The following is a 55,543-nucleotide window of genomic DNA, read 5'->3' as shown; positions in this document are numbered from 1 at the left end:
TGGCCAATCGGGCTGGATTTCGGGCGGGTTGGCGGGCATATGCTCGCCGCGACAACCACAGACATGCGTCGGCCCCCGGCCGGGAGTGCAATCCCGATCGAGGGCCTGACCACCAAGGAAGCTAGGCCCTTCCCGATGGATACCCAGCAGGTTAGCGCGCCCTCGCGCACCTCGTCCCGTGTACCCGCACGCGTCACCCCTTTCGGTGTGATCCACATGAACGCGGTCCACACCAGCCGCTTCACGATCGTCGGCAACCACCTCGCCCAGCACGGCGAGTTGTCTCTGACCGCGATCGGGCTCGCCGTGCACATCCAGTCGCTGCCCGACGGAGCGAAGGTCGGCATCAAGGTGCTCACCGACCGCTTCCCGGAGAGCGAGTCCCGCATCGCCGCCGCCCTGCGCGAACTGGAGGAACACAGCTACCTGGCACGCACCCTGGAACGCCTCCCCGGCGGCAAGCTCGTCACGCGCACGATCTCGTACAACCAGCCCGGTGCCGCCCCGGTTCGCGCCGCAGGGCCTGAGCCAGGGACCGCTCCCAGCCTCCCGACCTCGGTCCCGGCCACGCCACCGCCGCTCCCAGCGGAACCCGAGCCCCCGGCCCAGGAGCCCGCCCTGTCGGCAACCCCCGCCGCGGAGGCCGCACCCGCCCCTCTGCCGCCGCCCGCGCGCCCGCGCGCGCCGCTCCCCCAGCCGCGGACACCCGACCTGGAGCGCCACCGTGCGGCCACCGACCTCCTCGCCGACCTGCGCCGCCACGAGCCCCGGCTTCTCCTGGGCGAGCACGACGTCCGCCGCCTGGCCCCCGCCGTCGCCGCCTGGCTCGAACGGGACGCCCACCCCGACGCCGTACGCCACGCACTCACCGCCGACCTGCCCGACCGGCTGAAACAGCCCGCAGGACTCCTCGCCCACCGGCTCACAGCGCTCCTGCCGCCCCCGCTACCCGCCGCACCCACGCCTGCGAGACCCCGCAACCCGCTCCAGAACTGCGATAGGTGCGACCGCGCCTTCCGCGCCCCGGAACCAGGCCGCTGCCGCGACTGCAGAACCGACCTCGCCGAGGCCGCCTAGCGTGAAGGGGACGACCCCTGCCGCCGGGTACGGACGACGAGGAGCAAGCACCATGACCATCGCCCCGGACGACGCGCAGCACCACGCCCGCCAGTACCGGGCCATGCGCGAGTTCGTGTCGTTGATGGACGACACCCTTCCCGGCAAGTTCGAGATCACCAAGGAAGGAATCGTCCACGACATGCTGTCGCCCGCCAGACCGCACGAACTCACCGTGCTGCGGGTACGCAAACGCCTCGAAAAGATCCTGCTGGACGAACTGGTGGCCCACACCGGCACCCCGGACGTGGAGCACCTGCCCGAGGGCATCATGCGGCACCCCGACGTGATGGTGATCGCCGAGTCCGACATGGAGGGCGAGGGTTCCTTCGATCCCCGCACGCTCCTCGCTGCGATCGAGGTCGTCTCGCGGTCGAACCCGGACAACGACTGGGTGGGCAAGATGCGGGACTACCCCCTCCTCGGCGTCCCGGTCTACGCGGTCTTCGATCCGCGCACCGGCTCGGGCGCGGTGTTCTGCGACATCCACTCGACCCCGGCGGGTCCTCGCTACGCCACGCGCAAGGAGTTCGTGTACGGCGAGGACGTCACCATCGGCGACTGGACCATCCCGACCGGGGACCTCCCCCGGTACCCATAGCCCGTCGCCCGGACCGTCGGCGTACGGACCTCACTGCTCCAGCAACCAGCCCTGTGCGTTCAGTACCGCCCGCCGCCAGCTCCTCACCCGGCGAGCCCACTCCGGCTGCGTACCGACAAGACGCGCATCGTCCCGCCCGGCGCCCCCGCAGGGCGCGTGCGCCGCGGACGCTGGACGCGTCCGAGACCTCCGCCGCTGATCCAACAAAAGAACGCCCCTGCCGATCGCGGCAGAGGCGTTCTGAGCTGCAAAAAGCTGCTACGGCAGGTTGCGGGCCATGACGATCCGCTGGACCTGGTTCGTGCCCTCGTAGATCTGGGTGATCTTGGCGTCGCGCATCATGCGCTCCACCGGGTAGTCGCGCGTGTAGCCGTAGCCGCCGAGGAGTTGGACCGCGTCCGTCGTGACCTCCATCGCGACGTCGGAGGCGAAGCACTTGGCCGCCGCGCCGAAGAAGGTCAGGTCCCCGTCGCCGCGCTCCGACTTGGCGGCCGCGGAGTAGGTGAGCTGGCGGGCGGCCTCGAGCTTCATGGCCATGTCGGCGAGCATGAACTGAATGCCCTGGAAGTCGGCGATCGGCTTGCCGAACTGCTTGCGCTCCTGGACGTAGCCCTTGGCGTAGTCCAGCGCGCCCTGGGCGATACCCAGAGCCTGGGCCGCGATCGTGATCCGGGTGTGGTCCAGAGTCTTCATCGCGGTGGCGAAGCCGGTGCCCTCCGCGCCGATCATGCGGTCGGCGGGGATGCGGACGTTGTCGAGGTAGACCTCGCGGGTCGGGGAGCCCTTGATGCCGAGCTTCTTCTCCGGGGCGCCGAAGGAGACGCCCTCGTCGGACTTCTCGACGACGAAGGCCGAGATGCCCTTGGAGCGCTTCTCGGGGTCGGTGACGGCCATCACCGTGTAGTACTCGGAGACGCCGGCGTTGGTGATCCAGCGCTTCACGCCGTTGAGCACCCAGAAGTCGCCGTCGCGGACGGCCTTGGTCTTCATGCCCGCCGCGTCGGAACCCGCGTCCGGCTCGGAGAGGCAGTACGAGAACATCCCGTCGCCGTTGGCGAGCGGGCCCAGGTACTTCTTCTTCAGGTCCTCGGAGCCGGAGAGGATCACCGGGAGCGAGCCCAGCTTGTTCACGGCCGGGATAAGAGAGGAGGAGGCGCAGACGCGCGCGACCTCCTCGATGACGATCACGGTCGCCAGCGCGTCGGCACCGGCGCCGCCGTACTCCTCGGGAACGTGAACGGCGTGCAGGTCGGCGGAGACGAGCGCGTCCAGCGCCTCCTGCGGGAAGCGGGCCTCCTCGTCGACCGCGGCCGCGAACGGAGCGATCTTCGCCTCGGCGAGCGAGCGGATGGCGTCCCGGAGCATGTCGTGCTCTTCGGACGGGCGGTACAGGTCGAAATCAGCCGATCCGGCCACTGTCTCTCACTCCCCAGGGAACGCTAACTACCGTTAAGTAACCTAATTTTAAAGGTCCAGCAGCCCCAAGGCATACGTGACCTTGGCGACAGCGGAAAAGGGCTCTGCTCGCCGGGCTCGCGACCCCGGTGCGGGGCGCGGCTATGCTCGGGCAGGCATTCCCAGCCCGCGATTCACTGGAGCACCGCATGGCCCTCAAGATCACCGTGATCGGCACCGGATATCTCGGCGCCACCCACGCCGCGGCCATGGCTGAATTGGGCTTCGAGGTCCTCGGGCTCGATGTCGTGCCCGAGAAGATCGAGATGCTCTCCGCGGGCAAGGTCCCCATGTACGAGCCGGGGCTGGAGGAGCTGCTTGCCAAGCATGTCGCCGGGATCGAGGGATCGAGCGGGCGGCTGCGCTTCACGACCTCCTGGGAGGAGATCGGGGAGTTCGGCGACGTCCACTTCGTCTGCGTGAACACCCCCCAGAAGCACGGGGAGTACGCCTGTGACATGTCGTACGTCGACCGCGCCTTCGCCTCGCTCGCGCCGCAGCTGAAGCGGCCCGCCCTGGTCGTCGGCAAGTCGACCGTCCCGGTCGGCAGCGCGGCCCGGCTGGCGGCTCTGCTCACCGAACTCGCCCCGGTGGGCACGGACGCCGAGCTGGCGTGGAACCCCGAGTTCCTGCGCGAGGGCTTCGCCGTCCAGGACACGCTGCACCCCGACCGGATCGTGGTGGGTGTGGAGAGCGAGCGTGCGGAGAAGCTGCTGCGCGAGGTGTACGCGACGCCGGTCGGCGAGGGCTCGCCGTTCGTGGTGACCGACTTCCCCACCGCCGAGCTGGTGAAGACCTCCGCGAATTCCTTCCTCGCGACGAAGATTTCCTTCATCAACGCGATGGCCGAGGTGTGCGAGGCCGCCGACGGCGATGTCGTGAAGCTCGCCGAGGCCATCGGATACGACGAGCGCATCGGCTCCAAATTCCTGCGCGCGGGCATCGGCTTCGGCGGCGGCTGTCTGCCGAAGGACATCCGCGCGTTCATGGCCCGCGCCGGCGAGCTGGGCGCCGACCAGGCGCTGACCTTCCTGCGCGAGGTCGACTCGATCAATATGCGGCGCCGCGGCCACATGGTGGAGCTGGCGCGGGAGGCCGTGGGCGGCGGATCGTTCCTGGGCAAGCGGGTGGCCGTGCTGGGGGCGTCCTTCAAGCCCGACTCGGACGATGTGCGGGACTCGCCCGCGCTGAATGTCGCCGGGCAGATCCATCTGCAGGGCGGTCAGGTCACGGTGTACGACCCCAAGGGCATGGACAACGCGCGCCGGCTGTTCCCGACCCTCGGGTACGCGGACACGGCGCTGGAGACGGTCCGGGGGGCGGACGTGGTGCTGCACCTGACGGAGTGGCGCGAGTTCCGCGAACTGGACCCGGCGGCGCTGGGCCGGGTCACGTCGAGCCGGATCGTCCTGGACGGGCGGAATGCGCTGGACCCGGTGAAGTGGCGCGAGGCGGGCTGGACGTATCGGGCGATGGGCCGGCCGCGGGCGTAGGGCTCGGCCCGGGGGCCTTTTCCCCTACCCGCCCCTGCCCGAACTGGGGGCTTGGGCGCCGGGCACCAACCGGGGCTTCGCCCCAGACCCCGGATGCGACCTTCGGCCGCATGTCCTCAAACGCCCGGACGGGCTGATATTCAGCCCCCGGCAGACGCCTTGCCCCTGGCCCGGTAGGTCCGCATCTTGGCGCGGGCGCCGCAGACCGACATCGAGCACCAGCGGCGCCGGCCGCCCGGGCTGCGGTCGTAGTACACCCACCGGCAGTCCTCCGCCTCGCACGCCTTCAGCCGCGCCCATGTCCCGTCGGCGGACGCCGCGGCGAGCGCCTGCGCGATGCGGGAGACGAGCGCGTCGGGGTCCGCCGGGCGGAGTGCGGCGGTGCCGTCTTCCGCGACGGTGACGTACAGCGGCGCCCCGGCCAGCAGGTCGTCCAGCGCGGCGGGCGAACGGTCCGACCGGTGGCCCGCGTGCGCGAGGCAGGCGGCGCGCAGGGCCTCACGCAGTTCGCGCGCGGGCGGCACGTCCTGCTCGGCGAGACCGAAGACGGCGCGGCCGTCCTCCGTGTCGAGGGAGTCGGTGCCGGTCTCGACATCGAGCGTGTTCACCAGGGCCTCGACCAGCGCGAGGGCTCCGGGCGCGGTTTCCCTCTCATTCATGGTTGCGACGTTACCTCCGATGCGGGAGCATGAAGTAACCGTTACCGGTTGAGCCATTTCAACGGTAACTCTTACCCGAGGAGGAGTCATGCCCATCGCCACCCTGGGGACCGTCGTGCTGGACTGTCCCGACCCCGTCGCACTCGGCCGCTTCTACGCAGGCGTGCTCGGCGGTGAGATCGAGGACGACGGCGACGGCTGGGTGTCCCTCAGGGGAGCCGCCGGGACGCCGCTCTCGTTCCAGGTCTCGCCCGGCTTCGTACCTCCGAAGTGGCCCGCGCCGGACGCCTCCCAGCAGTTCCATCTGGACCTGACGGTCGACGACCTGGACGCGGCGGAGAAGGACGTACTGGCACTGGGCGCGAAGGCGCTCGATGTGGATGACAGGGCGCGGTCGTGGCGGGTGTACGCGGACCCGGCCGGGCACCCGTTCTGCCTCTGCGCCTCCTGAGGCAGAAGCTCCGGCCCCGCGGCTCAGCCGTCCTGCGGGGTCGGTCTCGCCGTCGACGGGGGCCGGCGAGCCTGGATCGCGCGGGAGACGAATTCCGCGTCCCTGAGGACCCTGGACACGTTCGTCCAGGTCAGGGCCTCGATATCGGGCTGCGGCCAGTCGCGGTCCAGGAGTTCGGCGATCAGGCGCGGGAAACAGGACACATCCGCCAGGCCGGGGGCGTGCGGGGAGCCCGTGTCGTAGGCGCCGGTCAGGGCCACCGACTGCGGGCCCGCCGTCTCGCGGACATGGTCCAGGCGGTCCGCCGTCTCCCGGATCGAGGCACCCGTGCAGGCGACCATGCACACACCGCAGTTGGCGCGCAGCTGGCGCAGCACGTCGTCCGGGACCGGCTCCGGGTGGTGCGAGATGACGACCGGGGCCTTGGCCACGACGAGCGCGCGGCGCATCGTTTCCAGCGTGCAGCCGGAGAGGTCGACGAGGATGCCCAGACGGTTCATCTCACGGACGACCTCCTGGCCGAAGGGGGTCAGTCCGGCGCGCTGTGTCCAGCGGGCGCCCGCGAGGGTGACACTGCGGACGCCGAGGGCGTGATACGCGCGCAGTGTGGCGAGCGAATCGCCGAGGGCCGGGCCCGCCACCGGGCCGAGCAGGGCGGCTATGCGGCCGCAGTTGCGTGCGTCGGCCAGGTCGCCCGCGCTCAGGGCCAGGCGCAGGCCGTCGGGGCACTCGGCCACCAGGGCGCGGACCAGGTCGAGTTGTTCCAGTGTCGCCGTCACCGCACGGTCCCCCGTGGGCTCGCCGCGCACGTGCAGGGACCAGAACTGCGCGCCCACCCCGCCGTCCCGCAGCCGCGGGATGTCCGTCTCCAGCATGCGCTCGCCGTCCTCGATGTCGTACGAGGGGAGCTCCCGCAGCGCCAGGCCGAGCCCGCTGCAGCCGTCGGCTATCGGGTGCGCGGCGAGGAGTTCGCGGGCGCGCTCCAGGCTTCCGGCGGCCGGGCTTGCGGCGGCCGGGCTTCCGGCGGCCGGGCTTGCGGCGGCCGGGTCGGCAGGCTCGGTGGACGGCTCTCTGCGCGGCGGCGCCACATCGTCGAGGTTGCCGACGGCTATGGTCTCGGCCGGGGGGTCGTTCTGCAGATCTGCCATGGGTGCTCCGAGCGTCGACGGCGGTGCCGTGGATCAACCGTGGCACGGGAGCGGCGAGGCTTCACGGCAGGTGGTGCGTTCGGGGGTACGGGCCCGTATGCGGGGCGTGTCCCGCAGGCGCCCCGTACCCCCGTCGGCCCGTCTCAGCCGTCGAGCTGCTCGATCGTCGCATTCGAGGGGCCGCGCTCCGCCTGGAGGCCGCGGGCGACATCCTCCGCCGCGCGCAGCGTACGGACCGCGTTCTGCCAGGTCAGCTTGGCGAGGTCCGAGGCGGACCAGCCGCGGCCGAGCAGTTCCGCTATCAGGTTCGGATAGCCCGCGACATCTTCGAGACCGGCCGGTGTGAAGGCCGTCCCGTCGAAGTCGCCGCCGATGCCGATGTGGTCGACGCCGGCCACCTCGCGCATGTGGTCCAGGTGATCGGCGACGGTCGCGACGGTGGCCACCGGCCGCGGGTTCGCCGCCTCGAACGCGGCGTGGACCTTCATCGCCCCGGGCGTGGTGTCCAGGGGGTGCAGGCCGTGCGCCTCCATGTTCTCGTCGGCGGCGCGGGTCCAGTCGACCGCCGCGGGCAGGATGAACTTGGGCACGAACGTCGCCATCGCGACGCCGCCGTTCGCGGGCAGCCGCTCCAGCACGTCGTCGGGGATGTTGCGAACGTGGTCGCAGATCGCCCGGGCCGATGAGTGCGAGAAGACGACCGGTGCGACCGAGGTACCGAGCGCGTCGCGCATCGTCGAGGGGGCGACGTGCGAGAGGTCGACGAGCATGCCGATACGGTTCATCTCCCGTACGACCTCGTGGCCGAAGGCCGACAGGCCGCCGACACCGACCTCGTCGGTCGCCGAGTCCGCCCACGCGATGTTGTCGTTGTGGGTCAGGGTCATGTAGCGCACGCCCAGCGCGTACAACGCCCGCAGCGTGGCCAGGGAGTTGTTGATGGAGTGGCCACCCTCGGCACCCATGAGGGAGGCGATACGGCCCTCGCCGCGCACCTTCTCGATGTCGTCCGCACTCAGCGCGGCGGCGAGGTCCGCCGGATAGCGCTCGAGCAGCTGGCGCACCCCGTCGATCTGCTCCAGGGTCGCGCTGACCGCGTCGTCGCCCGCCATGTCGCTGCGTACGTACACGGACCAGAACTGCGCGCCGACGCCGCCCTTGCGCAGCCGCGGGATGTCGGTGTGCAGCTCGCCGGTCCGGTCACCGGCGATGTCCATGCGGTTCAGGTCGTAGCGCACGTGCTGGCGCAGCGCCCAGGGCAGGTCGTTGTGGCCGTCGACGACCGGGTGGGACGCGAGCAGCTCGCGCGCCTGGCTCAGGTGGTCCGTGGGGGATTCCATGCGCTGTTACTTCCCGAAGCCGAAGGAATCCGCACCTGCGACCTTGGTACGCAGCCGCTTGCCCTTCTCGGTCGCCTGGTCGTTCAGCTCCTGCTGGAACTCCCGCATACGGGCGAGGAGTTCATCGTCGTGCGTGGCCAGGATCCGGGCCGCGAGCAGGCCCGCGTTACGGGCGCCGGCGACCGAGACCGTGGCGACGGGCACACCCGCGGGCATCTGCACGATCGACAGCAGCGAGTCCATGCCGTCGAGGTACTTCAGCGGTACGGGGACGCCGATCACCGGGAGCGGGGTGACGGAGGCGAGCATGCCCGGAAGATGGGCCGCTCCCCCGGCGCCCGCGATGATCGCCTTGAGGCCGCGGTCGGCGGCCTGCTCTCCGTAGGCGATCATTTCGCGCGGCATCCGGTGCGCGGAGACGACGTCGACCTCGTACTCGATCTCGAACTCGTCCAGGGCCTGCGCGGCGGCCTCCATGACGGGCCAGTCGGAGTCGGACCCCATGACAATGCCAACGACAGGGCTCATTCGTTGATCGTTCCTCTGAGATAGCCGGCTGCGTGACGGGCGCGCTCCAGCGCGTCGTCCAGATCGTCGCCGTAGGTGTTGACGTGACCCACCTTGCGGCCGGGCTTGACGTCCTTGCCATACATATGGATCTTCAGCTGCGGATCGCGGGCCATGCAGTGCAGATACGCCTGGTACATGTCCGGGTAGTCGCCGCCGAGGACGTTGGCCATCACGGTCCACCTGGCCCGCGGGCGCGGGTCGCCCAGCGGCAGGTCGAGCACCGCGCGGACATGGTTGGCGAACTGCGAGGTGATCGCGCCGTCCTGGGTCCAGTGGCCGGAGTTGTGCGGGCGCATCGCCAGCTCGTTGACCAGGATGCGGCCGTCGGTCGTCTCGAACAGCTCGACCGCGAGATGGCCGACGACGCCGAGCGCGGCGGCGATCCGCAGGGCGAGCTCCTGTGCCTGGCCCGCCAGCTGCGGGTCCAGGCCGGGCGCCGGTGCGATCACCGTGTCGCAGACGCCGTCGACCTGCCGGGACTCGACCACGGGATAGGCGACGGCCTGGCCGTGCGGGGAGCGGACGATGTTCGCCGCCAGCTCGCGGGTGAAGTCGACCTTCTCCTCGGCGAGGACGGGGACGCCCGCCTTGAAGGGGGCCTCGGCGTCGGCCTGCGTACGCACGAACCAGACGCCCTTGCCGTCGTAGCCGCCGCGCACGGTCTTGAGGATGACGGGGAAGCCGTCGCCCTCCTCGGCGAAGGCCGTCACATCGGCGGGGTCCGTGACGATGCGGTGGCGCGGGCAGGGCGCGCCGAGCTCGTCGAGCTTCGCGCGCATCACGCCCTTGTCCTGCGCGTGCACCAGGGCGTCGGGCCCCGGGCGGACGGGGATGCCGTCCGCCTCCAGGGCGCGCAGGTGCTCGATCGGGACATGCTCATGATCGAACGTGAGCACGTCGCACTCCCGCGCGAACTCACGCAGCGTGTCCAGATCGCGATAGTCGCCGATGACGACATCGCTGACCACCTGGGCCGCGGAGTCCTGCGGGGTGTCACTGAGGAGCTTGAATCTGATGCCGAGGGGGATGCCCGCCTCGTGGGTCATACGGGCGAGCTGGCCGCCGCCGACCATGCCGACTACCGGGAACGTCACCCTCTTAGGGTATCCGCCGCCCCGGCGCCCCCTGCCGCCCGCGGCGCCCGGCCGGGGTCGGGCTTGTCACAGCCTCGCCACATGGTTGGGTACGTCCCCGGGCGGGGGCGGGAGCGGGTGGTTAGCATGGCTGCGTTGACGCTGCCGAAACGATGGGGCTGAACTCTCACTATGAGTGAACGAGGCAGTGCGCTGCGCGGGCAGCTCGATCAGCTCTCCCGCGAAGTCGCCAAGTTCGGAGCGGTGGGCGGTGCGGGGCTGCTGGTCAACCTCGCCGTCTTCAACCTCGTACGCCACACCACCGAGATCCCCGTGGTGCGGGCGTCGATTCTGGCGACCGTCGTCGCGATCGCCTTCAACTACGTGGGCTTTCGGTACTTCACCTACCGGGACCGCGACAAGAGCGGGCGCACCAAGGAGCTCACGCTCTTTCTGCTGTTCAGCGTGGTCGGCCTGGTGATCGAGAACGGCATTCTGTACGCGGCGACGTACGGCTTCGACTGGGACAGCCCGCTGCAGAGCAACATCTTCAAGTTCCTCGGCATCGGTCTCGCGACGCTGTTCCGCTTCTGGTCCTACCGCACCTGGGTCTTCCGGGCGCTGCCCGCACGCGAGGCCGTGCACACGGCGGAATCGTTCCTGGGGCAGCGGCGGCCGGAGCCGGACCGCGTCGGGCGCTGAGCGTCTGGCGACGGGCGTCCTGGGCTGAGCGTCGGGCTTCGAGCGGCCTGGGCTGAGCGTCGGGCTCGGCCTGAGCGTCTGGCCGTCCGCTTCAGCGGACCGTGGGCGGGCCGTTCTTGCGGCTGCGCGCCACCCGGCTCAGGAACAGCGCGAAGACCGGCGGATGCTGCTGGAGCAGCTCCAGCCGGCCACCGTCCGCCTCCGCCAGATCGCGGGCCACGGCCAGTCCGATGCCGGTGGAATTGCGGCCGCTGATGGTCCGCTCGAAGATCCGCGCGCCGAGGTCGGCCGGGACGCCCGGGCCCTCGTCGGTCACCTCGACCACGGCCTGGTTTCCCGTGACACGGGTCCGCAGCGCGACCGTTCCGCCTCCGTGCATGAGCGAGTTCTCGATCAGTGCGGCAAGCACCTGGGCGACCGCGCCCGGGGTGCCGACGGCCTGCATGCCCTGCTTTCCCGAGCAGACGATGGCGCGGCCCGCACTGCGGTAGGCCGGGCGCCACTCCTCCAGCTGCTGCTTGACCACCTCGTCGAGGTCGAAGACGACGGCGGAGCCGGTGCGGGGGTCGCGGGAGTTCGTGAGCAGCCGGTCCACGACGTCGGTGAGCCGCTCCACCTGCGCGAGCGCGATGCTCGCCTCCTCCTTCACGGTGTCCGGGTCGTCGGTGAGGGTGATCTCCTCCAGCCGCATGGAGAGCGCGGTCAGCGGCGTACGGAGCTGATGCGAGGCGTCCGCGGCGAGCCGGCGCTCGGCGGTGAGCATGCGCGCGATGCGCTCGGCACTGGAGTCGAGGACATCAGCGACGCGGTCCAGCTCGGGGACGCCGTAGCGCTTGTGCCGGGGGCGCGGGTCGCCGGAGCCGAGGCGCTCGGCGGTCTCGGCGAGATCGGTGAGCGGGGAGCCGAGGCGGTTCGCCTGGCGTACGGCGAGCAGCACGGCGGCGACGACGGCGAGCAGCGCGACCCCGGCGATGATCAACAAGGTCCGCCCGACCTCGCGCGTCACGGACGAGCGGGACTCCTCGACGGTGACGCTCTCGTTGCGCTCACCGTGCGCGACCCCGCGGATGACGCTGCCGGTGGGGCGCTCGCCGATCTCGATCGGCTCGCGGCCGGGGATCGTGATGAGGGCGTACCGCTTGGCACCGCTCTGCTCGGAGAGGATGTCGGGGTTTACGGGCTCACCGCCGATGAGCCGGCTGTCGACGATGCTGACGAGGCGGAGGGCCTCGGAGTCGACGCTTTCCTGGGCGCTGCTGGAGATGGTGCGGGTCTCGACGAGGACGAGGGAGACACCGAAGACGGCGATGACGACGAGGACGACGGCGAGGGTTGAGGTGATGAGTCGTCGTCGCATGGTGCTCTCCGGCGGTGTCCGTTTGGTCGTTTCCAGGGGTCGTGGCTGCCGTGGGCCAGGGGCGTTGGAGGTTGCTGCCCGGTGGGTGGCTTCGCGGGCGAACCCGGAGGGCCGGCCCGGACAGGGTCACTCCCCACCGGAACGGTGTGAGCGCGGGGGGCCGTCCCGGGGGGCTCAGCTCTTTTCGAAGCGGAAACCCACACCCCGCACCGTCGCGATGTACCTCGGGTTCGCCGCGTCGTCGCCCAGTTTCTTGCGCAGCCAGGAGATGTGCATGTCCAGCGTCTTCGTCGAGGACCACCACGTCGTGTCCCAGACCTCGCGCATCAGCTGGTCGCGCGTGACCACCCGGCCCGCGTCCCGGACCAGGACGCGCAGCAGGTCGAACTCCTTCGCCGTGAGCTGCAGTTCCTCGTCGCCCATCCAGGCGCGGTGCGACTCGACGTCGATCCGCACGCCGTGCGTCGACGGCGCGGGAGAGGGTTCAGAGGCGCCGCGGCGCAGCAGGGCCCGGACTCGGGCGAGCAGTTCGGCGAGGCGGAACGGCTTGGTGACGTAGTCGTCGGCGCCGGCGTCCAGGCCGACCACGGTGTCGACCTCGTCCGCACGGGCCGTCAGCACCAGGATCGGCACCGTGTGGCCCTCGGCGCGCAGTCGTCTCGCGACCTCCAGGCCGTCCATGCCGGGCAGCCCCAGGTCGAGCACGACGAGGTCGACACCGCCTGCCAGTCCGGCGTCCAGCGCCGTCGGACCGTCCTCGCGGACCTCGACCTCGTAACCCTCCCGGCGCAGGGCGCGGGCCAGCGGCTCCGAGATGGAAGCGTCGTCCTCGGCGAGCAGTACACGGGTCATGGGGTGATGGTAGTCCGCGTGACGTACGCGTCGTTGCGTGATCGGCAAGACCTGCGGGTTAAGGATGCAATCATGATGACGACCTTCGATTCAGGGCCCCCGGTTCCAGGTATGCCTGTGATCCATCTCTCAAGTCCTTCCATATGCTGCCGTGTCGTGTCGTAAGGTGGCATGACGCCTGTAGCACGACACGGGACCTTTGGCCTGCCAGACCGGTCAAGGGTCTCTTTGCTGCGCGAGGTTGGGTTGCCGGCCTCGAGACAGTGAATGACCTGTGGGCCGGGCCCCGAGCGCGACACAGCGCGCGGGGCGTGGATCCCGGTGCGGACTGTCCCCCGTCTTCGCCTTCCGCGGAGTGAGCCCCCAAGGCGTGGGGTGGGACACCTCCCTTGCCGGTGCCGGCCGCCCCCCACCGGGCGCGTACCGCTCACGAAGCGCCGCGTCCCGAGCTAGCAAGGATCGATCCATGGCGTCCAGCCTGACGAAGGACTCGGTTGTCTCCGAGAAGACCTTCATCGGCCACCCCCGCGGCCTGGCCACACTCTTCATGACCGAGATGTGGGAGCGCTTCTCCTACTACGGCATGCGCGCCCTTCTCGTGTACTACCTGGTCTCCGGTGGTGCCGACGCGGCAACCGGCAGCCAGGGCGGCGGCCTCGCGATGACCGGGGCCACGGCCACGGCGATCTACTCCGTCTACGTCTCGATGGTCTACCTGATGGCCATGCCGGGCGGTTGGTTCGGTGACCGCGTATGGGGCGCTCGCAAGACCGTCACCGTCGCCGGCTTCGTGATCATGGCGGGCCACCTGTCGCTGGCCGTCCCCGGCCAGGCGATGTTCTTCGCCGGTCTCGTGCTCGTCGCCGTCGGCTCCGGTCTGCTGAAGGCCAACATCTCCACGATGGTGGGTCACCTCTACGACGGCCCGGACGACCCGCGCCGTGACGGTGGCTTCACGATCTTCTACATGGGCATCAACCTCGGCGCCTTTGCCGCCCCGCTGATCATCGGCACGGTCGGCAAGGAGTACAACTGGCACCTCGGATTCGCCCTCGCCGCCGTAGGCATGGCGCTGGGCCTGGCCCAACTGCTGATCGGTACGCGCCACCTGAGCGAGAAGAGCAGCGTCGTCCCCAACCCGCTGTCCGCCGATGAGCGCAGGGCTGTTCTCACCAAGGTCGTCGCCGTCGTCGCCGTCATCGCCGTCTTCTACGGCGCTGTTGTCGCCCTGGGTGCGTACACGCTGAACTGGGCCCTCGTCCCGCTGACCCTGGCGGGCCTGATCATCCCGATTGCCGTGCTGGTCCGCATCAAGCGCGACAAGGACCTCAGCACCGCCGAGCAGTCGAAGATGAGCGGCTACATCTGGTTCTTCGTCGCGGCCGCGGTCTTCTGGATGATCTACGACCAGGGTGGCTCCACCCTGTCGCTGTTCGCGGACAGCAAGACAGCGGGCACCTTGTTCGGCTTCGACTTCTCGGCCACCTGGTACCAGTCGCTGAATCCGCTGTTCGTCATGGCGCTGGCCCCGGTCTTCGCCTGGCTGTGGCTGTGGCTGGCCCGTAGGAACCAGGAGCCCAGCACCATCGTGAAGTTCGCGATGGGCCTGGTCGTCGTGGGCGCCTCGTTCTTCGTCTTCATCGTGCCGATGGGTATGGCCGCAGACGGCAAGGTGAGCCCGATGTGGCTGGTCTCGATCTACATGATCCAGACCATCGCCGAGCTGTGCCTGTCCCCGGTCGGCCTCTCGGTCACGACGAAGATGGCGCCGCAGAAGTACGCCAGCCAGATGATGGGTGTGTGGTTCCTCGCCGTCACCGCAGGTGACTGCACCACTGGTCTGCTCTCCCTCGCGGGCGTCGACCTCAACGGGACCTCGATCATCGCCATGCAGGCGCTGCTCGCCGTCGCGGCCGGTATTGCGATCTTCATGTACCGCAAGAAGGTCAAGACGCTGATGGGCGACGTCCACTGACGTAGCTCGTACGCGTAGAGCAGGGGCCGCCGCACCGGGTTCGGTGCGGCGGCCCTTCGCCGTGCCGAGCCGGTCTATCGCGTACCGCGCAGCCTGTGCCACGGGGTGAACGTGAAGACCGCGCCGCCCAGCAGGATCACCGTGCCCGCGACCAGGGCCAGGGCGCGCAGGGCGCCGTCGTTGTCGGAGCCCGTCTGGGCCAGGCCGCCGCTCGTGCTCGTGCCGCCGCTCGATGCGCCCCCACCCGAGCTGCCGCTGCCGTTGCTGGAGCTGCCCGACGCGCCGCCCGCCTGGGCCGACGTGTCGAGTTCGAGGGAGGCCTCCGCCGTGCCCTTGACCGTGCACGGGATGCTGATCTTCTGGCCGCCCAGGGTGACGTCGATCGTCAGGGTGCCGGGGCTGAGTGTGGACTTGCCGTTGGCGCCCGGCTTGTAGGTGCCGGTCATGTCGGGCAGGTCGACCGGTTTGCCCTGTTCCAGGGGGTCGGGGTTGGCGGGGCCGGTGACCGGGACGGTGCCCTTGTCGGCTCCGCCGAGAAGGACCGCCATGGAGGGCTTGAGTGCGCCCGCGGGGAGCGCCGCCGGGCTGTTCATGACGCCCTTGGCCGTCTTGACGACCAGGTCGTAACTGCCGCCGTTCTTCTTGGCGTTGATGGTCACCTTGGAGTTGATGCTCGCCGGTCCCGGCGACTTGCACGCGAAGGCGACGGTGACTTCCTTGCCGGGGAAGTCGGTCTGGCCGCCGCCCCCGCCGGAGGTGGATCCACCTGAGGTCGAACCGCCGGTAGTCGAGCCGCCGTTCGTGGTGCCGCCCGACGTGGTTCCGCCCGAGGTCGACCCGCCGCTCGTCGTGCCGCCCGTCGTACCGCCCCCGCCGTCCGTCACCTTGATCGTCGCCGCCGCCTTGACCGTCTCCTTCGGCGTGCACTTGGTGTCGGTCGACATCGGCTTGGAGACGTTGATGTTGTACGCGTCCGGCGTCAGCGTGACCTCGCCCGCCGTGGTCAGCTTGATCTTGCCCTTCATGTCGGACAGCTTCATCGGGCTGTTCTTGGGGATCGGCGGGTTCGAACGCGGCCCCTCCATCGCGATGTTCACGGTCTGCGCCCCGGCCGCCTTCAGCGTGCCCGTCGGCTTCACCGTGTCCTTCTCCAGGTCGAGGATGTCGGGGTTCTTCGAGGCCGCCTCGACGAACTTCCACACCACTTCGACCTCGTCGCCGACCTTCGCCTCGGCGGGCGCGGTTATCTGCACCTTCGTCGTGCCCTGCACGGGTGGCAGCCCCGAGATGGGTGGTGGGATGCACTCCGTCTTGTAGGCGACCTCGGCTGCCTGGGCGGGGCTTGCGGCCAGCAGGATCCCCGCGCCGCCGAGCATCAGCGCGACCCCGGCCGCGCTCATCCTCCGTTGCGTGCTCACGAATGTCCCTTCGTCGTGGACCGGTTGTCTGACGGTGCGGAGTCAGGTGTGAACCACGGCAGAGCCGCCGTGGTGGTCGTGGTGCTCCTCGGCCCGGGGTCCGGTGGCCTGCGGCGCAGCCGTACGGTGCGGTGGCGGCCATTGCTGTGGGCGCGGGGGCGGACGCGGTCGACGACCGCCATGCCGATACGGAAGACGGCGGCGGGCACGACCACGGCGAGCAGGATCCAGAAGATCGTCACGCCCCAGGGACGGCCCACGCCCCACGGCTGTTCGGCGAGCACCTTCGTGCCGTACTTGACCGAGATCTGGTAGTCGCCGTGCGCTCCGGCGGAGAGCTGGACGGGCAGCTTGACCAGTACCTTCTGGCCGGGCGCGATGGTGCCGCGCCACTGCTGCTCCTCCCATTGCGGGGCGAAGACGCCGTGCGCGGTGCCGATCTGGAAGACGGGGTCCTTCACCGGCTCGGAACCCAGGTTGCCGACGGTGAATTCGAGCCGGCGGGACGGCGGGGCTCCGAAGAAGACGAGGATGCCGGAGTCGCCTTCGAGCCGGGTGGCGGCGAGCACGGCGAGCCTTCCGCCGCCGGTGGGCCCGGGCAGCGGGGCGGTGGGGTGGCCCGCGACGACGAACGGGGCGTCCACGAGGGCCTGTTCACCGGTGACCGTCGCCACGTGCACCACGCAGGGGCAGGGTTTGGGCGGCTCGGCGACCGGCATCTTCTTGCTGAAGGCGCCCTTGGTGTCGGTGGTGACGGCGCGGCCGTCGGCGTTGGCGCAGGCGTTGGTGCCGCCGATGACGCCTTTACCGGGCGCGGCCTGCCCGCAGATGAGCATCATCAGCAGGGTGTTCGGCCGCCATCCGCTGCCGCTGACGGTGATGTCCCCGCCCGCGCCCGCCTGTTGCCGGGAGAGCTTGACCTCGGGTTGCGCGTCGGCCGCGGCGGCGCGGGGTGCCAGGGGGAACAGCAGGAACGGGAGCAGGGCGAGCAGGACGGCGAAGGTCTGCGCGGGACCGGCTTCGCGACGCGGCACGTCGACTTCGTACATCCTCATGCTCCTGACCTCGCCAAGTGCCGTTCGCTGCCGTTCTGTTCAGGGGCCGGCTCAGGGTCCGCAGGGCGTCGGCGGCGCAGGAACCACACCGTGCCGCCCGCCGCCGCGAGCAGCCCCGCTGCGGAACCCGCCACCGTCGCCCAGGGCACGAACGTCGCCGACGCCGACCCCTTCGCCCGGGCGTCGCCGGGCGCCGTCGACTCGACATGGACCGTCACCGAGTCCAGGGACGGATGATCGGGCCATTTCTCGGTGAGGGTGACGCGCTGGGCGGGGAGGAGTTCCACCGGGAGCGTGCGCGGCGCGCGGCGCAGCACCTCGCCGAAGAGGCCGTCCGCGCGGATCGTCACACGCGGGGTCAGGGCGGTGTTGCCGCGGTTGACGAGGCTGTAGTGGATCACGCCGCCGGAGACGCTCACCTGCTCGACCGTGAAGGCGGCCAGGGTCGGGCCGCTGACGCGCAGATGGATCCGTACGCCCGCCTCCCGCCCGCCGGAGGCCGCCACGATCGCGCCGGGGTGGTCGCCGGGGAGCGCGCCCGGGGGGACCGTGACCGAGAAGGGGATCTGTGCGCGCGTGCGCGGCGGAACTCTCACGCTCTCGGAGGCGAGCGTGATCCAGGTGCCCTCAGCGTGGGACATTCGCGCACCGCGTACAGCGAGCGCCCCGGTCTCCGTGTTGTACGCGTCGGCCGGGCGCAGCCGTACAGTGAGCGGCTTCGTGCCCGGGTTGGTCACGGACAGCGTGTCCTCCAGCACCGTTCCGGGCACGCCCTCCAGATAGACGTACGGCCGGTCGCCGCCCGGCCGCACCGTCCATGCCGCGTCCGCCGCCCGCGCCACGGGGGCGCACAGCGCGCACAGCAGCGCGGCAAGGGTGACGGCGAGGCGCGGCAGCACGGGTCAGCTCGCGGTCCGCTGACCGCGCCTGGTCAGCCAGAGCACTCCGGCAGCCCCGGACAGCAGCACGGTGCCGCCGAGCGTGCCGAGCGCGAGGGCCGAGTCGAGCGGGCCGGTCCTCGGCAGTTCGCCGCCGCCGGAGGGCGCGGACTGGGAGCCGGTCGCCGCGGCGACGTCCAGTTCGAGGGAGGGCTTCGGATTGTTCTTGGGCGTGCAGGTCGTCGTCGTACCAAGGGCCTTGATGGTCAGCACCCCGGCGGTGAAGGTGACCTTGCCACTCTTCTTGGGCGTGTACGTGCCCGACAAGTCACTGATTTTGATGGGGGTGTTGGCGGGGATCGCGGCCGCGTTCGGCGGCCCGGACACCGCGACCGTGCCCTCGTCGGCCCCGCCCAGCTTGATGAGGGCACTCGGCTTCATCGCGCCCTTGCCGAGCTCCACCGGGCTGGAGGAGACACCCTTCTGGAAGGTCATGGTCAGCTGGTAGCCGCTGCCGCTCTTGACGGCCTTGATGTCGATCGGCGAGACCGCGCCTTTCGGCCCGATCGGCGTCTGACACTGGTAGTCGACGTCCTGGACACTGGCATGGGCGGCGGGGGCGGCCATCAGCACCACCGAGCCCGCCACCGCTGCTGCCAGCGAGAGAGCTGTCCGCTTCTGGTACGACACCTCGAGTTCCCCTCATGCCGGAAGTTACCGCCGAGTGTCGCCGAAGTTACTGACGACACATCAGATCGGGCGCTCAAGGTACGCCTGGGACCTTGGGGAGGGAAGACAAAGAGCACGCCCTATTGACGTGCTCCACAAGAGTTTCAAAACCTGTCGTACACCACCCCGAGCGGCTACGACGGAGCGGCGAGGTCTGCCCAGACCGTCTTGCCCGGGGCGCCGGGGACCCGGACAACTCCCCAGTCCAGACAGAGCCGTTGGACGATGAACATGCCGTGCCCGCCGGGCCGGCCCGCCCGGTGCGGGGTGCGCGGCGCGGGCTGGCCGGTGCCGCGGTCCGTGACCTCGAGGCGCAGCACCTTGCCGTCGCAGCCGACCCGCAGTTCCTCCGGGCCCTCCGCGTGCAGGCAGGCGTTGGTGACCAGTTCGGAGACGACGAGCAGCACATCCTCGGCGGCCGCCCGGCGGTCGGCCGAGGCGGCGGGCAGCCAGCCCCAGTCGTAGAGCGCCTGGCGCGTGAAGTCGCGCGCGAGCGGCACGATGCCGCTCGCGCTGCCCAGGGCAAGCCTGCGCACCCTGGTGCCGGACACCCCGGAGGAGTCGGCGGCGCCGGCGCCGTTCGGCTCGGGACCGAGGTCGCCCGGCGGTTGCTGCCGGGTGGTGCTCATCAGCGCTTCACCTCACCGATTCACCGGTTCGCCATCTACTTCAGTACTCAGAGTGCTGGGCCATCAACGTTCTGCAGGGTTCTCCTGCCCTGCCGGATCGTGACAACACCCACGACGCCTGCGCGGTGCGCGTGACGCGGACTACAGGAAGGTGGGCCGTCAGTCGGAGAGGGCCTCTTCCAGCGAGTCGTGCAAGGTGAAGACCGCCTCCGCCCCGGTGATCTCGAAAACCCTCGCCACTACGGGCAGCATCCCGGCCAAATGGACCCCTCCCCCGGCCGCTTCCGCCTTCAGCCTGGCACCGAGCAGCACATTGAGTCCGGTGGAATCGCAGAATTCGAGCTGTGAGCAGTCGATGACAAGGCGCGCACGGCCCTGAGCGAGTGCTTCCTCCAAGGGCGCGCGGAGCAGATCGGCGGTGTGGTGATCCAACTCACCCGCCGGTTTCACAACCTCGCTGTGGCCCTCGGTCCGAACCTCGACCTGAAGCCGGCCCCGGTTCGCGCTGCCGACCGTCCCGCGGTCCATTGCCCGTCCCTCTTCGCCGTGTCGTTCGCTGCGTCATCACTGCGTATACACCGATGGTGCGCCGGATCGTCCACCGTGCCGCTCTGCGCGCACAGCGCCGCCGATGACGGCGCTGACGTCCGACGAACATTACGCCTTCCGTACGCCGGGGGGCCAGCCGAACTCCCCATCAAAACGGGCATATGGCGCATATGACACTTGCACCGGTCCACCCGGAGCGGGTAGGGCTAGTAGGGACACAAACAACCACGACCGGCTTTGGAGGCGCCGCTCACCGCAGCGCATGTATTGGCATCGGCAGCCATATGCCGAGAACGATGGAGGAGACCATGTCACCCCGGCTCGACGAAACGCGCACCCCCACCGCGCCGTCGGCACTGCCCGCCCCCGGCACCCCCCCGTCCGCGAGCCCCGACGGCCTCGAACTCGTCGAGGCACTCCCGGAGATCCCGCCGTACGACGAGATGGGAGCGCTGGACGCGCGAGCCCTGTCCAAGACGCTCTTCGGACGGCTCGACTCCCTCGAAGAGGGCACCCACGAGCACGCGTATGTGCGCAACACGCTCGTCGAACTCAACCTGGCGCTCGTGAAGTTCGCCGCCTCCCGCTTCCGCACCCGCAGCGAGCCCATGGAGGACATCATCCAGGTCGGCACGATCGGCCTGATCAAGGCGATCGACCGCTTCGAGCTCAGCCGGGGCGTGGAGTTCCCGACCTTCGCGATGCCGACCATCGTCGGTGAGATCAAGCGCTTCTTCCGCGACACCTCGTGGTCGGTGCGGGTACCGCGCCGCCTTCAGGAGCTGCGCCTCGACCTCGCCAAAGCGGGCGACGAACTCTCCCAGCGGCTCGACCGCGCACCCACCGTGGACGAGCTGGCCCAGCGGCTGGGCCTCAGCAACGACCAGGTCGTCGAGGGCATGGCGGCGAGCAACGCGTACACCGCGAGCTCCCTCGACGCCCAGCCCGAGGAGGACGACAGCGAGGGCGCGCTGGCCGACCGCATCGGCTACGAGGACCACGGTCTCGAAGGCATCGAGTACGTCGAGTCGCTGAAGCCGCTGATCGCAAGCCTTCCGCCCCGGGACCGCAAAATCCTCTCCCTGCGCTTCGTCGCGAACATGACGCAGTCGGAGATCGGTGAGGAGCTCGGCATCTCACAGATGCACGTGTCCCGGCTGCTGTCGCGCACTCTGGTCAGGCTCAGGGACGCCCTGACGCTGGAGGAATAGCCGCACGCACCGCGGGGACGCGCCGCACAGGCTGTCGGAAGGGTCCATTCCATGAGGGAATGGGCCCTTCCCCGTTATTGACGGGGCAGTCCCGATTGGTCCACATTGAGCGCGGGGTGAGTGGGGGGACAACATGGCCTCAGGGGAGGGCTGCCCGGCGGCGTTCGCAGCACTGGAAGAGCTGATGCGACAGCGCCTGGGCAGGGAATGTCTGTATGTGCCGTCATGCCGTCTAGGGCTGTATGTGGCGCTGCGCCACTGGTGCCCGCCCGGCGGGCGGGTTCTCATGTCTCCGGTCAACGACGACGTCATCTTCTTCGTGGTGCTGGCCGCGGGACTGCGTCCCGTCCAGGCGCCGCTGAGGGCCGAGGACGGTTCCCTCGACCTGGCGGCCGTGCCCGGGTCCGTGTGGCGCGGCGTTTCCGCCGTGCTCACCACCAATCTGTACGGAAATCCCGATCCGGCTCCCGAACTGCGCGCCCGCTGCGACGCGTTGGGGATCCCGCTCATCGAGGATGCCGCGCACGCGATCGGCAGCGAGGTGGCCGGGCAGCCGGTGGGGAGCTTCGGCGAGGCGTCCGTCTTCAGCCTCTCCAAGCACACCGGGGCCAAGACGGGCGGATTCCTCACTGTCGCCGACCCGGCGCTGCGGGCAACACTGGAGCGGGCCAGGGACGAACTCCTGCAGCCGAAGCGGCTCGCCGCCGAGCTCGCCTACGGCCTGCGCCCGTACGCCGAGGCCCGTGTGCGGGGACTGCGGCTGGTGGGGGCGGCCCGCGCCACTCTGCGGCTGCTCGGTCTCGAGGAGCGCGAGGACATCCGGATGGAGCTGCGGCCCGGCGAGCTGAAGCAGGCGATGTCGGCGGCGCCCGCGGCCCTGGAGCACTTCCACTCGTGGATACGGGTGGACATGCACGACTACCGCCTGAGACCGGGCAGGCTGCGGCTGCGGCGCACCGAGCGGCTGCTGACCCGCCTCGACAGCCGGCTGGCCGGCCACCGCGCCGGTACGCGGCTGCTCTCGGCCACCGAGTGGGCCCTGCCCCGGCCGGGACCCGCGCTGCCGCTGTTCCGGGTGCCGCTGCTGGTGCAGGACCGCGACGCCGCGATCGCCGCGCTCGCCCGGCGCCGGATCACCACCGGCTATCTCTACGATCCGCCGCTGGACGCGTACGCGGGTGACGTCTTCACCGATCCGTCGCCCGCGCCGGAAGCGGCCGCCTGGTTCGCCCGGCACGCGCTGCCCGTCGACCCGCTCCGGGCCGAGGCGGCGATATCGGTCCTCACCGAACTGGGCGCCCGGCCGGCCGAGCTCCCGGCGGTCTTCGGCGCCGGGCGAGAAGCCGGTACGGCCGGTACCGCCACCGGCGCAGCCGCAGGCCGGGCCACCCCGCCCGACAGCGACAACGACCGGCCCGCGGGCCCGCACCGCCCGCACAGCGACCGTGGAGACCCGGGCGCAGACCCGCCCGGGAAGGCCAACGACGACACAGACCGGCCCGCGGGCTCGCTCACCCCGCCCGCCGACCGCAGGGACCCCGGCGCGGACCCGCGCGGGCGGGGCGGCAGCGACAGGGACCCGGCCACCGGCCCGCGGGACCGGGACCGTGGCTGATACGACCCGGCTGCGTCGGCCGGACGCCTCCTACGCCGCGCCACCACCCGGCACCGAGCCGGACGCCGGCGCCGGGGACACCGAGCGGCCCAGCGGCGACTCGATGTTCCGCAATGCCTACGCCCTCATGCTCTCCACCGGCGTCTCCGCCGCCCTGGGCCTCGGTTTCTGGCTGGTCGCCGCCCGCTACTACACCAAGGACGCGGTCGGCGAGGGCTCCGCCGCCATCGCCGCGATGCGGCTGCTGGCCTCCATCACCGCCACCACCATGATCGGCGCGGTGGTGCGGTACGTGCCGCGGGCCGGACGGGCCACCGGGCCGCTGGTGTGGCGGGCGTACGCCGCCAGCTCCCTGGTGGTGTTCCTCGCCTCCGTCGGCTTCCTCTTCACGCTCGACCTGTGGGGCCCCTCGTACGCGCCGCTCGGCGGCGTCGGTCCCGGGCTGCTGTTCATCGCCTCCTGCATCGCCTGGGCGCTGCTGACGCTGCAGGACGGGGTGCTGACCGGGCTGCGCAAGGCCGTGTGGGTGCCCGTCGGCAACGCGGTCTTCTCCATCGGCAAGCTGCTGCTGCTCGCCGTCTTCGCCACCGCCCTGCCCGTGCTGGGCATCTTCGTCTCCTGGGCCGCGGCGATCGCCCTGTCCGTGCTGCCGCTCGGCTGGCTGATCTTCCGCCGCCTCATCCCCCGGCAGGCCGCGGCCGACCGCGACCGCGAGCCGCCCGCGCTGCGCGAGATCGGGCGCTTCCTCGCGGGTGACTCGGTCGGCTCGCTGTTCTCGCTGGCGATGATCAATCTGCTGCCGGTGATGGTCGCCGTCCGCTTCGACGCCGCGATCAACGGCTTCTTCTACATCGCGTACACCGTCGGCGGAACGATGGAGTTCATGGCCATCAACATGGCCTCCTCCCTGACCGCCCACGCCTCCCACAGCCCGGAGACGCTGGCCGCGGGGGTGCGCGGAGCACTGCGCAGGATGGCCGTGCTGCTGGTGCCCGTCGTGCTGTTCCTGGTCGCCTTCGCCCCGCAGATCCTCGCCCCGTTCGGTGACGCCTACGCCGAGCACGGCACGACGGTGCTGCGGCTGCTGGCCGCCGCCTCGCTGCCGCGCGTTGTGGTCGAGCTCTACATCGGGGTGCTGCGCGTCCAGGGGCGTACGGGCATGCTCGCAGCGCTCCAGGGCACGATGTGCGCGCTGGTGCTGGGCAGTGCGGCCGTGCTGCTCGGGGTGACCGGGATCGCCGGTGCGGGCTGGGCGGTGCTGCTGTCGATGACGCTGATGGCCGCGGTGTCCGCGCCCGGGCTGCGCGCCGCGCTGTCGGGCCGCGAGCCCCGGCCCGCCTGGTTCGCCCGGCTGGTGCGGCGCGGTCGCGTCGAGGAGGAGGTGTACGGCACGACGTGGGCGCGCCGGGCCGCCGAGCGCCGTGCGGAGGCGGTGGCCGAGTACGCCCGCGAGCACGGGTCGGACTGGGCGCGGCAGACCGCCTATCTGCGCGGTGCGCACGACGACACGGCCACGCCCGCTTTCGGTTTCCCCGTCTACGTCACCGATCCGGCCGGCAACGGGAGGGCGCGGCAGTCCGGGCTCCCGCAGACCGCGCAGGTGCCCGACGCGGGCGAGCGGCGGCTGGCTCTCGCGCTCTGGCTGATGCTCGGGCTCGCGGCCGTGCTGTTCTGGGCCCCGCTCTTCCGCGCCCCGGACATCACCATGGACCAGCTCTCCGGCACCCAGCTGCTCAGGGCGCTGCCGCCGGTCACCCTCACCGCGGGTGTGCTGCTCATCGTCGTCCACAGTGCCGCGATCTCGCTGCTGCGGCCACGCCCCGCGCTGCTCGGCGCCGGGCTGCTGGTCACGTTCGCCGCCCTGCACAGCGCGCCCGCGGTGCTCGGCTGGGAACCGGAGCCGGTGGACGGCGCGTGGTACGAGACACTGGCCGGCTTCCTCGCGTCGGCGGCCGGTCTGTCCGGCCCCGAACCGCTGCTGCGCTGGCTGCCGACATGCTGCCAACTGCTCTGTCTGGTCGCGGTGTTGGCCATTGCGCGGGCGATCAGGCTGCCGGTGGCGGCGCAGTGGGGAGCACTGTGGCTGCTCGCGGTGTGCGGCTGGGCGCTGCAGAGACCTTTCGCGCCCCTCGCGCTGCCGCTCCTGCTGCTTCTGACCTGCGCGGCACTCGCACTCGTCTGGATACGCGCGGCGCGTTCGGCGCCGAAACGGAACTGAACCACCGGGGGGACAAGCGTGCACCAGCCAGCAACCGAAGCCGGGAGACCTGTGGCCGCCTCCGATCAGCGCGCCCAGAGCGATCCCGCGATGGATCTCGCCGACCTGCCCGCGGGCGACCACACACGCTGGGCGGTGCCGCTGGGACTGGCCGCACCGCTCGCGGCCGCGCCGGCTCTGTGGGCGTACGCCGTGGTGCGCACCGACACCTCGCGGCTCGGCGAGTTCGGTCTCGTCGGGGCGCTGCCCGTCGCCTTCTGGATCGCGCTGGCGCTGCTGACCGCCGGCTTCTGGGTGTGCGTACGGGATCCGCTGCGCGCCGGGGGATGGCCGCTGGCGTACACCGTGGGCCTGATCGTGATGGAGCGTGCCACCCAGGCACTCGTCTATCCGACGCCGCTGTACTCCTGGGCGTGGAAGCACGACGCCGTGATCGAGCATCTGCTCACCGCCGGCGGCCTGCAACGCGGGGACCGGCTCGGTGACATGGCGGTGTACGACCAGTGGCCCGGCTTCTTCGCCGCGCAGGCCGCGCTGGTGCGGCTCACCGGCGTCGAGAACGCCGCGATGTACATGGCCTGGTGGCCGCTGGTCTCCAGCCTGCTGCTGCTCGCGCCGCTGCTGCTGATCTACCGCACCTTCACCCAGGACCGGCGGCTGATCTGGACCGCGGTCTGGCTGTTCTACGTCGCCAACTGGGTGGGGCAGGACTACTTCTCGCCACAGTCACTGGCCCTCGCCCTGTATCTCGGCGTGATCGCGATCGTGCTGCGCCGCGGACAGCGGCCCGGGCCCGGCCGCAGGTCCCGGCAGGCGGTGTGGACCGTCCTGCTGATCCCGCTGATCACCGCCATCGTCATCTCCCACCAGCTCACTCCGGTGATGCTGGTGGCGGCCCTGGCCGCGCTGTGCCTGACCCGGCGCTACCGGGACTGGACGCTGCTCGTGACGCTGCTGCTGGTGTTCCTGGCCTGGAATCTCACCGCCTCGCTGCCGTTCCTGCGCGACGCGGTGCCCGAGATGGTGAGCTCCTTCGGCGATGTGGGCCACAACCTGGAGACGGGGTACGGCTCGACGCCGACCGGGACCGGCCCGGTGATCGTCTCCTGGGTCTCCCGGCTGCTCTCGGCCTGCGTACTGCTGCTCGCGCTGACCGGCGTGCTGCGCCGCCGGGTGCTGCGCCACCGCGCCAGGCCGCTGCTGCTGATCGGCGCGGTCCCGCTGCTGATGCTGGTCGCCAATGACTACGGCAGCGAAATGATCTTCCGGGTGCTGCTGTTCATGCTGCCCGGCGCGTGCTTCTTCGCGGCCGCGGCTCTGCTGCCCGACGTACGGCCGCTGGCCGCCGAGCCCGGCGGGCACGGGTCGCCGCGGTCCGTGACGGGGATGCGCGCGGTGCTGCCGGGCATCGCGCTGCTCGCGCTCACGGCGGCGTTCGTGCCGAGCTACTCGGGCAAGGACCGGCTCAGTTACTTCCCGCCGCAGGAGGTCGCGCTGGTCCGGCAGGTCCTCGACCGGGCGCCCGAGGGCTCTCTTGTCGTTGCCGCCCATCGCAACTACCCGCTCGCGTACGCTTCGTACTGGAATGTGCAGCATTACTGGTTCCTCGACGACGCGAAGAGCCACGTCGAGGAGATCCTGAAGAACCCGGCCGACAGGCTCGCCCGCGACATGGCGTCGGTGGAGCCGCCCGGACGGGCGTACTTCCTGCTCACCCAGGGCCAGATCGCCAACTCCGAGATGAACGGCATGCTCACCGGCGACCAGCTGGCGAGCATCGAGAAGTCCCTCGCGGCCTCGCCGCTCTTCGAGCAGGTCGGCCGCAACAGCGCGGGTGTCGTCTACGAACTGAAGCGCACCGACAGCATCGACAGCTCTGCGGGGAGGACCCCATGAGACCCCAGTCGCTCGCGATCCGGCTGCTGCCGCCGTTCATCGGCTGGTGCGCCATCGGCGCCACCGCGCTGCCCGCCGCCTCTGCGCTGCGGGCCGCGCCCGTAGCCGTGTTCCTGCTCGCCGGACCCGGCGCCGCCTTCCTGCGCTTGTGCGGCCCTGCCCTGGCACGCCATCAGGCCGTGGGCCCGGTCGAGAGCTGGGACCGCGGCTTCGAGAAGAACTCCGACCGCCTGGAGCAGCTCGTCCTGACGGCCTTTTTGAGCGTGAGCGCGACGGTCATCTGCGCCACGGCGCTGATGGCCGCGCACGCGTTCAGCGGTCTGCGGGTCCTGGTGCTGCTCACCCTGCTGACGATGCTCGCCGCCTGCTGTCCGCAGCTGCCCGGCCGGACACCGACCGCGCGCGCGTCCTCGCCGCCACAGAAAGGTTCACCTCTGTGAGGTTTCCGAGACGCCCCGATCTCGGGGCGCCAGGCATCCATCGCAGGCCGCACGACCGACGAAGGCTGTGGGCCGTGTCGACGGCTCTCGTGAGTCTGCTGCTCGTGGGCATACTCGCCCTGCAGACTTCTTCCGACGGGTCCTCCGCCCCCTCGGCGCACAGCGCCGAATGCCGCGCCACCAAGCTTCTGGTGCCGCGCTGCGGCGCCTGGTTCGGCGCGTATGTACGGCACGGCAAGCCCGACCTCGAAGAGAAGGTCCTCGCCTACGAGAAGCGAATCGGCCGCACGCTGGACATCGTCTACGCGTACCACGACATGTCCCTGGACGGCCTGGAGGGACAGCTGCTGACCGAGCAGGAGCAACGCGTCGGCAGGACCCGGTTGCTGCTGCTGTCCTGGGAGAGCAAGTGGTGGAACGGCACCCCCGCGCAGCAGCCGAGCTGGCGGCAGATCGCCGCCGGGGCGCTCGACAAGAGCGTGATCGACGTCCAGGCGAAGCGGATCAAGGCGTACGGCAAGCCGCTCTTCCTCTCCTTCGACCTGGAGATGGACACCCGCACACCCGCCGGCGGCACACCCGCCGAGTACGTCGCCGCCTACCGGCACATCCATGACCGGTTCCGCGAGCTGGGTGTGACCAATGTGGTGTGGACCTGGATCATCACCGGCTACAGCGGCCACAACGACCTCTTCCGCGCGCTGTATCCGGGCGATGCCCACGTCGACTGGATCGGCTACAACCAGTACAACTACTACCGCTGCCACAACGCGGACTGGCAGACCTTCGAGCAGACGCAGAAGGATTCGCACGACTGGATCCGCGAGCACATCTCCGCCGACAAGCCGCTGATGCTCTCGGAGTTCGGCACGGCCGACGATCCCTCGAAGCAGTCCGCGCAGGCCGAATGGTACGAGCAGGTGCCGCGCGTGGTCAGGAAACTGGACGGGGTGCGGGCCGCCCTCCAGTGGAACTACCGTGATCCCGGGCCCGGTTGTGATCTCTCGCTGGCCAGGGACGAGTCGTGGAAGAGCCTGCGCAAGGCGGCCGCGGACCCGTACTTCAACCAGGTCAGACCCTGAACGCGGGGCGTCAGCCCGCGAAGACCGGGCCCTTGAGCCTGGCGCGGGCGCGCCGGTAGAGCCGCCACCCTACCGTCGGCAGCGAGTCGGGGAACGGCGCGACGGGCGCGCCCCGTCCGTCCATCCACGCTTCGATGTCCGCCACCGTGTGGCTGCGGCGCAGGATCAGGCGGGCGATGCGGTAGCTCTCGTCGGTCCCGGAGCTCAGCGCGTGGCGGACGGCGACCGCGGAGGCGTAGCCCGCGCGGAGGGCGGCCCTGCGGACGGCGGGGCTGTTGTAGCCGTGCGGATAGGCGAGATGCGCCACCTCGTGGCCGAGGACGTCCTCGAGCACCGCCTTGGGCTCGGTCAGTTCACGGCGCAGCGCCTTGGCCGGGAGCGTGTCCAGCTGCGGGTGCGTGATGGTGTGGGCGCCGACCTCCATGCCGTACCGCTCCAGGAGCGGCGCCTGGGAGAGCTTCATCATCGGCGCGGGCGGCAGCAGGCTGCGCCGCCCCGGTGTGACGGCGCCGGTGGTGAGATACGCGGTGGCGGGCAGGGCGCGGGCGGCCAGCGCGTCGGCGGTGGGGCCAGGCAGATCGGCGAACCCGTCGTCGAAGGTCAGGACGACGGGCCGGTCCGGCAGCGGTGAGCGGCCCCCGAAGTGGCCGGCCAGCGCGCTGATCGTGACGGGCGTGCGGCCGCTGGCCACGATCACGTCCAGCTGTGCGCGGAAGTCCCGTGGTGTGACCGTGAATTCGGCGATCCAGTCGGGCGGGTCGTCCATCACGGCGTGATAGAGCAGTACGGGAATCGGGGGCGTCGTCATGTCTCCACCCGTGGTTTCTGCCGCTGGTCCCACGGAAGCGGTACACCGCGGACCCGCAGGCGTGCCTTCGCGTAGCCGATCGGTCCCGCCAGCATGCCGCGGCGTTCGAGCCGGGAGAGATGGCGCGGCCAGGGATAGTCCTGCGCGCCGTGATCCCCCGGCACGGCCGCCCCCGCGGCATCGCGGTGCGCGGTGATGGTGCGGGCGTGGGCCAGGCCGCGGGGCAGCTTGCGCAGCAGGGCGGGCAACAGGGCGGGGTGGCGGGCGAGGACGGCGGTGAGATACGCGGTGAGGCCCGCGCCGTACCCGTACGCCTGGTTCTGCAGGTCCTGCCAGGTCTCGCGGTGGTGGTGCCAGACCAGGGCGTCGGGCGTGTAGCGCAGGCGGTGCCCGGCGGCGAGGACGCTCACGAAGGCGTACAGGTCGTCGCCGCCCCTGGCGGGGGTGCCGGTGCCGGTGGCGGGGTCGAAGCCGCCGATCTCCCGCAGGGCGGCGGCCCGGAAGGCCATGTTGGCGCCGGAGCCGAAGCTGCCCGCGGTGAACGGGAAGAGCGGTTCACCGGCGGGCGGGTGGGCCGGGTCGTACTCACGCGGCTCGAAGCCCTTGGCGAAACCGCCGTGGCTCTCCAGAAGGATCTGCGCGGGCGTGCGCAGCCTGGCGGGCAGGATGAGCCCGGTCGTACAGCCCAGGCCCGGATCGGCGACGAAGGGCGCGGTCAGCGCCGTCAGCCAGTGCGGATCGGCGACGACGTCGTCGTCGGTGAAGGCGATGACCGTGCCGTCGGCGACCGCGACCCCGCGGTTGTGGGCGATGGCGAGACCGGGCACCGACTCGCGTACGTACCGGACCCGCTCACCGTACTTGTGCTCGACGAGATCCTGGGTGGCGCCGGTGGCGGGCGCGTTGTCGACGACGACGACCTCGAAGTCGGGGTGGTCCTGGGCAAGCAGCGAGTCGAGCGCGCGGGCCAGCTGGTCGGCACGCTCGCGGGTGGCGACGACGACGCTCGTACGCGGCGTGCGCCGGCCGCCCGGGGCTAGGTCCTGTCCGGCCGATCTTGCCGGGCTCGCGTGCCCTGGCACGCACTCCCCCGTAGCCCTTCGGGCACGGGAGGTGCCCCCATGCTGCGTTGTCGTCAGTCGCCGACGCTCCGCGTCGGCTCTCCCCCTGCCTTCGGCGGGGGGACCCCCATCCTCCGGCCTGCGATCGCACGCACCAGACCCCGCTCCCTGATCCGGCCTGATCGACCGGACAGGACCTGGACGGCCGGGCGGCTCGCGGCCGGCGAGTGCGGCGCGTGCGGTCGCGGCGACGGCGTCGGCGGGGTCCTTGCCCGGCGGGATACGGCAGACGACCGTGGCGACGGGCCGTCCGCGCAGCCGGACCAGGGTGTAGACGGTGCCGCCACGCACGGGCGTGCCGCCGGGCAGCGCGGGGCCGAAGCTCAGGACGGCTCCGTCGGGCCCGTCCAGGTCGAGCTCGGTGACCTGGAGCTCTGCCAGGTGCGGTCTGTGTGCGGTGCTGTCCATGGCTCTCCCCCGTCAGTGGCCACGCAGGCTGCCGACCCGCTTCAGCGTCCGCTGCGCGTAGCCGGCGAGCCGCGGCCTGTTGCGTACGAAGCTGTGGGCCTGGCGCGAGGGCTCGCGGCTCAGCCAGTACAGGGCGGCCCCGGCCCCCGGCCGGGTCGACGCGCCCTCGAAGACCCGCAGCTCACCGGTCTTCAGCGAGTCCTTGTACTCCGAGGGACCACGCCCCAGGTCGAGCAGCCCGATTCCGTCGGCCGCGGCGGACTCGGCCATCCGCAGATGCAGGATCAGACCCGGGGAGTACTTGGCGAACTGCGGGTCGTACGCCGGGAACCAGCAGGACAGAACCGTGCGCGAACGCAGTCCGAAGTGCGCGGCGACCGGCCTGTCCGCGACGTACAGCACGGAGAGCACCCCGGAGCAGCCCGGCGTGCGTGTCTCGTGCAGCTGCCGGACCAGGGTGTTGATCCACTCCTTGGCGAAGCGGTCCCTGCGGCCCGTCCTGCGGTACTGCGCGGACTTCCACTCCATGAGCGTACGCAGCGCGCCCGGGTCGCGCTCGTCGAAGACGAACCGCACCTCGCCCGCCTGCCGCCCCAGCCTGCGCTCCTTGGCAAGGGTGGTCTTGAGGAACTTGGGCGACTGGGCACGCAGCAGCTGTTCGTACGCGGCGTAGCCCGCACCGACGTCGATGACCGGGGAGGCGAACTCCTCGGCCGCGTCCGGCTGGAACACGCCCTGACCTGCTTCGAGATTGTCGAACTCCCAGGCCGAGAGCGCGCAGGCACTGAGCAGCTCGCGCGACGCGATCGTCAGCCCGGAACGCAGCAGGGCGCCCTGGCTGTCGGAGACTCCGAGGCCGATCGCCCGGCCGTGGCCGAGCGGCCCGCGCTCGAAGGGGAAGAAACCGGCCGGTTCTCCGTCCTCCCACAGCACCGCGACCCTGGCCGCGGGCCGCACCCGGCCGACGGCGAGGGTGAACTCGGGCTCCATGAACGGATTGGCGGGCGAACCGCTCTTGGTGCGCAGAGCGCGCCAGGCGTCGATCTCCGTCTCGTCCAGTTCGTCCGGTTTTACGACACGTATATGCAGACCGCTCAACTCGACCCCCCAGTCGTGCCCCATGAGCCTTTTTCCCCGAGACAGGACGGTACCGGCCGAAATCTCCACAGGATAGGGAGCGTCGCCCTTCTTGTGACGGATCCGTGAAGGAGCCGGAAGGGGGCGGGGTCAGCAAAGTGACGAGAGTTGCACAACTGGCGTTCGGGCATGACCTGTTGCTCATAAGATCTGATTGCTCCCGATCCCCCGCGGGAGCTCGGCGTGTCCGGGAAGGGCTCAGTCTCCGTGGTCGTGGTCTGCAAGAACGTCGTGTCGAGGTCGTCGTGGTGAGGTTGTCGTGGTGAGCCGGCAGATATTGGCGGGTGGCTGCGTGGCCGCGGCGGTGCTGCTGCTCGCCTGGGCGCTCCTGCTGCTGCGGCAGCTGCGGGCCGAGCGGGCGTTGCGGGTCCGCGAGCAGGCCGTCACCGCCGCCCGGGGGGCCGAAGTGGCGCATCTGGCCTCGGTACGGATTCCGGCCATCACCGAACGGATGCGTACGGGACAGCGGCTCGACGGCGTTCCCGGACCGCTCGCCCCCGAGGCCGACACCGGCCACGAGTTCGCCCGGGCACTGGACGCGGTGGTCGTGGCCCTCGGCTCCGACGAGGCGGTACGCCGCGAACGGGCACTGCGGGACTCCGTGCAGGCGGCCTTCGAATCGGTGGCCCGCACCATGCACGCGATGGCCACGGTGCAGCAGCAGGTGCTCGACCATGTCGAGCAGTCCATCGACGACTCCCGGCTGATGGCCGAGGTGATGAAGGCCGACCACGCGGCCGCGCAGATGACCCGCAAGGCCCAGACCCTGCTGGTGATGTGCGGTATCTGGCCCGCCCGCCGGGAGACCCGGCCGGTCTCGCTCTACGACTGTGTACGCGGCGCCCAGTCCCGGATCGTGGAGTTCGGGCGCATCGACGTGCACGGCGGGCAGACGCTCTATGTGGTGCCGCCCGCGGTGGAGGGCCTGATGCACGCCATCGCCGAACTGCTCGAGAACGCCACAGTGTTCTCCCCCTCCCGCACCCAGGTCGTCGTCACGATCCGGGAGGTGGGCGCGGGCGCGGTCGTGGAGATCGACGACGCGGGTCTCGGCATGCCCCCGGACGTGCTCCAGCAGGCGACCGGACAACTGCGGCAGGAACTGGACCTGGCCCGGCTGGGCGCGGTGCCGCGGCTCGGGCTCGCCTGTGTCGGGCGGTGGAGCCGGGAGCTCGGCTTCAACGTGGAGTTGACGGGCACATCGGCGTACGGGGGCACACGGGCGGTGACGTTCGTGCCGTACCGGCTGCTGACCGAACCGCTGTCGCACTTCACGGCCTTGCACCAGGCGCCCGCGGTGACAACGCCCGCCGGGAGCCCGGCCGCCGAACCCGCCTCCGACGTGCCCTCCGACGTGCCCGCGCCCGGCGCGCTGCCCCGGCGCCGCAGCCGCCGCGGCAGCGCCGTGGAGGCCGCGGCCCAGAGCGCCCTGCACGCGCCGCCCCCGGCCCCGGCTCCCGAACCCGCCTCCCCCTGGACTCCGGAGGCCGCGCGCGCGTCCATCGCCAGCGTGGTGTCCGGCTCCCGCCGCGGACGCGCGGCCCTGGAGAACGACGAGGACGACACCGACGTACCCGACGAGCACGATGGAGGCCGGCCGTGACCGGGACCATTACCAGACTTCCCGACCTGGGCTGGATGCTGCGCCCGCTGACCGAGATCCCGGGCGTCCGCCATGCCGTCGTCGTCTCCGAGGACGGGCTGCGCCTCGGGCACGCCTCCGCCGAGAACCTCTCGGGAGCGGTCGCCTCCCTGAGCGTGGCCGAGGCCGAATCGCTCTCCGCGGCCTGTGCCGCGATGACCATGACCGGCCGCTCCACCGCCACGCTGCTGTTCGGCGCCGGCGCGGGGGTGCGCCAGCTGATGCTGGAGTCCGAGCACGGCTTTGTGCTGTTCACGCACGCCGGAGTCGGTGCGCATCTGGGGGTGGCCACCGACACGGGGGCCGATGTGGGCCTGGTCGCCCAGCAGATGCAGCTGCTGGTCGCCAAGATCGGCGCGCACCTGAGCAGTCAGCCACGTGATCCGGTGACGCCTTCCTCATGACGGACCGCCCGGAGGTACGGACCACGTCGGCGGTCCGTCCGTATGTCATCACCGGCGGACGCTCGGACACCGGCGGCGAGCCTTTGTCCTGGGAGACGCTGGTGATGGCCAGGGACGCCGCCTTCCCGGCGTCCCTCCAGCCGGAACACCACACGATCCTGTCGCACTGTCAGGGTCTGCTGTCGGTCGCCGAGGTGGCCGCCCACCTGGGCCAGCCGCCCTCGGTGGTGCAGGTGCTGCTGTCCGACCTCCTCGAGTGGGGCCTGATCGTGACCCGCCCGCCCATACCGCCGGCCGAACGCGCCGATGTGACCATGCTCAGAAAGGTCCTCCATGGCCTCGAAAGCCGCCTCTGACGCCCTTGGCCGGGCGCCGGGCGCCGAGTCGGGACAGTCGGGAAAGTACGTCACGTCCAGCGTCGCCGGCGCGGCGAAGATCCTGGTCGTCGGCCCGCTGGGGGTCGGCAAGACCACGCTGATCGGTACGGTCTCGGAGATCAGGCCGCTGTCCACCGAGGCGGTGATGACGCAGGCGGGCGCCCGCGTCGACACCGGCGGCGAGCGGTCCAAGAAGACCACCACCGTCGCCCTGGACTTCGGCCGGATGACGATCGACGGCGAACTGGTGCTCTATCTGTTCGGCACCCCCGGCCAGCAGCGCTTCCTGCCCGCCTGGCGGGATCTGGCCAAGGGCGCGCTGGGTGCGCTGGCCCTGATCGACACCCGCGATCTGTCCGCGTCCTTCGACGCCCTGGGCAATCTGGAGGATCTCGATCTGCCCTTCGCCGTGGCTGTGAACGTCTTCCCGGGCAGCCCGCTGCACCGCGAGGAGGAGCTGCGCACAGCCCTCGACCTGCTCCCCAGCACCCCGCTGGTCTCCTGCGACGCGCGCGACCCCCGCTCCTCGGTACGGGCACTGATCGCCCTCGTCAGCCATCTCATCCACGCAGCCACGGAGTCCGCATGAGCACGCCGCCTGCCGTCCCCCCGCACCCGCCCGCCGTCCCCACGCACTCGCCCGGGGGCCGCTGCCCGGTCGCGACCCCGCTCTACGGACCCGATCTCGACGGCGACGCCATGCCCGCCCTGTACGAGGAACTGCGCCGCGAACACGGCCCGGTGGCACCGGTGACCATCGCGCCCGGCATCGAGGCCTGGCTCGTACTCGGCCATCGCGAACTGCTCCGGCTGACTCGTGAGGAGCAGGACTTCTCGCACGACCCGCGCCGCTGGACCCTGCTGCGCGAGGGCCGGGTCCCCGCCGACTCGCCGATCCTGCCGATCGTGGGCTGGCGGCCCGCGCTGCTGTACACCGACGGACAGCAGCACCGCCGTATGCGGGCCGCCGTGTCCGACGCGCTGGCCAGGATCAACGGGCACGAGCTGCGCCGCAGCGTACGGGCCACGGCAGAGCGGCTGATCGCGTCCTTCGCCGCACGGCGCGAGGCCGACCTGGTCCCGCACTACGCGCGCAAGCTTCCGATGATGGTCATCACCGGGCTGCTCGGTCTGGACGAGCGGACCGGCCAGCAACTGGTGCAGGCGATCGCGGGCATGGCCGCCGCCAACGCGGACTCGGTCAACGCGGGCAAGCGGATGGGCGTGATCCTGCAGGCGCTGATCGAGGAGAAGCGGCGGACACCGGGAAATGACGTGCCATCGGCGCTGCTGCACCATCCGGCGCGGCTCACCGACGAGGAGGTGCTGCACAACCTGGTGGTGATGCTCGTGGCGGGGAATCAGACCACCGTGAACTGGATTGCCACCACCCTGCGGATCCTGCTCTGCGACCCGGCGTTCCGGTCCTCGCTGACGGGCGGGCATCTGAGCGTGGACGACGCGCTCGATCTCGTACTGTGGCGCTTCCCGCCCACGCAGAACTTCCCCGCGCGCTACGCCACCCGCGATCTGACCTTCGCCGGACAGGAGATCCGCGCCGGGGACATGCTGCTCCTGGGCCTCGCGGGGGCCAACCAGGACCCGGAGATCCTGCCCGCGGACGGGGTTCCGGTGAGCGGCAACCGTTCGCATCTGGCGTTCGGCGCGGGCCCGCACACCTGCCCGGCGCAGGACCCGGCCCGGCTGATCACCCGTACCGCGGTGGACACCATCCGGCACCGGCTGCCCGATCTGGAACTGGCCGTGCCGGAGACCGAGCTCGCCTGGGTCAAGTCGCCCTGGAGCAAAGGGCTCGCGGCGCTTCCGGTGCGTTTCACGGACCCTCAGCTGCCGTCCGCAACGTCAGCCCCATCGTCCATCTCGCAGTCAGGAGAGCCCAGTTGACCACCTCGCACGAGAGTCCGCACAGGATGGACCCGGCCGGCGGCTGCCCGCACGCGGACAATGCCCGCCTCCTCGCCGAGGGCGCGGTCGCGTCCGTCGTGCTCCCCGGCGATGTGGCGGGCATGGCGGTGCTCGGCCACGACGCGCTCAAGGAGTTCCTGGCCCACCCCGATGTCGCCAAGGGGGCCGAGCATTTCACCGCGCTGCGGGACGGGGAGATACCCGACGGCTGGCCGCTGAAGACCTTCGCGACCGTGCAGGGCATGACGACCGCCGACGACGCGAACCACCGGCGGCTGCGCTCGCTGGTGAGCAAGGCGTTCACGGCCCGCCGGGTCGAGGAGCTGCGGCCGCGGATCGAGACGGTGACGGCGCAGCTGCTCGACGGCCTGGACGAGGCGGCGCGGGCGGGCGACGGCGTCGCCGATCTGCGCAGGCACTTCGCGCTGCCGCTGCCGATGGGGGTGATCTGCGAACTCCTCGGGGTCGACGCCGAGCACCAGGACCGGCTGCACCATCTGTCGAACCAGGTGGTGAGCACGTCCATCGGGCCCGAGGAGGCGGTGGCCGCGAACCGTGAGCTGGTGGCCGTGCTCGGGACGGTCGCCGCGACCCGTATGGAGAGCCCCGGCGACGATCTGACCAGCGCGCTGATCGCGGCCCGCGAGGAGGACGGCGACCGGCTCAGCCAGCACGAGCTCATCGGCACCCTGCTGCTGATGATCATCGCCGGCCACGAGACGACGCTGAACCTCATCACCAACGCGGTACGCGCCCTGTGCGCCCACCGGGACCAGCTGGAGCTCGTGCAGTCCGGCAAGGCTTCCTGGTCGGACGTGGTCGAGGAGACGCTGCGCTGGGACAGCCCGGTCAGCTTCTTCCCGTTCCGCTACCCGACCCGGGACCTCACGCTCGACGGCACGGTGATCCCCAAGGGCACGCCGGTGCTTGCCGGTTACTCCGCAGCAGGGCGCGACAAGGCGGCGCACGGCCCGGACGCGGACCGCTTCGACATCACCCGAAGCGGCGGCGCCCGGCATCTGTCGCTGGGCCACGGGCCGCACTACTGCCTGGGCTCACCGCTGGCGCGGATGGAGGCGACGATCGCGCTGGACCGGCTGTTCACGCGCTTCCCCGAGCTGGATCTGGCGATGGCCGAGTCCGATCTGCCGCGCCACGCGAGCTTTGTGGGCAACAGCGTGCAGGAGCTGCCGGTACGCCCGCGGGCCTGAGGAGACTGTTCTGGGCGGGCGTCAGCGCCCGCCCAGGGCGGCGTCCACCGCCGCCTCCGCGTGCAGCCGGGTCGTCGGGAAGACCGGCACGGGACTGTCCTTCTCCCCGATCAGCAGCTCGATCTCGGTGCACCCGAGTACGACACCTTCCGCCCCGGCCGCGACGAGCTCGGCGATGACGTCCTGGTAGGCGGCACGGGACTCCTCCCGTACGACACCGAGGCACAGCTCCTCGTAGATCACCCGGTGCACCAGCGCACGCCCCTCGGCGTCGGGCGTGAGCACATCGAGCCCGTGTCCGGCCAGCCGGTCGCGGTAGAAGTCCTGCTCCATAGTGAACGCGGTCCCGAGCAGCCCGACGCGGGTGATCCCCTGGGCCCGTACGGCATCCGCGGTGGCGTCCGCGAGATGCAGCAGCGGCACGGAGACGGCGGCCTCCACCTGGCCCGCCACCTTGTGCATGGTGTTGGTGCAGATGAGCAGCACATCCGCGCCGGCGGCCGTCAGCCCCCGGGCGGCATCCGCGAGGATCTCACCGGCGCGCTCCCAGTCGCCCGCAACCTGGAGCTCCTCGATCTCGGCAAAATCCACCGAGTGCAGAACGCACTTGGCGGAGTGCAGCCCGCCCAGACGCTCGCGTACGAGCTCATTGAGCAGCCGGTAGTACTCCGCGCTGGATTCCCAGCTCATGCCGCCGATCAGCCCGATGGTCTTCACCGGTCCACTGTGCCACGCCGTGCCGACTCGGCCGTGAGTGAGAAAATGGGGCAAGGACCTTTGCTCGGGGCTGCTCCCGTGGGAGGCACGATGATGGCGTCGCAGAACGCAGAACCCGTCCGGCCCGACCAGGCAGAACCCGTCCAGGCCGCCCAGCACAGAGACCTGTGGCCCGGAATCGCCGGGCTGGCGGCCGGAGGGCTGCTGATCGCCGGGTACGTGCTGTGGACGTTCACACCCGACGTCTCGGGGAGGGGCGCACTCAGGACAGTCGGGCTCTGGTACCTCAAAGAGAGCAACCAGGACCAGTCGGAAGCCTTGGCACTGATCCTGCTCGCGGCGGGCCTGCTGTTCCTGTTCTTCCTGGTCGCGCTGTCGAGACTGGCCGGGAACCGCTCGCATCTGGTGATGGTGGGCGGCACGGTCTTCACGGCGTTCCTGCTGGTCGCGGCGCTCGCCGGGAACATCTTCGCGATCACGGTGCGTACCTCCGACGTGTTCCCGGTGGTCCCGGAGACCGCGCTCATCGCGATCCTGCTGCTGAACACGGCGTACGGCGCGATCATCGCGGCGATGGTGGGTGCGGCGGTGATGCTGTTCGCCCTCTGGCGCGCTGCCCAGGAGACGCACGCGATCCCGGCATGGCTCGGCTGGGCCGGCCTTGTCGTGGCGGTGCTGTCCCTGGCGGGCCCGTGGAGCGCGTGGCTGACGCCGATTCTGCTGGCGGCGTGGGTGCTGGCCGCGAGCGTGGTCCTGATCCTCAACGCCCTGACGGGAAAGGAGGAAGCCGCGGCGCTGAACCCGCAGCCGCTGCCCCCGCAGCCCGAGCGTTAGCCTCGGTCCGGAGACGGATCCCAGTTACGGATCCCCGGTATCGAGGAGCGCGCTCATGGTCAGTGTCAGCGTCGAGACCGCCCAGCAGACCGAGGAGCGCCTCCAACGCGTGCTCGCGGAGGCCGAGTTCGTGATCCAGGAGGGCATCTGGTCGTTCGAGGAGTTCCCCGCCGACCGGCCGCCGGCGCTCACCGCCGACACGCTGGCGGTCGTCCGCGACGCGGACAGCTGGTGCCGACTGGTCCCCGCGACCGGAGACGGCGGCGATGCCGAACGGTTCGGGATCTTCTCGTTCCACTTCCCCGACGGCGCGGACAACAGCGGCTTCGTCGGCTGGCTGGCCACCCACCTCAAGGCGCGGCTGGGCACGGGCGTCTTCGTCGTCTGCGGAAGCAACCGCGGGCGCGGCGGTATCTACGACTACTGGGGCTGCCCGGCCGATCTCACGGCGGAGGCGATCAGGGTGGTGGCCGAACTGCGGGAGGCGTGAGGCGCGTACGTCCGTTCCGCGGCCGGAGCCTGGCTGACCGGATCCGGGTCGTCCCGGTCGTAGCCTCGGAGCACGCACCACGACTCGGACCAGGCAGTACGAGAGGACGCGCCCATGCCTCCAGTCATCGCCGTCACCGGCGCGAGCGGCCACCTCGGCAGCCGGGTCGCCCACCGTCTCGCCGAACAGGGGGCCGAGCCCCGGCTGCTCGTACGGGATCCGGCGCGGGTGCCGCCGATCGTCGGGACCACCATCGCGCCGCACGCTTCGTACGGGGACGGCGAGGCCATGCGGCAGGTCTGTGACGGCGCCCAGACGCTGTTCCTCGTCTCCGCGCGCGAGAGCGCCGACCGGGTGCGGGAGCACACCACCGCCGTCGACGCGGCCGTGGCGGCGGGTGTCGGGCGGATCGTGTACGTGTCCTTCATCGGGGCCGCCGCGGACGCGACGTTCACCTTCGCCCGGGACCACTGGCACACGGAGGAGCACATCCGCGCGACAGGGCTCGCGTACACCTTCCTGCGCGACAGCCTCTACTGCTCCGGGCTGGCCGCGATGGCCGGAGCCGACGGGGTGATCCGCGGACCGGCGGGCAACGGGCAGGTCTCGGCCGTCGCACACGACGACGTCGCGGACGCCGCGGCCGCCGTGCTGCTGGGCGCCGGCCATGACGGGGCGACGTACGACATCACCGGGCCTTCCTCGCTCTCCCTCGACGAAGTGGCCGCCGAGCTGAGCAGGTTCAGCGGGCGCACGGTCACTTATATGCCCGAGACGCGCGAGGAGGCCTTCGCGTCACGGGCCGGGTACGGGGCCGAGCCATGGGAAGTGGCGGGCTGGGTCTCCTCCTACGAGGCGATCGCGGCAGGCGAGATGGCCACGGTCTCCGACGCGGTACCGCGGCTGACGGGCCACCGGGCGCGGTCCTTCGCCGACTTTCTGAAGGAGCACCCGGGCACCTACAGGCACCTCTTGCCCTGACGCCACACCTCCGAGACGAGCGGCACGCCCGGCCGGTAGGCCAGATGCACATGGCTCGGCGCGTCCAGGAACACGAGGTCCGCGCGGGCGCCGGGCGTGATACGGCCGATGTCCGTACGCCGCAGGGCAGCCGCGCCGCCCGCCGTCGCCGACCAGACCGCCTCGTCCGGGGTCATCCCCATGTCCCGTACCGCCAGCGCGATACAGAACGGGACGGAGGAAGTGAAGGACGAACCCGGGTTGCAGTCCGTCGACAGGGCGACCGTCGCACCCGCGTCCAGAAGGCGGCGGGCGTCCGGCCACTCGGCGCGCGTCGAGAACTCCGCGCCGGGGAGGAGGGTGGCGACGGTGGCGCTGTTGGCGAGAGCGTCGACGTCCGCGTCCGTGAGGTGCGTGCAGTGGTCGGCAGACGCGGCGTCGAGCTCGACGGCGAGTTGCACGCCGGGTCCGTGGCCGAGCTGGTTTGCGTGGACGCGGGGGTGCAGGCCCTTGGCCTTGCCGGCGGTGAGGATCGCACGCGCCTGGTCGCCGTCGAAGGCGCCCTTCTCGCAGAAGACATCGACCCAACGGGCGTACGGAGCACAGGCGTCGAGCATCTCACCGGTGACGAGGGCAACGTATGCGGCGGGGTCGTCGGCGTAGTCGGGCGGGACGATGTGGGCGCCGAGGTAGGTGACCTCCTCGGTGTGCCGCGCCGCGATACGCAGGGCGCGCGCCTCGTCCTCGACGGTCAGCCCGTAGCCGGACTTGGTCTCGAAGGTCGTGGTGCCCTGGCGCAGTGCCTCGTCGAGGTAGCGCGTGAGGTTCGCTTCGAGCGCCTCGTCGGTGGCGGCGCGGGTGGCGGCGACGGTGGTCCGGATGCCGCCGGCGGAGTAGGCGCGGCCCGACATGCGGGCGTTGAACTCCTGGGTGCGGTCGCCCGCGAAGACAAGGTGCGAGTGGGAGTCGACGAACCCGGGGATGGCGGCGCGGCCGGCCGCGTCGTACGCCTCGTCGGCGGCGGGCGCGCTTGCGGCGGGGCCGGCCCAGGCAACGGTTTCGCCGTCGAGGACCAGCGCGGCGTTCTCGATCAGGCCGAGGGGACCTTCGCCGGTGGTGGGGTCGTTGGTGACGAGGCTGCCGATGTTGGTGATGAGGGTGGTGCTCATGAGTTCCTCTCCGTGGGGTTCCGACCCCATACGGCCAGGGGCAGACCTTGACGCTCCCATGCTTTCACAGGGGTATCCCCCGGCCGTCTTCCCGCCCTCTCAGCACGCGAATATAGGGTCGTGCGCATGCCAGGACCGCGATCGGCAGTACGTCTGCGTCAGGCCCTGCGATGGTCGCGCCGGATCATCGCCTGTGCCGTCAGCCTCTGCGCGCTGGTGGGTGTGGTGCGCCTGGTCGCTCCCGCCACCGCGGGTACGAACGGTGAACCGCCCGGGGTCCAGCGTCAGTTGACGTTCCTGCGCGCCGCCCTGGACGACGGCGCCGGTGACGAGGCTCAGCAGCTGTTCCCCGAGGGGTACTTCTTCCTGCACGCGCTGTACGGCCTGACCTGGGTCGAGATCGGGATGCGCGAACCGGCCGGCGAGCGCGCCGAGGCGCTGCGGGAGGCGCGGTGGGCGCTGGAGCGGCTGGCCTCGCCTGCGGGCCGCGCCCCGTTCAGCGCGGACCTCGTCCCGTCGTACGGGGTCTTCTACCGCGGCTGGGGCAACTGGCTGCGCGGCGGAGTGCTCAGCCTGCAGCCGGCCGCGGACCGCGACCCGGCCGAGCTGCGCCGGTTCGCCGACGACTCCACGGCGCTGGGTGCGGCGTTCGACGCGTCGGCCTCGAAGACGCCGTACCTGGCCGCGTACCCCGGCCAGGCGTGGCCGGTGGACTCCACGGTGGCGATGGCGTCGCTGCGGCTGCACGACAAGCTGCTGCCGCCTCGCTTCGCCGGGACGGCCGACCGCTGGCTCCGGGGCGTACGCGAACGGCTCGATCCGCGTACGGGGCTGCTCCCGCATCGTGTCGACGCCGCCACCGGCGCACCGGCCGAGGTGGCCAGGGCCACCTCACAGAGCATGATCCAGCGCTTCCTCGTCGACATCGACCCGGTCTTCGCGCGTGAGCAGTACCTGCGCTTCCGCGACCGGTACGTCGTCGCGCCGCTCGGCCTCGGGCCCGCCGTGCGGGAGTACCCGAACGGTACGGACGGCCCGGCCGATGTCGACTCCGGCCCGCTCCCGCTGGGCGTCAGCCTGTCGGCGTCCGTGGTCACCGCGGGCGCGGCCCAGGTGCACGGCGACGCCCCGCTGGCCGAGGGGCTGACGAACTTCAGCGAGCTGCTGGGCGTGCCGGTCGGCACCCCGTGGACCAAGCGGTACGCCTTCGGGCTGATGCCGATCGGTGACGCGTTCCTGGCGTGGTCGAAGACCGCGCGGCCATGGGTGACGGACACGCCGTCCCCGCCACCGGCGAGTATCTCGTGGTGGTGGCGGCTGCCCCTGTTGTCGGTGCTGGTCGTTCTGGGCGCGGCACCGTGGGTGCGGGCGCTGGTGCGTCGCTACCGGGGGCGGCGCGATGAGGTGGCGTACGACAGGAAGCCGGACCAGGCGGCGGAGCCGAAGTCGAGCTGAGGGCCGCCCGTCACAACCGCGGGCTCGTCACAACCGCGGGCCGTCACAACCGCGGGCCCGGCAGGCCCCCAGGCCCGTCAGCCCCGCAGCGCCGCAATCGCCTCCGCCAGCGCCGACGGGACGTCCGGGACCGACGCATGCGCGCCGTCCCGCACCACATGGCGCCCGGCCACCACCGTGTGCCGTACGTCCGCCGCCGTCCCCGCGAACACCACCGCCTCCGCCGCCAGCCGCCCCACCGGACCCGCCGTGCGGACCGTGTCCAGCGCCACCGTGGTGAAGTCCGCGAGCGCGCCCGGCTCGATGGTGCCCGCGTCCGGGCGGCCCAGGGCGGCGTGGCCGTCCGCGGTGGCCGCGCGGAGCAGGGCCGCCGTCGTCCAGTGGCCGCGGGTCCGCGTGCGCAGGCGTTCGTCGAGTTCCATCGCGCGGGCCTCTTCCAGGAGGTCGATGACCGCGTGGCTGTCGCTGCCCAGCGAGAGCGGGGAGCCCGCCCGCTGGAGCGCGGCCGCCGGGCCGATGCCGTCCGCCAGGTCGCGTTCCGTCGTCGGGCACATGCATGTGCCGGTCGTCGTACCGCCGAGCAGCGCGATGTCCTCGTCCGTCAGATGCGTGTTGTGGACGCCGGTCGTGCGCGGGCCCAGGACGCCGTGGTCGGCGAGCAGGCGCGTGGGCGTGCGGCCGTGGGCCGCCCGGCACGCGTCGTTCTCGGCCGTCTGCTCGGAGAGGTGGACGTGAAGGGGTGCGTTCCTGGACGACGCCCACTCCGCGACGGTCGAGAGCTGGTCCGCGGGCACGGCCCGTACGGAGTGGATCGCCGCACCGATCAGCGCGTGTTCGCTGTCCTTGAGGGCGGAGGCCCGCTCGGCCCACGCATCCGCCGTGCCGTCGGAGAAGCGCAGCTGGTGCTGGTTGGGTGGCTCGCCGAAGCCGGCGGACAGATACGCCGTGTCCAGCAGCGTGATCCGGATGCCCGCGTCCGCAGCCGCGGCGATGAGCGCCTCGCCCATCGCGTTCGGGTCGGCGTACGCGGCTCCCCCGGGGGCGTGGTGCAGATAGTGGAACTCGCCCACCGCCGTGATCCCCGCCAGCGCCATCTCCGCGTACACGGCTCTGGCTAGCGAGAAGTACGACTCGGGTGTCAGCCGGGACGCGACCTGGTACATGACCTCGCGCCAGGTCCAGAAGGTCCCGGAGCCCACCTGCACCGTCCCGCGCAGGGCTCGGTGGAAGGCGTGCGAGTGCGCGTTCGCGAGGCCCGGGATCGTCAGTCCGCGCAGTACGGTCGCGCCCTGCGGCGGGGCCTCGACGCCCGTGCGTACGGCTGTGAACCGGCCGTCCGACCCCGCGGCGGAGCCGCTGATGGACACAGTCAGCGCGACGCCCGGCTCGACATGCGTGTCCAGCCAGACGTGTTCCGCCCAGTACGTCACCTGCACGCCAGGCCCTCCAGTACATCGGCGAGTGCGAGCACCCCGGCCACGCAGTCGTCCTCGGCGGCGAACTCCGCCGGAGAGTGCGAGACGCCGGTGGGATTGCGTACGAACAGCATGGCGGTCGGGATCGATCCGGACAAAATACCCGCGTCATGGCCCGCGCCCGTGCCGAGCACGGGGATGGCACCGCCGAGGATCTTGTTCATCTCGTCGCGCAGGGCGTGCTCGAACTCGACCACGGGGGTGAAGGACTCCCGTGCGACGGTCAGGTCCACCCCGTGCCGGTCGGCGTACTCGCGCGCGGCCTGCTGGATCGCGGCGACGACCGTGTCGAGCGTGGACTGGTCGGCGGCGCGCGAGTCCAGCCAGCCGCGGACCAGGGAGGGGATCGCGTTGACGCCGTTCGGCTCGACGGAAATCTTGCCGAAGGTGGCGACCGCGCCCGCGAGTTCGGCCTCGCGGCGGGCGGCGAGCACGGTCTCCGCGTACGTCAGCATCGGGTCGCGGCGGTCGACGAGACGGGTCGTCCCGGCGTGGTTGGCCTCGCCGTGGAAGTCGAACCGCCAGCGGCCGTGCGGCCAGATCGCGGACGCGATGCCGACGCGGTCGCCGGACAGGTCGAGCGCCCGGCCCTGCTCGACATGGAGTTCGACGAACGCGCCGATGCGGGCGAGGCGTTCGGGGTCGGGGCCGATGGCGGAGGGGTCGTAGCCGGCCGCCTCCATGGCCTGCGGCAGGGTGATGCCGTCGCCGTCCCGCAGCCGGTGCGCGGCCTCGGGCGCCAGCTGCCCGGAGGCGAGGCGGGAGCCGACGCAGGCGAGCCCGAAGCGGGCGCCCTCCTCGTCACCGAAGTTGGTGAGGGCGAGGGGCCGGGTGAACTCCGCGCCCCGGTTGCGCAGTTCGTCGAGCGCGGCGAAGGAGGAGACGACGCCGAGGGGACCGTCGAAGGCGCCACCGTCGGGAACGGAGTCGAGGTGCGACCCCGTGACGACGGCGTCCCCGGCGGTGGGGTCACCGAGCCAGGCCCACTGGTTGCCGTTCCGGTCGACTTCGTAGGCGAGGCCGCGGGATTCGGCCTGCGCCCGGAACCAGGCACGGCAGTCGGTGTCGGCGGCGGTCCAGGCGTAGCGGCGGTAGCCGCGGGTGGTGGCGTCGCGCCCGATGGGCGCGAGCTCGCGCCACATCGCGTGGAACGAGGGAGCTGCCCCCACCCCGCCCTTTCCCGACACTGGGTGCTGCGCCCCCGGCCCCCCGGGCACGTCGGCTCCGCCGCGTGCCGAACTGCCTTCAGGCCGGCCCGCGCCCGGCCCCACAGGTTGTGGGCACTCGTTCCGCGGGGCGGAACGGGTGGGCACAACCCGGCCCGCACCCGGCGACGAGTCCTCGGCCCCGGCCGGGGCGTCGCCGCCCGGCGTGGACGGGCTGTTCAGCCCGCCCGGCGTTTGAGGACCCGGGAGGTCGGGGGTCCCCCCGGACGGAGTCCGGGGGAGGGCGGGGTGGGGGAAAGTCTCCTCGGTCACGCCGGCCCGCCCTCCTGCATCGGAACCCGCACGCCCCGCTCGTCCGCGACCGACTCCGCGATGTCGTACCCGGCGTCCACATGCCGGATGACGCCCATCCCCGGGTCGTTCGTCAGAACCCGGCGGATCTTCTCGCCCGCCAGCTTCGTGCCGTCCGCCACCGACACCTGGCCCGCGTGGATCGAGCGGCCCATGCCGACGCCGCCGCCGTGGTGGATGGAGACCCACGACGCACCGGAAGCCACGTTCACCATCGCGTTCAGCAGCGGCCAGTCCGCGATCGCGTCGGAGCCGTCCAGCATCGCCTCGGTCTCACGGTACGGGGACGCCACGGAGCCGCAGTCCAGGTGGTCGCGGCCGATCGCCAGCGGGGCCGCCAGTTCACCGGACGCCACCATGTCGTTGAAGCGCTCGCCCGCCTTGTCCCGCTCGCCGTAGCCGAGCCAGCAGATACGTGCCGGGAGACCCTGGAAGTGGACCCTTTCGCCCGCCATCTTGATCCAGCGGTGCAGGGACTCGTTCTCGGGGAAGAGCTCCAGCATGGCCTTGTCGGTCTTGTGGATGTCCGAGGCCTCGCCCGAGAGCGCCGCCCAGCGGAACGGGCCCTTGCCCTCGCAGAAGAGCGGCCGGATGTAGGCGGGCACGAAGCCGGGGAAGGCGAACGCCCGGTCGTATCCGGCCAGTTGAGCCTCGCCGCGGATCGAGTTGCCGTAGTCGAAGACCTCCGCGCCCGCGTCCATGAAGCCGACCATCGCCTCCACGTGGCGCGCCATCGACTCGCGTGCGCGCTGTGTGAAGTCCGCGGGCTTCTCCGCGGCGTACGAGGCCATGTCGTCGAAGTCGATCCCGAGCGGCAGGTACGCGAGCGGGTCGTGGGCCGAGGTCTGGTCGGTCACGATGTCGATCGGCGCGCTCTCGGCGAGCATCCGCGGCAGCAGCTCCGCCGCGTTGCCGAGGAGGCCGATGGAGAGCGGCTTGCGGGCGTCGCGCGCCTCGACGGCCAGCTGGAGCGCGTGCTCCAGGGAGTTGGCGCGCACGTCCAGGTAGCGGTGCTCGATGCGGCGCTCGATCGCGCGCGGGTCGACGTCGATACAGATCGCGACGCCGTCGTTCATGGTCACGGCCAGCGGCTGCGCGCCGCCCATGCCGCCGAGGCCGGCGGTGAGCGTGATCGTCCCGGCGAGCGTGCCGCCGAACTTCTTCGCGGCGACGGCGGCGAAGGTCTCGTAGGTGCCCTGGAGGATGCCCTGCGTGCCGATGTAGATCCAGGAGCCGGCCGTCATCTGGCCGTACATGGTGAGGCCGAGGGCCTCCAGACGCCGGAACTCCTCCCAGTTCGCCCAGTCGCCGACCAGGTTGGAGTTGGCGATGAGCACGCGCGGCGCCCACTCGTGGGTCTGCATCACGCCGACGGGACGGCCGGACTGGACGAGCATCGTCTCGTCCTGCTTCAGGGTCCGCAGCGTGCGCACCATCGCGTCGAAGGAGCGCCAGTCACGCGCGGCCTTGCCCGTGCCGCCGTAGACGACGAGCTTGTCGGGGTGCTCGGCGACCTCGGGGTCGAGGTTGTTCTGGAGCATGCGCAGGGCGGCTTCCTGCTGCCATCCCAGGGCGCTCAGTTCCGTACCGCGCGGTGCCCGTACGGGGCGGGGTCCTGACATGGCAATGCCTCCTCGCGACTGCGACCATCACTGTTGGCTGTTCTATTCACATCCTGAGGCTCTGAATAGTCTCAGTCAACAGCTGCGGTACCGCGTCCCGGATGATTGGCTGGCAGATATGGCTTTCGACCGCCGGGATCAGGCCGTACGAGCAGCGGTGGAGCAGGGACTCCTCCGTGCGGAGCAGCCCGTCGCGGCCCTCCTCGACGTGACCGGTATCCGGGCCTCCGCGACCGCCCTGCGGGACGCCTTCGCCGCCGTCACCGCCGCGCCCGTGCTGCACGCCTTCGCAGTGAAGGCCGCGCCTCTGGTCCCCGTACTGGCCCTGCTGCGGGACGAGGACATCGGCGCGGAGGTCGCGAGCCCGGGCGAGCTGGCCCTGGCACGGGCGGCAGGCCTGCGCCCCGACCGCACGGTCCTCGACTCCCCCGCCAAGACGCCCGCCGAACTGCGCGAGGCACTGGAGCTGGGCATCGCGGTCAATGCCGACAATCCGCAGGAGCTGGCACGGATCGACGCCCTCATCGGGGCGTCGCCGACCCGCTCCCCGCTCGGACTGCGGGTGAATCCGCAGGTCGGCGGCGGTGCGATCGAAGCCCTGTCCACGGCAACGGCAACCTCGAAATTCGGTGTCGCGCTGCGCGACGAGGGTGCCCGCGACTGGGTCGTACGCGCGTATCTCGACCGCCCCTGGCTGACCCGGCTGCACACCCACTCGGGCTCGCAGGGCATGCCGCCCGCCCTCATGACCCGGGCCGTCGGCGCGGTGTACGAGCTCGCCGAGGAGATCAACGCCGCGGCCGGGCGGCAGCAGATCGACACCGTCGACATCGGGGGCGGCCTGCCGGTCAACTTCGCGTCCGACGAGCAGACGCCGACCTTCGCGGCGTACGCCCGGCTGCTGAAGGAGCAGGTGCCCGGCCTGCTGGACGGGCGCTACGGCCTGGTCACCGAGTTCGGCCGCTCCCTGCTCGCCAAACACGGCACGATCCTGGCCCGCGTCGAGTACACCAAGACGGCGGGCGGCCGCCCCATCGCGGTGACCCACGCGGGGGTCCAGGTAGCCACCCGTACCGTCTACGACCCGGCCTCCTGGCCGCTGCGCATCGCCGCGTACGACTCCAAGGGCCGCCCCAAGAGCGGTGCGGCCGTCGTGCAGGACGTCGCGGGACCCGCCTGCTTCGCCGGCGACCTGCTCGCCGAGGCCCGTCCGCTGCCCCTGCTGGAGCCGGGCGACGTGATCGCGGTGCTGGACACGGGCGCGTACTACTTCTCCAACCACTACGGCTACAACAGCCTTCCGCGGCCAGGAATCTACGGCTTCACCACCGGCCCCGAGGGCGACAGCGCGACGCGGTTCGCGACCGTACGGGCCGCGCAGAGCCTGGCCGAGATCGTCGCCGAGTCGGGCGGCGGGCAGCCGGACGCACTGCTCACCCGCTGAGCCGCACGCAGGCACGCACCTGAGCACCAGACCCTACCGGGACGGGGGCATGTTCCACTGGAAAATGCCCCAACTCCCCCCACCCGTGGCCACGTTGCGTAGTCTCCCCGTCACCGCCGCACAACAGTGCGCGGAACGCCGTGGCGGGAAAGGGAGTCGGCGTGCCCGGAATCGACGAGTGTCTGCTGGCGGCCATGACGGTACCGGGCGCGCGCGGGGCGTCCCTCGTGGACTGGATCAGCGGACTCGCGCTCGGCGCACTCGGTGAGTCCGCCGGCGACGACCACGAGGCCACCGCCGCGGAGACCGCCGAACTGGCCAGGATGGCCACCGAATACGCCACCGAGAAGGGCCCCTCGGTCGAGGACCTCATCCTCACCACCCAGAGCTCCTACCACCTGGTGCATTTCGTTCAGACCGGCTTCGACAGCACCGTGTTCCTGCATCTGTGGCTCGACCGGGACCAGGGCAATCTCGCACTGGCCCGAATACGGCTGCGCAGTCTCGCCGAGGGGCTGGTGCTCGCATGAGAGCGGCCGTCTCCCCCATGCTCGTCAGACTCGCCGACGAACGCGCCACGGGCGTGCTGGTACGCGACCACGGCGCCCTGTATCTCGCCGACGGCCAGGTCGTGCACGCCGAGAGCCCCCGAGCGCCCGGACTCGACGTCCTGCTCACCGCGAGCGGCCTGCTGAGACCCGACAGCTGGGCGGACGCGGTCGCGCAGGCGGGCGCGCGCTGCGAGGTCGCCCGCTTCCTCGTCGACAGCGGCCAGGTCGCCGGGGGCAAGCTGGAGATCTGCCATCTGGGCGCGCTGTTCGACGCGGCCTTCTTCGCGCTCGCGCCGACCGGCGGGCCGACCCGCTTCCGCTACGGGGTCGTCCACTGGATCGGCCGGGTACGGCCGGTGCCCACCGAGATCGTGGAACGCGAGGCCAGGCGGCGCGGCCGACTGCTGGACTCCGTGTGGCCCCACCCCACGGTCGACACCGCTCCGGTGGAGCGCCGCGCGCACCCCGCGGCGCGGGCGGTCAGCCCGCTCAGGCAGTCCCTGCTCGACCTCGCCGACGGCGTACGCACCCCGGCCGCCATCGCCAGAGCACTCGGGCGCCCCGCCTTCAACACCCTCATCGAGGTACGGAGGCTGGCCGCCGACGGGCTCATCGAGACGCCCGAGAAGTCGACGCTGCCCAGCCGGCCCGCCACCACCGCCGCCGACGCCACCGAGCCCCCGTCGGTCCTGGACTCCGCCATGCTCCGACGGCTGCGCGACGCACTGGAGGCAACCCTGTGAGGCACCGCTCCGTCCACCTGGTCCTTTCCCCACCGCCATGAGGCGCGCGTTGAGGCTGCGCGCCGAGAGGAGAGCACTCATGAGGGCCGAGGCAGACCTGCTCGCAGAACTGAAACGCCTGCGCATACGCGTACCGCAGCTCACGGGCGCACTCGCCGCCAGCCCGGAGGGACTCGTACTGGCGGCCGACACCGAGGAGGCGGAGAGCGTCGCCTCGCTGGCCGCCGCGGCGCTCGGCGTCGCGCTGCGGCTCACCGAGGCGACCGGACAAGGGGGCTTCCGCGAGTTGCTGGTCCAGAGCGAGCGGGGATACGTCGCGACCTACGCGGCGGGTTCCTCGGCCCTCCTCACCCTCCTGGCCGAGCCACGCATCAACGTGGGCCGGCTCCACCTCGAGGCCCGACGCTCCGGCGCCCGTATCGGCGAGCTGGTGGACGGCGCCCTCGACCGACCGGAGAACACCTGACCCATGACCGACACACCATCACGATCAACCAGCAGACGGAAAGGAAGTGCGCATCCCATGGCCAACACCGAACGCGCCCTCAAGGAAGCCACCACTGTCATCGAGGGTGCCATCGGCGCCGCACTCGTCGACTACACCAGCGGAATGGCTCTCGGCACCATCGGCGGCGGAAAGGATCTGGACCTGTCCGTGGCGGCGGCGGGCAACACCGATGTGGTGCGCGCCAAGGTGCGCACCATGGAACAGCTCGGGCTCAAGGACGGCATCGAGGACATCCTGATCACGCTCGGCACGCAGTACCACCTGATCCGGCTGATGAAGGGCCGGGGGGCCAGTGGCCTGTTCCTCTACCTGGCACTCGACAAGGACCGGGCGAATCTCGCCATGGCCCGGCACCAGCTGAAGAAGATCGAGGCCGAGCTGGAGGTCTGACCGCTCGCGGCCGGCCGGAGAGGTTTCCGGCCGGCCCCGCTACTCCACGAACAGCCCCCGCGCGGCCGCCTTCGCGTCGAACTCCTCCAGCCGCGCCTGCGCGTCCGGCAGGTCGTCGCACATCGCCTCCAGCAGCACCCGCCCCAGCAGCATCGGCGCGCACGCCGTGTCGAAGGCCAGGCCCGTGCCGACCGCCGCCGGGATCAGCAGATCGCTGTGGCCGGCGACCGGGGCGAAGGCCGAGTCGGCGACGGTCACCACCTTCAGGCCCGCCGAGCGCGTGTGCGCCAGCGCCTCCACGACCTCCTTGGGATGGCGGGGCAGCGCGAAGCACAGCAGGGCGCTCGCACCGGCCAGGCGGGCGGCGTCGATGCGGTCGGTGAGCATCGTGCCGCCCTCGTCGAGGAGGCGTACGTCGGGGTGCACCTTGGCGGCGAAGTACGCGAACCCGCGGGCCTGCGAGGACGCGGCGCGCAGGCCGAGTACCGGCAGCGGACGGGAGGCGGCGAGGAGACGGCCCGCGCGTTCGACCGGCGACGGGTCGGCGAGCAGGTCGGCGAGATGGCGCAGGTTCTCGATCTCGGCCTGCACGGCCTGCTGGTACTCGTTGATCCCGTTGTGGCCCGCCTCGCTCTCCGCGGGGGCGACCTCCCGCAGATGCTTGCGCAGCGCCGGGTAGCCGTCGAAGCCGAGGGCGACGGCGAAGCGGGTGACGGAGGGCTGGCTGACTCCGGCGACCTCGGCGAGTTCCACGCTGGACAGGAACGGGACGTCGGCCGCCCGGCGCACCATGCTGTGGGCGATCCGGCGCTGGGTGGGGGTGAGCCGGTGGCCCTCGAAGAGCTGTTGGAGCCGTGCGGCAGGGCTGTCGCTCATGCCATCCCCCTCGTCAGGTCGTTCATCACGTCCTATTCAGACACCGACAACTCTGCATGACGATATGCAGACCCGGCAAGGGATCACTGCAGGTAGCCCAGGGGAAAAGAGTGGGGCTAGCCCCACTGACGCGGCAGCCGCCCGACCTTAGCGTGAACGGTTATGGAAGCCCGCGACCCTGAGCTCAAAAAGGAGCTCGACGCCACCCTGCACGCCCGCCGCGAGTTGGGCGAGGAGTACGACGCCGCGCTCGTCGAATCGTTTCTGGAGAAAGTCGAGCAGCGGCTCGACGGCACGGTGGACCGCCGTGTACGCCGCCAGCTCGCCGAGCAGCAGATGGTGGTGGCCCGCGGCGCCCGCCCGCCGCAGTCCGCCGAGGCGAACTTCGGGGAACGCTTCGGCTTCGCGATCGTCTCGCTGATCCTCGCGATCCCGCTGTCGGCGATCGCCGTGGTCAACGCGAACCTGGAGGGCCTGATCGTGGCCTGGTTCGGAATCGTCGGCGTGAACGCGGTGCATGCGGCGCGGGGGTGGCCGTGGTTGAGGAGCCGCCGCGAGAAGTCCGACTGGGAGACCTGACCGGTCCCAGCACGCTGCGGGTGCGTCCGGTGTCTGAAACGACGATCACCGCAGCCATCCATTGAGGAACCCCGACGGTGGGCAACCAACTCCGCGAGAGCGGCGCCGGTTCAGGCGCAAAAAACGCGGGGACCGCCGCACCCCCGGCGAACCGGGGGGCGGGACGACGGCGGTCCCCGCGTGGGACACGGTCCCGGGTCAGGGCCGGTCTCCGCGTCCAGGGCGTCTTGGGAGGTCCGGGAGCCGCTCCGAAAATCCTAGACGCCGCTGTGGGTGCCGGCCGGGATCCCTGCCCGGTCCCCCTGCCGACATCCACCACTGTGCAGGACGCGTGTTAAGCGGGTGCTGCGCCAACGTGTCGCGCGCGTACCGATTGTGCGAAACCGCGTTCGTACAGTGCTACTTACCGCCCTTGGCGAGGAACGACAGCAGGTCCTGACGGCTCACCACACCCGTCGGCTTGCCCTCCACCAGCACGATCGCCGCATCCGCAACACCGAGCACCGACATCAGGTCCCCGACCGGCTCGCCCGAGCCCACCTGCGGGAGCGGCGCGCTCATGTGCTTCTCCAGCGGGTCGCCGAGCGAGGCGCGCTGGGTGAACAGCGCGTCCAGAAGCTCGCGTTCGACGACCGAGCCGATGACCTCCGCAGCCATCACGTCCGGGTGGCCCGCGCCCGGCTTCACGATCGGCATCTGGGACACGCCGTACTCACGGAGCACCTCGATCGCCTCGCCGACCGTCTCCTCCGGGTGCATGTGCACCAGGCTGGGGATCTTGCCGCCCTCCTTGTCGCGCAGCACGTCGGCAACGCTCGCGGACGGACCGGAGTCCTCCAGGAAGCCGTAGTCCGCCATCCACTCGTCGTTGAAGATCTTGGAGAGGTAGCCGCGGCCGCTGTCCGGCAGCAGTACGACGACCACGTCGTCCGGGCCGAGTCCTTCGGCCACCTTCAGCGCCGCGACCACGGCCATGCCGCAGGAGCCGCCGACGAGCAGGCCCTCCTCCTTGGCGAGACGACGCGTCATCTGGAAGGAGTCCTTGTCGGACACGGCGACGATCTCGTCGGTCACCGTCCGGTCGTACGCGGTCGGCCAGAAGTCCTCGCCGACGCCCTCGACGAGGTAGGGACGGCCGGAGCCGCCGGAGTACACGGAGCCCTCCGGGTCAGCACCGATGATCTTGACCTTGCCGTCGCTGACCTCCTTGAGGTAGTTGCCGGTCCCGGAGATCGTGCCGCCGGTGCCGACGCCCGCGACGAAATGGGTGATCTTCCCGTCCGTCTGGTCCCACAGCTCGGGACCGGTGGTCTCGTAGTGCGAACGCGGGTTGTTCGGGTTGGAGTACTGGTCGGGCTTCCAGGCGCCGGGCGTCTCGCGGACCAGCCGGTCGGAGACGTTGTAGTACGAGTCGGGGTGCTCGGGGTCGACGGCCGTGGGGCACACGACGACCTCGGCGCCGTACGCCCGGAGCACATTGATCTTGTCCGTGGACACCTTGTCCGGGCAGACGAAGATGCACTTGTAGCCCTTCTGCTGGGCCACGATCGCCAGGCCGACGCCGGTGTTGCCGCTGGTCGGCTCCACGATCGTGCCGCCGGGCTGGAGCGCCCCGCTCTCCTCGGCCGCCTCGATCATCCGCAGCGCGATCCGGTCCTTCACCGACCCGCCGGGGTTGAAGTACTCGACCTTGGCCAGGACGGTCGCCTGAATGCCTGTGGTGACGCTGTTCAGCTTCAGCAGCGGGGTATTGCCGACGAGACTGATCATCGAGTGGTGGATACGCACAATGTTCTCCGGGATCTCCGTAGGTATGCGGCCAGCCTAAGCGGAGCAGCGTGTGATTGGGCGACGGTTGTCACGGGGCAGTTAGCTGGTGACTGAAGCTGAGCTACGAGGAGGTGGCTGGGACTGTGTCGAGGGCGAGGGTGGCACGGCGCATCGCGGCGGGCGCGGCCTACGGGGGCGGCAGTATCGGCCTGCTCGGAGCGGCGGCAGTGGGACTTGTACTGGCGGAGGTCCAGCTGGCGAAGCGCTCCGTGGGCGGGGGCACGGCCCCCCTTCCACCCCGCGGCGACGGGCTGTACGGGCTGGCCTTCGGGCGCAGCAATCCGCTGGTCCTCGGCGTACTGGGGGACTCGACGGCGGCGGGGCAGGGCGTACGGCGGGCCGGCCAGACACCGGGGGCTCTGCTGGCGTCCGGGCTGGCGGCGGTGGCCGAGCGGGCGGTGGAGGTCCGCAACGTGGCGCTGCCGGGGGCGCAGTCGGACGACCTGGAGCGACAGGTGACGGGGCTGCTCGCGGACCGGACGCGGACACCGGACGTCTGCGTGATCATGATCGGCGCGAACGACGTCACGCACCGGATGCCGCCCACGCAGTCCGTCCGTCATCTCGCGGCCGCGGTGCGCAGGCTGCGTACGGCGGGCGCGGAGGTGGTGGTCGGCACGTGCCCTGATCTCGGCACGATCGAGCCGGTGTACCAGCCGCTGCGGTTTTTGGCGCGAAGAGTCTCACGGCAGCTGGCGGCGGCGCAGACGATCGTGGTCGTCGAGCAGGGCGGCCGCACGGTGTCGCTGGGCGACCTGCTGGGGCCGGAGTTCGCGGCGAACCCGCGGGAGATGTTCGGCGCGGACAACTACCACCCGTCGGCGGAGGGCTACGCGA

Annotated in this window: 52 protein-coding genes and 1 pseudogene (1 of these 53 cut by a window edge); 29 read left to right on the top strand and 24 right to left on the bottom strand. The window is 71.2% G+C overall.

The features are described from left to right. Window positions 1-135 precede the first annotated feature (135 nt). Complete coding sequence (locus OOK40_RS01365; RefSeq protein ID WP_266475859.1) at window positions 136-1,077, top strand: helix-turn-helix domain-containing protein; 942 nt, start codon at window positions 136-138, stop codon at window positions 1,075-1,077. Between the two features lie 52 nt (window positions 1,078-1,129). After that, window positions 1,130-1,717, top strand: coding sequence for a Uma2 family endonuclease (locus tag OOK40_RS01360; protein WP_266475858.1), 588 nt, complete (start codon window positions 1,130-1,132; stop codon window positions 1,715-1,717). A 258-nt stretch (window positions 1,718-1,975) separates the two neighbouring features. Here the strand turns inward: OOK40_RS01360 and OOK40_RS01355 are convergent, their stop codons facing one another. Beyond that, entirely contained in the window at window positions 1,976-3,133 is a 1,158-nt protein-coding gene (locus OOK40_RS01355) for an acyl-CoA dehydrogenase (RefSeq protein ID WP_266475857.1), read from the bottom strand. Window positions 3,134-3,321: 188 nt separating this feature from the next. Here OOK40_RS01355 and OOK40_RS01350 point away from each other — a divergent pair, with 188 nt between their 5' ends. After that, on the top strand, window positions 3,322-4,665 hold the full coding sequence (locus OOK40_RS01350; protein WP_266475856.1) for a UDP-glucose/GDP-mannose dehydrogenase family protein: 1,344 nt from the start codon (window positions 3,322-3,324) through the stop codon (window positions 4,663-4,665). Window positions 4,666-4,805: 140 nt separating this feature from the next. On the opposite strand, the gene OOK40_RS01345 is transcribed toward OOK40_RS01350, so the two are convergent. Continuing rightward, window positions 4,806-5,324 carry a CGNR zinc finger domain-containing protein gene (locus OOK40_RS01345; RefSeq protein ID WP_266475855.1) on the bottom strand — a complete coding sequence of 173 codons (519 nt, stop codon included), beginning with the start codon at window positions 5,322-5,324 and terminating at the stop codon, window positions 4,806-4,808. Window positions 5,325-5,412: 88 nt separating this feature from the next. Between OOK40_RS01345 and OOK40_RS01340 the strand changes: the two genes are divergently transcribed. Next, window positions 5,413-5,775 carry a VOC family protein gene (locus OOK40_RS01340; protein ID WP_266475853.1) on the top strand — a complete coding sequence of 121 codons (363 nt, stop codon included), beginning with the start codon at window positions 5,413-5,415 and terminating at the stop codon, window positions 5,773-5,775. Between the two features lie 23 nt (window positions 5,776-5,798). On the opposite strand, the gene OOK40_RS01335 is transcribed toward OOK40_RS01340, so the two are convergent. The 4 genes from OOK40_RS01335 to OOK40_RS01320 form a co-directional block, all read right to left on the bottom strand. Continuing rightward, the gene (locus OOK40_RS01335; protein WP_266475851.1) at window positions 5,799-6,923 is read right to left on the bottom strand and encodes a membrane dipeptidase; all 1,125 of its coding nucleotides are present in this window, start codon (window positions 6,921-6,923) and stop codon (window positions 5,799-5,801) included. 143 nt (window positions 6,924-7,066) lie between these two features. Continuing rightward, window positions 7,067-8,263 carry a dipeptidase gene (locus OOK40_RS01330; RefSeq protein ID WP_266475850.1) on the bottom strand — a complete coding sequence of 399 codons (1,197 nt, stop codon included), beginning with the start codon at window positions 8,261-8,263 and terminating at the stop codon, window positions 7,067-7,069. A 6-nt stretch (window positions 8,264-8,269) separates the two neighbouring features. Beyond that, on the bottom strand, window positions 8,270-8,791 hold the full coding sequence (gene purE, locus OOK40_RS01325) for a 5-(carboxyamino)imidazole ribonucleotide mutase (RefSeq protein ID WP_266475849.1): 522 nt from the start codon (window positions 8,789-8,791) through the stop codon (window positions 8,270-8,272). Next, entirely contained in the window at window positions 8,788-9,927 is a 1,140-nt protein-coding gene (locus tag OOK40_RS01320) for a 5-(carboxyamino)imidazole ribonucleotide synthase (RefSeq protein ID WP_266475847.1), read from the bottom strand. The genes purE and OOK40_RS01320 overlap by 4 nt, the downstream gene beginning before the upstream one ends. Window positions 9,928-10,098: 171 nt before the next feature. Here OOK40_RS01320 and OOK40_RS01315 point away from each other — a divergent pair, with 171 nt between their 5' ends. Then, a complete protein-coding gene (locus OOK40_RS01315) occupies window positions 10,099-10,608 on the top strand; it encodes a GtrA family protein (RefSeq protein ID WP_266475845.1) in 510 nt (169 codons plus the stop codon). 91 nt (window positions 10,609-10,699) lie between these two features. Here the strand turns inward: OOK40_RS01315 and OOK40_RS01310 are convergent, their stop codons facing one another. Further along, entirely contained in the window at window positions 10,700-11,965 is a 1,266-nt protein-coding gene (locus tag OOK40_RS01310) for an ATP-binding protein (protein ID WP_266475843.1), read from the bottom strand. Window positions 11,966-12,139: 174 nt separating this feature from the next. After that, the gene (locus tag OOK40_RS01305; RefSeq protein ID WP_266475842.1) at window positions 12,140-12,817 is read right to left on the bottom strand and encodes a response regulator transcription factor; all 678 of its coding nucleotides are present in this window, start codon (window positions 12,815-12,817) and stop codon (window positions 12,140-12,142) included. 466 nt (window positions 12,818-13,283) lie between these two features. Between OOK40_RS01305 and OOK40_RS01300 the strand changes: the two genes are divergently transcribed. After that, on the top strand, window positions 13,284-14,792 hold the full coding sequence (locus OOK40_RS01300; RefSeq protein ID WP_266475841.1) for a peptide MFS transporter: 1,509 nt from the start codon (window positions 13,284-13,286) through the stop codon (window positions 14,790-14,792). A gap of 74 nt (window positions 14,793-14,866) precedes the next feature. Here the strand turns inward: OOK40_RS01300 and OOK40_RS01295 are convergent, their stop codons facing one another. The 6 genes from OOK40_RS01295 to OOK40_RS01270 form a co-directional block, all read right to left on the bottom strand. Beyond that, window positions 14,867-16,192 (bottom strand): hypothetical protein, encoded by a 1,326-nt coding sequence (locus tag OOK40_RS01295; RefSeq protein ID WP_266478720.1) that lies wholly within the window; start codon window positions 16,190-16,192, stop codon window positions 14,867-14,869. Between the two features lie 14 nt (window positions 16,193-16,206). After that, complete coding sequence (locus OOK40_RS01290) at window positions 16,207-17,259, bottom strand: hypothetical protein (RefSeq protein ID WP_266478717.1); 1,053 nt, start codon at window positions 17,257-17,259, stop codon at window positions 16,207-16,209. A 2-nt stretch (window positions 17,260-17,261) separates the two neighbouring features. Further along, window positions 17,262-18,164 carry a hypothetical protein gene (locus tag OOK40_RS01285; protein WP_266475840.1) on the bottom strand — a complete coding sequence of 301 codons (903 nt, stop codon included), beginning with the start codon at window positions 18,162-18,164 and terminating at the stop codon, window positions 17,262-17,264. A gap of 3 nt (window positions 18,165-18,167) precedes the next feature. Beyond that, on the bottom strand, window positions 18,168-18,833 hold the full coding sequence (locus OOK40_RS01280) for a peptidase (protein WP_266475838.1): 666 nt from the start codon (window positions 18,831-18,833) through the stop codon (window positions 18,168-18,170). A 173-nt stretch (window positions 18,834-19,006) separates the two neighbouring features. Beyond that, entirely contained in the window at window positions 19,007-19,501 is a 495-nt protein-coding gene (locus OOK40_RS01275; RefSeq protein ID WP_266475836.1) for an ATP-binding protein, read from the bottom strand. Window positions 19,502-19,660: 159 nt separating this feature from the next. Further along, window positions 19,661-20,029, bottom strand: a complete 369-nt coding sequence (locus OOK40_RS01270) for an STAS domain-containing protein (protein ID WP_266475835.1) — start codon at window positions 20,027-20,029, stop codon at window positions 19,661-19,663. A 317-nt stretch (window positions 20,030-20,346) separates the two neighbouring features. Between OOK40_RS01270 and OOK40_RS01265 the strand changes: the two genes are divergently transcribed. The 6 genes and pseudogenes from OOK40_RS01265 to OOK40_RS01240 all read left to right on the top strand — a co-directional run bounded on the left by OOK40_RS01265 (window position 20,347) and on the right by OOK40_RS01240 (window position 28,512). Continuing rightward, window positions 20,347-21,261, top strand: a complete 915-nt coding sequence (locus OOK40_RS01265; protein ID WP_266475834.1) for an RNA polymerase sigma factor SigF — start codon at window positions 20,347-20,349, stop codon at window positions 21,259-21,261. Window positions 21,262-21,445: 184 nt separating this feature from the next. Continuing rightward, window positions 21,446-22,579, top strand: a pseudogene (locus OOK40_RS01260) (DegT/DnrJ/EryC1/StrS family aminotransferase); the annotation flags it as partial. A gap of 289 nt (window positions 22,580-22,868) precedes the next feature. Beyond that, window positions 22,869-25,094: a lipopolysaccharide biosynthesis protein gene (locus OOK40_RS01255; RefSeq protein ID WP_266475832.1), complete on the top strand. Its 2,226-nt coding sequence runs from the start codon at window positions 22,869-22,871 to the stop codon at window positions 25,092-25,094. Window positions 25,095-25,112: 18 nt separating this feature from the next. Beyond that, complete coding sequence (locus OOK40_RS01250; protein ID WP_266475831.1) at window positions 25,113-26,990, top strand: glycosyltransferase; 1,878 nt, start codon at window positions 25,113-25,115, stop codon at window positions 26,988-26,990. Then, on the top strand, window positions 26,987-27,430 hold the full coding sequence (locus tag OOK40_RS01245) for a hypothetical protein (RefSeq protein ID WP_266475830.1): 444 nt from the start codon (window positions 26,987-26,989) through the stop codon (window positions 27,428-27,430). Before OOK40_RS01250 ends, OOK40_RS01245 begins: the two co-directional genes overlap by 4 nt. A 74-nt stretch (window positions 27,431-27,504) precedes the next feature. Beyond that, window positions 27,505-28,512: a glycoside hydrolase family 26 protein gene (locus OOK40_RS01240; RefSeq protein WP_266475828.1), complete on the top strand. Its 1,008-nt coding sequence runs from the start codon at window positions 27,505-27,507 to the stop codon at window positions 28,510-28,512. A gap of 10 nt (window positions 28,513-28,522) precedes the next feature. Here OOK40_RS01240 and OOK40_RS01235 read toward each other — a convergent pair whose 3' ends face one another. Genes OOK40_RS01235 through OOK40_RS01225 form a run of 3 tightly spaced genes read right to left on the bottom strand, consistent with a single transcriptional unit; the run spans window position 28,523 to window position 31,971 of the window. After that, window positions 28,523-29,320 (bottom strand): polysaccharide deacetylase family protein, encoded by a 798-nt coding sequence (locus tag OOK40_RS01235; RefSeq protein WP_266475826.1) that lies wholly within the window; start codon window positions 29,318-29,320, stop codon window positions 28,523-28,525. Beyond that, window positions 29,317-30,849 (bottom strand): glycosyltransferase family 2 protein, encoded by a 1,533-nt coding sequence (locus OOK40_RS01230; RefSeq protein WP_266475824.1) that lies wholly within the window; start codon window positions 30,847-30,849, stop codon window positions 29,317-29,319. Before OOK40_RS01230 ends, OOK40_RS01235 begins: the two co-directional genes overlap by 4 nt. Before the next feature lie 12 nt (window positions 30,850-30,861). Continuing rightward, on the bottom strand, window positions 30,862-31,971 hold the full coding sequence (locus OOK40_RS01225; RefSeq protein WP_266475822.1) for a GNAT family N-acetyltransferase: 1,110 nt from the start codon (window positions 31,969-31,971) through the stop codon (window positions 30,862-30,864). 277 nt (window positions 31,972-32,248) lie between these two features. Between OOK40_RS01225 and OOK40_RS01220 the strand changes: the two genes are divergently transcribed. The 6 genes from OOK40_RS01220 to OOK40_RS01195 are packed head-to-tail and all read left to right on the top strand — an operon-like array spanning window position 32,249 to window position 37,546. Beyond that, entirely contained in the window at window positions 32,249-33,589 is a 1,341-nt protein-coding gene (locus tag OOK40_RS01220) for an ATP-binding protein (protein ID WP_266475820.1), read from the top strand. Next, window positions 33,586-34,032, top strand: coding sequence for a roadblock/LC7 domain-containing protein (locus tag OOK40_RS01215; protein WP_266475819.1), 447 nt, complete (start codon window positions 33,586-33,588; stop codon window positions 34,030-34,032). Before OOK40_RS01220 ends, OOK40_RS01215 begins: the two co-directional genes overlap by 4 nt. Further along, entirely contained in the window at window positions 34,029-34,388 is a 360-nt protein-coding gene (locus tag OOK40_RS01210; protein ID WP_266475818.1) for a DUF742 domain-containing protein, read from the top strand. Before OOK40_RS01215 ends, OOK40_RS01210 begins: the two co-directional genes overlap by 4 nt. Next, on the top strand, window positions 34,366-34,998 hold the full coding sequence (locus OOK40_RS01205; protein WP_266475817.1) for an ATP/GTP-binding protein: 633 nt from the start codon (window positions 34,366-34,368) through the stop codon (window positions 34,996-34,998). The genes OOK40_RS01210 and OOK40_RS01205 overlap by 23 nt, the downstream gene beginning before the upstream one ends. Further along, a complete protein-coding gene (locus tag OOK40_RS01200; RefSeq protein ID WP_266475816.1) occupies window positions 34,995-36,314 on the top strand; it encodes a cytochrome P450 in 1,320 nt (439 codons plus the stop codon). Before OOK40_RS01205 ends, OOK40_RS01200 begins: the two co-directional genes overlap by 4 nt. 26 nt (window positions 36,315-36,340) lie before the next feature. After that, a complete protein-coding gene (locus tag OOK40_RS01195; RefSeq protein ID WP_266478714.1) occupies window positions 36,341-37,546 on the top strand; it encodes a cytochrome P450 in 1,206 nt (401 codons plus the stop codon). Window positions 37,547-37,567: 21 nt separating this feature from the next. On the opposite strand, the gene OOK40_RS01190 is transcribed toward OOK40_RS01195, so the two are convergent. Then, complete coding sequence (locus tag OOK40_RS01190) at window positions 37,568-38,263, bottom strand: aspartate/glutamate racemase family protein (RefSeq protein ID WP_266475814.1); 696 nt, start codon at window positions 38,261-38,263, stop codon at window positions 37,568-37,570. Window positions 38,264-38,356: 93 nt separating this feature from the next. Between OOK40_RS01190 and OOK40_RS01185 the strand changes: the two genes are divergently transcribed. The 3 genes from OOK40_RS01185 (at window position 38,357) to OOK40_RS01175 (ending at window position 40,568) form a co-directional block, all read left to right on the top strand. Next, entirely contained in the window at window positions 38,357-39,097 is a 741-nt protein-coding gene (locus OOK40_RS01185; RefSeq protein ID WP_266475812.1) for a hypothetical protein, read from the top strand. Between the two features lie 55 nt (window positions 39,098-39,152). After that, complete coding sequence (locus OOK40_RS01180; protein ID WP_266475811.1) at window positions 39,153-39,587, top strand: DUF6196 family protein; 435 nt, start codon at window positions 39,153-39,155, stop codon at window positions 39,585-39,587. 114 nt (window positions 39,588-39,701) lie between these two features. Beyond that, entirely contained in the window at window positions 39,702-40,568 is an 867-nt protein-coding gene (locus OOK40_RS01175) for an NmrA family NAD(P)-binding protein (protein ID WP_266475810.1), read from the top strand. Here OOK40_RS01175 and hutI read toward each other — a convergent pair. Next, window positions 40,547-41,716 carry an imidazolonepropionase gene (hutI, locus tag OOK40_RS01170; protein WP_266475809.1) on the bottom strand — a complete coding sequence of 390 codons (1,170 nt, stop codon included), beginning with the start codon at window positions 41,714-41,716 and terminating at the stop codon, window positions 40,547-40,549. The two genes, OOK40_RS01175 and hutI, sit on opposite strands and share 22 nt — an antisense overlap. A gap of 126 nt (window positions 41,717-41,842) precedes the next feature. Between hutI and OOK40_RS01165 the strand changes: the two genes are divergently transcribed. After that, window positions 41,843-43,171 carry a hypothetical protein gene (locus OOK40_RS01165; RefSeq protein WP_266475808.1) on the top strand — a complete coding sequence of 443 codons (1,329 nt, stop codon included), beginning with the start codon at window positions 41,843-41,845 and terminating at the stop codon, window positions 43,169-43,171. A 77-nt stretch (window positions 43,172-43,248) separates the two neighbouring features. On the opposite strand, the gene OOK40_RS01160 is transcribed toward OOK40_RS01165, so the two are convergent. The 3 genes from OOK40_RS01160 to hutU all read right to left on the bottom strand — a co-directional run bounded on the left by OOK40_RS01160 (window position 43,249) and on the right by hutU (window position 47,785). Then, entirely contained in the window at window positions 43,249-44,607 is a 1,359-nt protein-coding gene (locus tag OOK40_RS01160; protein ID WP_266475807.1) for a formimidoylglutamate deiminase, read from the bottom strand. Beyond that, entirely contained in the window at window positions 44,598-45,788 is a 1,191-nt protein-coding gene (locus OOK40_RS01155; RefSeq protein WP_266478711.1) for an allantoate amidohydrolase, read from the bottom strand. Before OOK40_RS01155 ends, OOK40_RS01160 begins: the two co-directional genes overlap by 10 nt. A 332-nt stretch (window positions 45,789-46,120) precedes the next feature. Then, window positions 46,121-47,785, bottom strand: a complete 1,665-nt coding sequence (hutU, locus tag OOK40_RS01150; protein ID WP_266475806.1) for a urocanate hydratase — start codon at window positions 47,783-47,785, stop codon at window positions 46,121-46,123. Window positions 47,786-47,903: 118 nt separating this feature from the next. On the opposite strand from hutU, the gene OOK40_RS01145 reads away from it, so the two are divergent. The 5 genes from OOK40_RS01145 (at window position 47,904) to OOK40_RS01125 (ending at window position 51,421) form a co-directional block, all read left to right on the top strand. After that, window positions 47,904-49,229: a diaminopimelate decarboxylase gene (locus OOK40_RS01145; protein WP_266475804.1), complete on the top strand. Its 1,326-nt coding sequence runs from the start codon at window positions 47,904-47,906 to the stop codon at window positions 49,227-49,229. 161 nt (window positions 49,230-49,390) lie between these two features. Next, complete coding sequence (locus tag OOK40_RS01140; protein ID WP_266475803.1) at window positions 49,391-49,759, top strand: hypothetical protein; 369 nt, start codon at window positions 49,391-49,393, stop codon at window positions 49,757-49,759. Continuing rightward, window positions 49,756-50,523 (top strand): transcriptional regulator, encoded by a 768-nt coding sequence (locus OOK40_RS01135; RefSeq protein ID WP_266475802.1) that lies wholly within the window; start codon window positions 49,756-49,758, stop codon window positions 50,521-50,523. The genes OOK40_RS01140 and OOK40_RS01135 overlap by 4 nt, the downstream gene beginning before the upstream one ends. Window positions 50,524-50,560: 37 nt before the next feature. Then, window positions 50,561-50,989, top strand: a complete 429-nt coding sequence (locus tag OOK40_RS01130; RefSeq protein WP_266475800.1) for a roadblock/LC7 domain-containing protein — start codon at window positions 50,561-50,563, stop codon at window positions 50,987-50,989. 57 nt (window positions 50,990-51,046) lie between these two features. Further along, window positions 51,047-51,421 (top strand): hypothetical protein, encoded by a 375-nt coding sequence (locus OOK40_RS01125; RefSeq protein WP_266475798.1) that lies wholly within the window; start codon window positions 51,047-51,049, stop codon window positions 51,419-51,421. A 39-nt stretch (window positions 51,422-51,460) separates the two neighbouring features. On the opposite strand, the gene OOK40_RS01120 is transcribed toward OOK40_RS01125, so the two are convergent. Further along, window positions 51,461-52,297, bottom strand: coding sequence for a MurR/RpiR family transcriptional regulator (locus tag OOK40_RS01120; RefSeq protein ID WP_266475797.1), 837 nt, complete (start codon window positions 52,295-52,297; stop codon window positions 51,461-51,463). Window positions 52,298-52,459: 162 nt separating this feature from the next. Between OOK40_RS01120 and OOK40_RS01115 the strand changes: the two genes are divergently transcribed. Then, entirely contained in the window at window positions 52,460-52,876 is a 417-nt protein-coding gene (locus tag OOK40_RS01115) for a hypothetical protein (protein ID WP_266475795.1), read from the top strand. Window positions 52,877-53,275: 399 nt separating this feature from the next. Here OOK40_RS01115 and OOK40_RS01110 read toward each other — a convergent pair whose 3' ends face one another. Then, complete coding sequence (locus OOK40_RS01110; RefSeq protein ID WP_266475793.1) at window positions 53,276-54,664, bottom strand: cystathionine beta-synthase; 1,389 nt, start codon at window positions 54,662-54,664, stop codon at window positions 53,276-53,278. Window positions 54,665-54,804: 140 nt separating this feature from the next. Between OOK40_RS01110 and OOK40_RS01105 the strand changes: the two genes are divergently transcribed. After that, window positions 54,805-55,543, top strand: the 5' portion of a protein-coding gene (locus tag OOK40_RS01105) for an SGNH/GDSL hydrolase family protein (protein WP_266478708.1). Its footprint extends 257 nt past the window's final position; 739 of the gene's 996 nt are visible here — the first part of the coding sequence; the start codon lies at window positions 54,805-54,807; its stop codon lies off the right edge, out of view.

Source organism: Streptomyces sp. NBC_01481 (genome assembly GCF_026339995.1).
In the GTDB taxonomy this organism is placed as follows: domain Bacteria; phylum Actinomycetota; class Actinomycetes; order Streptomycetales; family Streptomycetaceae; genus Streptomyces.
The sequence above is the reverse complement of the archived record's forward strand: the minus strand, read 5'-3'. Positions and strand labels throughout refer to the sequence as shown.

Excerpts from the sequence above, each read along its gene's own strand:
- OOK40_RS01340 (WP_266475853.1), top strand. The coding sequence starts at position 5,413 with ATGCCCATCGCCACCCTGGGGACCGTCGTGCTGGACTGTCCCGACCCC.
- hutI (WP_266475809.1), bottom strand. The coding sequence starts at position 41,716 with ATGAGCACCACCCTCATCACCAACATCGGCAGCCTCGTCACCAACGAC.
- OOK40_RS01205 (WP_266475817.1), top strand. The coding sequence starts at position 34,366 with ATGGCCTCGAAAGCCGCCTCTGACGCCCTTGGCCGGGCGCCGGGCGCC.
- OOK40_RS01120 (WP_266475797.1), bottom strand. The coding sequence starts at position 52,297 with ATGAGCGACAGCCCTGCCGCACGGCTCCAACAGCTCTTCGAGGGCCAC.
- hutU (WP_266475806.1), bottom strand. The coding sequence starts at position 47,785 with ATGTCAGGACCCCGCCCCGTACGGGCACCGCGCGGTACGGAACTGAGC.
- OOK40_RS01165 (WP_266475808.1), top strand. The coding sequence starts at position 41,843 with ATGCCAGGACCGCGATCGGCAGTACGTCTGCGTCAGGCCCTGCGATGG.
- OOK40_RS01155 (WP_266478711.1), bottom strand. The coding sequence starts at position 45,788 with ATGTGGCGCGAGCTCGCGCCCATCGGGCGCGACGCCACCACCCGCGGC.
- OOK40_RS01365 (WP_266475859.1), top strand. The coding sequence starts at position 136 with ATGGATACCCAGCAGGTTAGCGCGCCCTCGCGCACCTCGTCCCGTGTA.
- OOK40_RS01290 (WP_266478717.1), bottom strand. The coding sequence starts at position 17,259 with ATGTACGAAGTCGACGTGCCGCGTCGCGAAGCCGGTCCCGCGCAGACC.
- OOK40_RS01310 (WP_266475843.1), bottom strand. The coding sequence starts at position 11,965 with ATGCGACGACGACTCATCACCTCAACCCTCGCCGTCGTCCTCGTCGTC.
- OOK40_RS01130 (WP_266475800.1), top strand. The coding sequence starts at position 50,561 with ATGAGGCGCGCGTTGAGGCTGCGCGCCGAGAGGAGAGCACTCATGAGG.
- OOK40_RS01335 (WP_266475851.1), bottom strand. The coding sequence starts at position 6,923 with ATGGCAGATCTGCAGAACGACCCCCCGGCCGAGACCATAGCCGTCGGC.
- OOK40_RS01195 (WP_266478714.1), top strand. The coding sequence starts at position 36,341 with ATGGACCCGGCCGGCGGCTGCCCGCACGCGGACAATGCCCGCCTCCTC.
- OOK40_RS01175 (WP_266475810.1), top strand. The coding sequence starts at position 39,702 with ATGCCTCCAGTCATCGCCGTCACCGGCGCGAGCGGCCACCTCGGCAGC.
- OOK40_RS01225 (WP_266475822.1), bottom strand. The coding sequence starts at position 31,971 with ATGGGGCACGACTGGGGGGTCGAGTTGAGCGGTCTGCATATACGTGTC.
- OOK40_RS01360 (WP_266475858.1), top strand. The coding sequence starts at position 1,130 with ATGACCATCGCCCCGGACGACGCGCAGCACCACGCCCGCCAGTACCGG.
- purE (WP_266475849.1), bottom strand. The coding sequence starts at position 8,791 with ATGAGCCCTGTCGTTGGCATTGTCATGGGGTCCGACTCCGACTGGCCC.
- OOK40_RS01180 (WP_266475811.1), top strand. The coding sequence starts at position 39,153 with ATGGTCAGTGTCAGCGTCGAGACCGCCCAGCAGACCGAGGAGCGCCTC.
- OOK40_RS01135 (WP_266475802.1), top strand. The coding sequence starts at position 49,756 with ATGAGAGCGGCCGTCTCCCCCATGCTCGTCAGACTCGCCGACGAACGC.
- OOK40_RS01230 (WP_266475824.1), bottom strand. The coding sequence starts at position 30,849 with ATGGACAGCACCGCACACAGACCGCACCTGGCAGAGCTCCAGGTCACC.
- OOK40_RS01185 (WP_266475812.1), top strand. The coding sequence starts at position 38,357 with ATGGCGTCGCAGAACGCAGAACCCGTCCGGCCCGACCAGGCAGAACCC.
- OOK40_RS01235 (WP_266475826.1), bottom strand. The coding sequence starts at position 29,320 with ATGACGACGCCCCCGATTCCCGTACTGCTCTATCACGCCGTGATGGAC.
- OOK40_RS01145 (WP_266475804.1), top strand. The coding sequence starts at position 47,904 with ATGGCTTTCGACCGCCGGGATCAGGCCGTACGAGCAGCGGTGGAGCAG.
- OOK40_RS01115 (WP_266475795.1), top strand. The coding sequence starts at position 52,460 with ATGGAAGCCCGCGACCCTGAGCTCAAAAAGGAGCTCGACGCCACCCTG.
- OOK40_RS01295 (WP_266478720.1), bottom strand. The coding sequence starts at position 16,192 with ATGAGCGCGGCCGGGGTCGCGCTGATGCTCGGCGGCGCGGGGATCCTG.
- OOK40_RS01200 (WP_266475816.1), top strand. The coding sequence starts at position 34,995 with ATGAGCACGCCGCCTGCCGTCCCCCCGCACCCGCCCGCCGTCCCCACG.
- OOK40_RS01345 (WP_266475855.1), bottom strand. The coding sequence starts at position 5,324 with ATGAATGAGAGGGAAACCGCGCCCGGAGCCCTCGCGCTGGTCGAGGCC.
- OOK40_RS01265 (WP_266475834.1), top strand. The coding sequence starts at position 20,347 with ATGGAGGAGACCATGTCACCCCGGCTCGACGAAACGCGCACCCCCACC.
- OOK40_RS01315 (WP_266475845.1), top strand. The coding sequence starts at position 10,099 with ATGAGTGAACGAGGCAGTGCGCTGCGCGGGCAGCTCGATCAGCTCTCC.
- OOK40_RS01210 (WP_266475818.1), top strand. The coding sequence starts at position 34,029 with ATGACGGACCGCCCGGAGGTACGGACCACGTCGGCGGTCCGTCCGTAT.
- OOK40_RS01305 (WP_266475842.1), bottom strand. The coding sequence starts at position 12,817 with ATGACCCGTGTACTGCTCGCCGAGGACGACGCTTCCATCTCGGAGCCG.
- OOK40_RS01245 (WP_266475830.1), top strand. The coding sequence starts at position 26,987 with ATGAGACCCCAGTCGCTCGCGATCCGGCTGCTGCCGCCGTTCATCGGC.
- OOK40_RS01350 (WP_266475856.1), top strand. The coding sequence starts at position 3,322 with ATGGCCCTCAAGATCACCGTGATCGGCACCGGATATCTCGGCGCCACC.
- OOK40_RS01125 (WP_266475798.1), top strand. The coding sequence starts at position 51,047 with ATGGCCAACACCGAACGCGCCCTCAAGGAAGCCACCACTGTCATCGAG.
- OOK40_RS01275 (WP_266475836.1), bottom strand. The coding sequence starts at position 19,501 with ATGAGCACCACCCGGCAGCAACCGCCGGGCGACCTCGGTCCCGAGCCG.
- OOK40_RS01270 (WP_266475835.1), bottom strand. The coding sequence starts at position 20,029 with ATGGACCGCGGGACGGTCGGCAGCGCGAACCGGGGCCGGCTTCAGGTC.
- OOK40_RS01330 (WP_266475850.1), bottom strand. The coding sequence starts at position 8,263 with ATGGAATCCCCCACGGACCACCTGAGCCAGGCGCGCGAGCTGCTCGCG.
- OOK40_RS01300 (WP_266475841.1), top strand. The coding sequence starts at position 13,284 with ATGGCGTCCAGCCTGACGAAGGACTCGGTTGTCTCCGAGAAGACCTTC.